53 protein-coding genes and 5 tRNA genes (1 of these 58 running past the window's edge) are annotated in these 57437 nt (G+C 57.2%); 17 read left to right on the top strand and 41 right to left on the bottom strand.

All coding sequences use genetic code 11. The annotated features are described in order from the left end of the window. Positions 1 to 1375, bottom strand: the 5' portion of a protein-coding gene (gene recQ, locus RRF55_RS21330; protein ID WP_004152055.1) for an ATP-dependent DNA helicase RecQ. Its footprint begins 452 nt before the window's first position; the window shows 1375 of its 1827 coding nt (coding positions 1-1375); it begins with the start codon at positions 1373 to 1375; its stop codon lies off the left edge, out of view. A gap of 67 nt (positions 1376 to 1442) precedes the next feature. Further along, the gene (pldA, locus tag RRF55_RS21325; RefSeq protein ID WP_002883408.1) at positions 1443 to 2303 is read right to left on the bottom strand and encodes a phospholipase A; all 861 of its coding nucleotides are present in this window, start codon (positions 2301 to 2303) and stop codon (positions 1443 to 1445) included. 152 nt (positions 2304 to 2455) lie between these two features. On the opposite strand from pldA, the gene yigI reads away from it, so the two are divergent. Beyond that, positions 2456 to 2920 carry an acyl-CoA thioesterase YigI gene (gene yigI, locus RRF55_RS21320; RefSeq protein WP_002883404.1) on the top strand — a complete coding sequence of 155 codons (465 nt, stop codon included), beginning with the start codon at positions 2456 to 2458 and terminating at the stop codon, positions 2918 to 2920. A gap of 48 nt (positions 2921 to 2968) precedes the next feature. Further along, a complete protein-coding gene (gene rarD / locus RRF55_RS21315) occupies positions 2969 to 3862 on the top strand; it encodes an EamA family transporter RarD (protein ID WP_004187777.1) in 894 nt (297 codons plus the stop codon). Positions 3863 to 3905: 43 nt separating this feature from the next. Here the strand turns inward: rarD and corA are convergent, their stop codons facing one another. The 8 genes from corA to lptM form a co-directional block, all read right to left on the bottom strand. Continuing rightward, positions 3906 to 4856, bottom strand: coding sequence for a magnesium/cobalt transporter CorA (gene corA, locus RRF55_RS21310; RefSeq protein WP_002883400.1), 951 nt, complete (start codon positions 4854 to 4856; stop codon positions 3906 to 3908). A gap of 150 nt (positions 4857 to 5006) precedes the next feature. Then, positions 5007 to 5063 (bottom strand): YsgD/CorL family protein, encoded by a 57-nt coding sequence (gene ysgD, locus RRF55_RS21305; RefSeq protein ID WP_349815745.1) that lies wholly within the window; start codon positions 5061 to 5063, stop codon positions 5007 to 5009. 148 nt (positions 5064 to 5211) lie between these two features. Further along, positions 5212 to 7374 (bottom strand): DNA helicase II, encoded by a 2163-nt coding sequence (gene uvrD, locus RRF55_RS21300; protein ID WP_064153661.1) that lies wholly within the window; start codon positions 7372 to 7374, stop codon positions 5212 to 5214. A 63-nt stretch (positions 7375 to 7437) separates the two neighbouring features. Further along, positions 7438 to 8154 (bottom strand): 5-amino-6-(5-phospho-D-ribitylamino)uracil phosphatase YigB, encoded by a 717-nt coding sequence (gene yigB / locus RRF55_RS21295; protein ID WP_004146477.1) that lies wholly within the window; start codon positions 8152 to 8154, stop codon positions 7438 to 7440. Then, entirely contained in the window at positions 8154 to 9056 is a 903-nt protein-coding gene (xerC, locus tag RRF55_RS21290; RefSeq protein WP_002883396.1) for a tyrosine recombinase XerC, read from the bottom strand. Before xerC ends, yigB begins: the two co-directional genes overlap by 1 nt. Further along, on the bottom strand, positions 9053 to 9760 hold the full coding sequence (locus RRF55_RS21285) for a DUF484 domain-containing protein (protein WP_002883395.1): 708 nt from the start codon (positions 9758 to 9760) through the stop codon (positions 9053 to 9055). Before RRF55_RS21285 ends, xerC begins: the two co-directional genes overlap by 4 nt. Next, the gene (gene dapF / locus RRF55_RS21280; protein WP_002883394.1) at positions 9757 to 10581 is read right to left on the bottom strand and encodes a diaminopimelate epimerase; all 825 of its coding nucleotides are present in this window, start codon (positions 10579 to 10581) and stop codon (positions 9757 to 9759) included. The genes RRF55_RS21285 and dapF overlap by 4 nt, the downstream gene beginning before the upstream one ends. Before the next feature lie 35 nt (positions 10582 to 10616). Further along, positions 10617 to 10820: an LPS translocon maturation chaperone LptM gene (gene lptM, locus RRF55_RS21275; RefSeq protein WP_002883392.1), complete on the bottom strand. Its 204-nt coding sequence runs from the start codon at positions 10818 to 10820 to the stop codon at positions 10617 to 10619. A 146-nt stretch (positions 10821 to 10966) separates the two neighbouring features. Here lptM and cyaY point away from each other — a divergent pair, with 146 nt between their 5' ends. Further along, the gene (gene cyaY / locus RRF55_RS21270) at positions 10967 to 11287 is read left to right on the top strand and encodes an iron donor protein CyaY (protein ID WP_002883389.1); all 321 of its coding nucleotides are present in this window, start codon (positions 10967 to 10969) and stop codon (positions 11285 to 11287) included. Positions 11288 to 11335: 48 nt separating this feature from the next. On the opposite strand, the gene cyaA is transcribed toward cyaY, so the two are convergent. Then, a complete protein-coding gene (cyaA, locus tag RRF55_RS21265) occupies positions 11336 to 13888 on the bottom strand; it encodes a class I adenylate cyclase (RefSeq protein ID WP_002883383.1) in 2553 nt (850 codons plus the stop codon). A gap of 357 nt (positions 13889 to 14245) precedes the next feature. On the opposite strand from cyaA, the gene hemC reads away from it, so the two are divergent. From hemC to hemY, 4 genes are read left to right on the top strand one after another with little or no spacing between them, the layout of a single operon-like run. Continuing rightward, positions 14246 to 15187 (top strand): hydroxymethylbilane synthase, encoded by a 942-nt coding sequence (hemC, locus tag RRF55_RS21260; protein WP_002883381.1) that lies wholly within the window; start codon positions 14246 to 14248, stop codon positions 15185 to 15187. Further along, positions 15184 to 15924, top strand: a complete 741-nt coding sequence (gene hemD / locus RRF55_RS21255) for a uroporphyrinogen-III synthase (protein WP_002883380.1) — start codon at positions 15184 to 15186, stop codon at positions 15922 to 15924. The genes hemC and hemD overlap by 4 nt, the downstream gene beginning before the upstream one ends. 21 nt (positions 15925 to 15945) lie before the next feature. Further along, entirely contained in the window at positions 15946 to 17127 is a 1182-nt protein-coding gene (gene hemX, locus RRF55_RS21250; RefSeq protein ID WP_004150429.1) for a uroporphyrinogen-III C-methyltransferase, read from the top strand. A gap of 3 nt (positions 17128 to 17130) precedes the next feature. Next, a complete protein-coding gene (gene hemY / locus RRF55_RS21245; protein WP_004150428.1) occupies positions 17131 to 18327 on the top strand; it encodes a protoheme IX biogenesis protein HemY in 1197 nt (398 codons plus the stop codon). A 461-nt stretch (positions 18328 to 18788) separates the two neighbouring features. Here hemY and RRF55_RS21240 read toward each other — a convergent pair. From RRF55_RS21240 to trxA, 19 genes are all read right to left on the bottom strand, one after another. Then, positions 18789 to 18865 (bottom strand) — tRNA-Pro (locus RRF55_RS21240). Between the two features lie 42 nt (positions 18866 to 18907). Next, positions 18908 to 18994 (bottom strand) — tRNA-Leu (locus tag RRF55_RS21235). Positions 18995 to 19017: 23 nt separating this feature from the next. After that, positions 19018 to 19093: transfer RNA gene (locus RRF55_RS21230), tRNA-His, on the bottom strand. A 55-nt stretch (positions 19094 to 19148) separates the two neighbouring features. Beyond that, positions 19149 to 19225: transfer RNA gene (locus RRF55_RS21225), tRNA-Arg, on the bottom strand. A 102-nt stretch (positions 19226 to 19327) separates the two neighbouring features. Then, on the bottom strand, positions 19328 to 20713 hold the full coding sequence (gene thrP, locus RRF55_RS21220) for a bifunctional threonine/serine APC transporter ThrP (RefSeq protein WP_002883322.1): 1386 nt from the start codon (positions 20711 to 20713) through the stop codon (positions 19328 to 19330). Positions 20714 to 20918: 205 nt separating this feature from the next. Then, positions 20919 to 21659: a lipopolysaccharide N-acetylmannosaminouronosyltransferase gene (gene wecG / locus RRF55_RS21215; RefSeq protein ID WP_004186366.1), complete on the bottom strand. Its 741-nt coding sequence runs from the start codon at positions 21657 to 21659 to the stop codon at positions 20919 to 20921. Positions 21660 to 21670: 11 nt separating this feature from the next. Then, positions 21671 to 23017 (bottom strand): ECA oligosaccharide polymerase, encoded by a 1347-nt coding sequence (gene wzyE, locus RRF55_RS21210; protein WP_004146500.1) that lies wholly within the window; start codon positions 23015 to 23017, stop codon positions 21671 to 21673. Further along, complete coding sequence (locus RRF55_RS21205) at positions 23014 to 24090, bottom strand: TDP-N-acetylfucosamine:lipid II N-acetylfucosaminyltransferase (RefSeq protein WP_021440992.1); 1077 nt, start codon at positions 24088 to 24090, stop codon at positions 23014 to 23016. Before RRF55_RS21205 ends, wzyE begins: the two co-directional genes overlap by 4 nt. Next, positions 24087 to 25337 (bottom strand): lipid III flippase WzxE, encoded by a 1251-nt coding sequence (gene wzxE / locus RRF55_RS21200; protein ID WP_002883312.1) that lies wholly within the window; start codon positions 25335 to 25337, stop codon positions 24087 to 24089. Before wzxE ends, RRF55_RS21205 begins: the two co-directional genes overlap by 4 nt. Position 25338: 1 nt before the next feature. Continuing rightward, positions 25339 to 26469 (bottom strand): dTDP-4-amino-4,6-dideoxygalactose transaminase, encoded by a 1131-nt coding sequence (gene rffA, locus RRF55_RS21195; protein ID WP_002883310.1) that lies wholly within the window; start codon positions 26467 to 26469, stop codon positions 25339 to 25341. A 5-nt stretch (positions 26470 to 26474) separates the two neighbouring features. Further along, a complete protein-coding gene (gene rffC, locus RRF55_RS21190) occupies positions 26475 to 27149 on the bottom strand; it encodes a dTDP-4-amino-4,6-dideoxy-D-galactose acyltransferase (RefSeq protein ID WP_032415960.1) in 675 nt (224 codons plus the stop codon). Next, the gene (rfbA, locus tag RRF55_RS21185; protein WP_002883307.1) at positions 27127 to 28008 is read right to left on the bottom strand and encodes a glucose-1-phosphate thymidylyltransferase RfbA; all 882 of its coding nucleotides are present in this window, start codon (positions 28006 to 28008) and stop codon (positions 27127 to 27129) included. Before rfbA ends, rffC begins: the two co-directional genes overlap by 23 nt. A gap of 18 nt (positions 28009 to 28026) precedes the next feature. Next, positions 28027 to 29094 carry a dTDP-glucose 4,6-dehydratase gene (rffG, locus tag RRF55_RS21180; RefSeq protein WP_002883303.1) on the bottom strand — a complete coding sequence of 356 codons (1068 nt, stop codon included), beginning with the start codon at positions 29092 to 29094 and terminating at the stop codon, positions 28027 to 28029. Next, entirely contained in the window at positions 29091 to 30353 is a 1263-nt protein-coding gene (wecC, locus tag RRF55_RS21175; RefSeq protein ID WP_002883302.1) for a UDP-N-acetyl-D-mannosamine dehydrogenase, read from the bottom strand. The genes rffG and wecC overlap by 4 nt, the downstream gene beginning before the upstream one ends. Then, complete coding sequence (gene wecB / locus RRF55_RS21170) at positions 30350 to 31480, bottom strand: non-hydrolyzing UDP-N-acetylglucosamine 2-epimerase (protein ID WP_002883297.1); 1131 nt, start codon at positions 31478 to 31480, stop codon at positions 30350 to 30352. The genes wecC and wecB overlap by 4 nt, the downstream gene beginning before the upstream one ends. A gap of 56 nt (positions 31481 to 31536) precedes the next feature. Continuing rightward, the gene (wzzE, locus tag RRF55_RS21165; RefSeq protein WP_002883296.1) at positions 31537 to 32583 is read right to left on the bottom strand and encodes an ECA polysaccharide chain length modulation protein; all 1047 of its coding nucleotides are present in this window, start codon (positions 32581 to 32583) and stop codon (positions 31537 to 31539) included. A gap of 13 nt (positions 32584 to 32596) precedes the next feature. Beyond that, a complete protein-coding gene (gene wecA, locus RRF55_RS21160; RefSeq protein ID WP_002883295.1) occupies positions 32597 to 33700 on the bottom strand; it encodes a UDP-N-acetylglucosamine--undecaprenyl-phosphate N-acetylglucosaminephosphotransferase in 1104 nt (367 codons plus the stop codon). A 240-nt stretch (positions 33701 to 33940) separates the two neighbouring features. Next, entirely contained in the window at positions 33941 to 35200 is a 1260-nt protein-coding gene (gene rho, locus RRF55_RS21155; RefSeq protein ID WP_002883293.1) for a transcription termination factor Rho, read from the bottom strand. A gap of 330 nt (positions 35201 to 35530) precedes the next feature. Continuing rightward, positions 35531 to 35860, bottom strand: coding sequence for a thioredoxin TrxA (trxA, locus tag RRF55_RS21150; RefSeq protein WP_002883224.1), 330 nt, complete (start codon positions 35858 to 35860; stop codon positions 35531 to 35533). Between the two features lie 341 nt (positions 35861 to 36201). On the opposite strand from trxA, the gene rhlB reads away from it, so the two are divergent. From rhlB to RRF55_RS21125, 5 genes are all read left to right on the top strand, one after another. Beyond that, complete coding sequence (rhlB, locus tag RRF55_RS21145) at positions 36202 to 37467, top strand: ATP-dependent RNA helicase RhlB (RefSeq protein WP_002883222.1); 1266 nt, start codon at positions 36202 to 36204, stop codon at positions 37465 to 37467. 118 nt (positions 37468 to 37585) lie between these two features. Next, entirely contained in the window at positions 37586 to 39094 is a 1509-nt protein-coding gene (gppA, locus tag RRF55_RS21140) for a guanosine-5'-triphosphate,3'-diphosphate diphosphatase (protein WP_004150419.1), read from the top strand. Between the two features lie 19 nt (positions 39095 to 39113). Next, positions 39114 to 40040, top strand: coding sequence for a LysR family transcriptional regulator (locus RRF55_RS21135; protein WP_002883211.1), 927 nt, complete (start codon positions 39114 to 39116; stop codon positions 40038 to 40040). Between the two features lie 130 nt (positions 40041 to 40170). Continuing rightward, positions 40171 to 41169: an amidohydrolase family protein gene (locus RRF55_RS21130; RefSeq protein ID WP_130974941.1), complete on the top strand. Its 999-nt coding sequence runs from the start codon at positions 40171 to 40173 to the stop codon at positions 41167 to 41169. Positions 41170 to 41231: 62 nt separating this feature from the next. Continuing rightward, entirely contained in the window at positions 41232 to 41954 is a 723-nt protein-coding gene (locus tag RRF55_RS21125) for a DUF554 domain-containing protein (protein WP_002883185.1), read from the top strand. A gap of 4 nt (positions 41955 to 41958) precedes the next feature. Here RRF55_RS21125 and rep read toward each other — a convergent pair whose 3' ends face one another. Beyond that, entirely contained in the window at positions 41959 to 43980 is a 2022-nt protein-coding gene (gene rep / locus RRF55_RS21120; RefSeq protein WP_004181641.1) for a DNA helicase Rep, read from the bottom strand. A 112-nt stretch (positions 43981 to 44092) separates the two neighbouring features. On the opposite strand from rep, the gene ppiC (RRF55_RS21115) reads away from it, so the two are divergent. Together ppiC (RRF55_RS21115) and ppiC (RRF55_RS21110) are read left to right on the top strand one after the other, a co-directional pair. Further along, on the top strand, positions 44093 to 44374 hold the full coding sequence (ppiC, locus tag RRF55_RS21115; RefSeq protein ID WP_002883181.1) for a peptidylprolyl isomerase PpiC: 282 nt from the start codon (positions 44093 to 44095) through the stop codon (positions 44372 to 44374). Between the two features lie 51 nt (positions 44375 to 44425). After that, a complete protein-coding gene (ppiC, locus tag RRF55_RS21110; protein WP_002883180.1) occupies positions 44426 to 44707 on the top strand; it encodes a peptidylprolyl isomerase PpiC in 282 nt (93 codons plus the stop codon). A gap of 203 nt (positions 44708 to 44910) precedes the next feature. Here the strand turns inward: ppiC (RRF55_RS21110) and ilvC are convergent, their stop codons facing one another. Next, the gene (ilvC, locus tag RRF55_RS21105) at positions 44911 to 46386 is read right to left on the bottom strand and encodes a ketol-acid reductoisomerase (protein ID WP_002883178.1); all 1476 of its coding nucleotides are present in this window, start codon (positions 46384 to 46386) and stop codon (positions 44911 to 44913) included. A gap of 152 nt (positions 46387 to 46538) precedes the next feature. Between ilvC and ilvY the strand changes: the two genes are divergently transcribed. Further along, positions 46539 to 47429, top strand: a complete 891-nt coding sequence (gene ilvY, locus RRF55_RS21100) for an HTH-type transcriptional activator IlvY (RefSeq protein ID WP_002883176.1) — start codon at positions 46539 to 46541, stop codon at positions 47427 to 47429. Here ilvY and ilvA read toward each other — a convergent pair. From ilvA to ilvL, 7 genes are all read right to left on the bottom strand, one after another. Then, on the bottom strand, positions 47426 to 48970 hold the full coding sequence (ilvA, locus tag RRF55_RS21095) for a threonine ammonia-lyase, biosynthetic (RefSeq protein ID WP_002883174.1): 1545 nt from the start codon (positions 48968 to 48970) through the stop codon (positions 47426 to 47428). The genes ilvY and ilvA overlap by 4 nt on opposite strands. Positions 48971 to 48972: 2 nt before the next feature. Next, positions 48973 to 50823: a dihydroxy-acid dehydratase gene (ilvD, locus tag RRF55_RS21090; RefSeq protein ID WP_002883173.1), complete on the bottom strand. Its 1851-nt coding sequence runs from the start codon at positions 50821 to 50823 to the stop codon at positions 48973 to 48975. 60 nt (positions 50824 to 50883) lie between these two features. Then, entirely contained in the window at positions 50884 to 51813 is a 930-nt protein-coding gene (gene ilvE / locus RRF55_RS21085) for a branched-chain-amino-acid transaminase (protein ID WP_002883171.1), read from the bottom strand. A 16-nt stretch (positions 51814 to 51829) separates the two neighbouring features. Further along, positions 51830 to 52087: an acetolactate synthase 2 small subunit gene (gene ilvM, locus RRF55_RS21080; RefSeq protein WP_002883170.1), complete on the bottom strand. Its 258-nt coding sequence runs from the start codon at positions 52085 to 52087 to the stop codon at positions 51830 to 51832. Then, a complete protein-coding gene (gene ilvG, locus RRF55_RS21075) occupies positions 52084 to 53730 on the bottom strand; it encodes an acetolactate synthase 2 catalytic subunit (protein WP_004895123.1) in 1647 nt (548 codons plus the stop codon). The genes ilvM and ilvG overlap by 4 nt, the downstream gene beginning before the upstream one ends. Positions 53731 to 53732: 2 nt before the next feature. Next, positions 53733 to 53783 carry a peptide IlvX gene (ilvX, locus tag RRF55_RS21070; RefSeq protein WP_175426296.1) on the bottom strand — a complete coding sequence of 17 codons (51 nt, stop codon included), beginning with the start codon at positions 53781 to 53783 and terminating at the stop codon, positions 53733 to 53735. An 87-nt stretch (positions 53784 to 53870) separates the two neighbouring features. Continuing rightward, positions 53871 to 53969: an ilv operon leader peptide gene (ilvL, locus tag RRF55_RS21065; protein WP_001311244.1), complete on the bottom strand. Its 99-nt coding sequence runs from the start codon at positions 53967 to 53969 to the stop codon at positions 53871 to 53873. A gap of 354 nt (positions 53970 to 54323) precedes the next feature. Here ilvL and RRF55_RS21060 point away from each other — a divergent pair, with 354 nt between their 5' ends. Beyond that, positions 54324 to 55844, top strand: a complete 1521-nt coding sequence (locus RRF55_RS21060) for a YifB family Mg chelatase-like AAA ATPase (protein WP_002883134.1) — start codon at positions 54324 to 54326, stop codon at positions 55842 to 55844. A 24-nt stretch (positions 55845 to 55868) separates the two neighbouring features. Here RRF55_RS21060 and RRF55_RS21055 read toward each other — a convergent pair whose 3' ends face one another. Further along, on the bottom strand, positions 55869 to 56207 hold the full coding sequence (locus tag RRF55_RS21055) for a DUF413 domain-containing protein (RefSeq protein WP_004146520.1): 339 nt from the start codon (positions 56205 to 56207) through the stop codon (positions 55869 to 55871). A 118-nt stretch (positions 56208 to 56325) separates the two neighbouring features. On the opposite strand from RRF55_RS21055, the gene hdfR reads away from it, so the two are divergent. Next, positions 56326 to 57147, top strand: coding sequence for an HTH-type transcriptional regulator HdfR (gene hdfR / locus RRF55_RS21050; RefSeq protein WP_004181639.1), 822 nt, complete (start codon positions 56326 to 56328; stop codon positions 57145 to 57147). 108 nt (positions 57148 to 57255) lie between these two features. On the opposite strand, the gene RRF55_RS21045 is transcribed toward hdfR, so the two are convergent. Next, a tRNA-Trp gene (locus tag RRF55_RS21045) sits at positions 57256 to 57331 on the bottom strand. Positions 57332 to 57437 lie beyond the last annotated feature (106 nt).

Below are 57437 nucleotides of genomic sequence, written 5' to 3'. Positions count from 1 at the left end.
CGTAAACCGGCAGCTTATCATGGCCCATCTCTCGGATGCGCTGGTTGTTGGCCCCGCGCAGGACCTCCACCACGTAACCCATTCCGAAGCGTTGATTGACCCGGTAAATCGTTGAAAGCGCCTTGCGGGCGTCCATTAAGCCATCGTACTGCTTTGGCGGGTCAAGACAGATATCGCAGTTGCCGCACGGCTCCTGACGCCCTTCGCCAAAATAGTTCAGCAGCACCAGACGGCGACAGGTCTGCGCTTCGGCAAACGCCCCCATCGCATTCAGCTTATGCCGTTCGATATCCTGTAGCGGCCCGGCGGGTTTTTCTTCCAGACAGCGGCGCAGCCACGCCATATCCGCCGGATCGTAAAACAGCATCGCTTCCGCCGGCAGGCCATCACGCCCGGCGCGGCCGGTCTCCTGATAGTAGGATTCAATATTGCGCGGAATATCAAAATGCACCACAAAGCGGACGTTCGGCTTGTTAATGCCCATCCCGAAGGCCACCGTCGCCACCACGATCTGCAGATCGTCGCGCTGGAATTTCTCCTGCACCTCGGCGCGCACGTCGTTTTCCAGACCGGCATGGTAAGCCGCCGCGCTAATACCGCGGCTTTGCAGCCTGGCGGCGGTGTCTTCCACTTTCGAACGGCTGTTGCAGTAGATAATGCCCGATTTGCCGCGCTGATCCTGAACGTAGCGCATCAGCTGATCGAGCGGCTTGAATTTCTCCATCAGCATATAGCGGATGTTTGGCCGGTCGAAGCTGCTGACCTGAATCAGCGGATCGTTAAGCCCCAGCAGGCGGACGATATCGCGGCGGGTGGTATCATCGGCGGTGGCGGTCAACGCCATAAACGGGATCTGCGGCATCCGCTGACGCAGCTGGCCCAGCGCGGCATATTCCGGACGGAAGTCATGGCCCCACTGCGAGATACAGTGCGCCTCGTCTACCGCCAGCATCGCCAGGTTCCAGTTCGCCAGATGCTCAAGAAAGTTATCCAGCATCAGCCGTTCCGGCGCGATATACAGCAGACGAACCTGCCCGCTGCGGCAGCCGGCCATCACCTCCTGCTGCTGCTCACGGCTTTGCGTCGAGTTCAGACAAGCCGCCGCCACGCCGTTGGCCAGCAGCTGATCGACCTGGTCCTTCATCAGCGAGATCAGCGGTGAGACCACGACCGTCAGACCGCCCATGACCAGCGCCGGCACCTGATAGCACAGCGACTTGCCGCCACCGGTCGGCATGACCACCAGGCAGTCCCGGCCTTCGAGCGCCGTCTCGATAATCGTTTCCTGGCCAGGACGGAACTGCTGGTAGCCGAAGGTCTCTTGTAAAACCTGCTTAGCCAGCGATTCCTGATTTAATACTTCCGCCTGTGCCACGTTGACCCCATTTGCCTGAAAAGAAAACAGGCGCTATTTTCAGCGCCTGCGAGCCAGAGTGCAACGATTAAAACAGATCGTTGAGCATTAGCCCGACGCCGACGCGCGTTTGGTTAAAGTTATAGTCGATAAGCGACTCGCCATAGCCGCTGTAGATCTGCGTATAGGCGCGAACATGTTTGGTAATGGGATAGCTCACGCCAAGTTCCGCCCCGCCGTAGCCGGTGTTCCAGTTGTATTGCCCCTGCGCGCTGAGGATCGCCTCTCCCAGCTGGTAGCCCACCTTCAGCCGGTAATAGCCCATATATTTGGTGATATCCGGGTTATCATCGGTGTTGCCCACCACATACCAGGGCTTCACTTCCACCAGCCAGTTACCGTTTTGCGCCATCAGGCGGGCATAAAGCCGATTCCAGCTGCGCGAGGTGGGGTCGGAACGCCCATTCGAGTCGTGGTTATACCCCATCTCGATATCGCGCAGCGTCCAGCCGGCAAACTGGTAGTCGGTCGCAAAGCCCAAAAACAGCTGGGGTTCATAATTGGTTTCGCGAAACGGCGCCGACTCTTTGCTGTTAGAGAGCTGCCACCAGGATTTCTGGGTATAGGACGCGCCCAGCAGCGAATTATCGCCCAGGATACCGCGCCACAGCGGGAACGCCAGGCTTAGCTGAAACTTCACTTCATCTTTACGGGCATTTTCGGCCCAGTCATAGCTGCGGATCGCCTCTTTATTGAGGTCGCTGGTCCACGTATAGAGCAGATAGTTGCTCTCATAAGGGTAGAGCAGGAAAGGATTATCATGGTCCTGGAGCAGGTTGGCGATAATGCTGCCGCGCACTGCCGGTTTGTCGTGTACCGACGCGTCCTGCGCCATAACACCGGCCGGTAGCGCGCACAGCGCCACCAGGCAGGCCAAAGAGATACGCATGCTGGTCTCCTGAAAAATAGTTTTTATTTTTGTTTAACCTGAAGCCATTCTACCTGTTTATTAATCACCTGCCCCCTAATCCGCTCCGAAAGTGGAAATCAATATTTTAGAAGCATAAAATCAACATTTTATTAACGAATGGAACCGGTGTTATGTCTGAACTTACTGCCGAAGCAGCCCTGAAACTGGTAGGGGAGATTTTCGTCTATCACATGCCGTTTAACCGCGCCCTCGGTCTCGAACTGGAACGCTACGAAAAAGCGTTTGCCCAGCTTAGCTTTAATAATCAGCCGATGATGGTCGGCAACTGGGCGCAAAGCATTCTGCATGGCGGGGTGATCGCCTCCGCGCTGGACGTTGCCGCTGGCCTGGTCTGCGTCGGCAGTACCCTTACCCGCCATGACACCATCAACGAAGAAGAGTTGCGCCAACGGCTTTCCCGTATGGGAACCATCGACCTGCGCGTGGACTACCTGCGTCCGGGCCGCGGCGAACGTTTTACCGCCACCAGCACCCTGCTGCGCGCCGGCAATAAAGTGGCGGTTGCCCGCGTGGAACTGCATAACGAAGCTCAGGTCTATATTGCCAGCGCAACGGCCACCTATATGGTGGGTTGATTGGCCAAAATCGAGTAACATCACTCTCTTTGGCAATGGATTTTACCGATGGATGCGAAACAGACGCGGTTGGGGATCATTCTGGCCCTCGCCGCCTACTTTATCTGGGGTATCGCGCCAGCGTACTTCAAACTTATCTACTATGTTCCCGCCGATGAAATTTTGACCCATCGCGTGATCTGGTCTTTCTTCTTCATGGTGGCGCTCATCAGCGTCAGCCGCCAGTGGCCACAGGTGAAAAAGCTGCTGAAAACGCCGCGCAAGATCTTCCTGCTGGCGCTCTCGGCAGTGCTGGTCGGCGGTAACTGGCTGTTGTTCATCTGGGCGGTGAATAACCACCATATGCTGGAAGCCAGCCTCGGCTACTTTATCAACCCGCTGGTGAATATTTTGTTGGGGATGATTTTCCTCGGCGAACGCTTCCGTCGTCTGCAGTGGCTGGCGGTGCTCCTCGCCTTTTGCGGCGTGCTGGTCCAGCTGTGGACCTTTGGTTCGCTGCCGATAATCGGTCTTGGGCTGGCTTTCAGTTTTGCCTTTTACGGCCTGGTGCGAAAGAAAATTGCTGTCGATGCGCAAACCGGCATGCTGGTGGAAACGCTGTGGCTGCTGCCGGTGGCGGCAATCTGGTTGTTCGGCATCACCGACAGCCCGACCAGCCATATGGGCGAGAACCCCTGGTCGCTCAATCTGCTGCTGATGGCCGCGGGCGTGGTGACCACCATCCCTTTGCTGTGCTTTACCGGGGCGGCAACGCGTCTGCGGCTCTCCACGCTGGGCTTTTTCCAGTACATCGGCCCAACGCTGATGTTCCTGCTGGCGGTGACGTTCTACGGCGAAGTGCCGGGCAAGGATAAAATGGTGACCTTTGGCTTTATCTGGGTCGCGCTGGCGGTGTTTATCGTCGATGCGCTGTATACCCAGCGCCGGTTGCGCAGAGGCTAAGCCTGCATCAGCCAGTAAAGAAGGGAGCCGACGCTCCCTTTTTTTACAGCCAGTTTTTACGCTTGAAGTAGAGATATGGCGCCAGGCCGGCCAGCATCATAAACACGATGGCTCCCGGATAACCAAAGCTCCAGTGTAGTTCCGGCATAAATTCAAAGTTCATCCCGTAACTGGAGGCCACCAGAGTTGGCGGCAGGAATACCACCGAGACCACCGAGAAGATCTTGATGATGCGGTTCTGCTCGATATTGATAAAACCCATCGCCGCCTGCATCAGGAAGTTCACCTTCTGGAACAGCGATTCGTTGTGCGGCAGCAGAGATTCGATATCGCGCAGGATCTCCCGCGCCTGCTCCAGCTGGCCCGCCGGCAGGCGCGCCTTGCGCACGAGGAAGTTCAGCGCGCGCTGGGTATCCATCAGACAGAGTCGCACCTTCCAGCCGATATCTTCCAGTTCCGCCAGCGTCGACAGCGCTTCATCGTACTCGTCGCCCTGATGGCCTTCCATAATGACACGGCTCAGCTTTTCCAGGTCGCTGTAGATGTTTTCAATTTCATCCGCCAGCTGCTCGATTTTGGTCTCGAACAGGTCGAGCAGCAGTTCGTAGGCGTTGCCGTCGACCAGCGTCTGGTTACGCACGCGCATACGGTAGAGGCGGAAAGCGGGTAGTTCGCGCTCGCGCAGTGTGAACAGGCGGCCTTCGCGGATGGTAAACGCCACGGTAGAGTTGCCGGCGTGATCGTCGGCATCTTCAAAAAAGAAGAACGAGTGGATGTGTAACCCGTCTTCATCTTCAAAGAAACGCGCGGAGGCTTCGATATCTTCCAGTTCCGGGCGCGTCGCCAGGTTTTGACCCAGTTCCGTCTGCACGCGGCTTCGCTCATCGTCGTCAGGCTCGACCAGATCGACCCACACCGAGCTGGCGAGGTGTTTGATCTCATCGGCTTCCAGGCGCGTTAAACGATTGTTTTCCAGTTGAAATGCGCTCAGCATGACCGGGACTCCCAATGCAAAAAAATTATCGGACAGTTCGGTGGGCACACAGAAACAAATTGGGTTTCAGACCATTAAGCCTGACTCAGCGCGACGGGAATGGGGCAGGTCGCTGACAACCGCTAAGGCTATCAGCATAAGAGGATAGCCTTAGGAGTTGTTCCTGAATGACAGGAAGTTGAGCCAGCATCTACTGGGTGTGTCCAAGGCGAATGTCCTCTTAGCGTAATCGTGCGCGCATGTTACGCCAGCGCAAAATCGGCGTCAACACGCAACGGAACGCGAAAGCGCAAATCAGGCGCCTTAACGTATAAAGGTAGCAGAATATTACAAAATAATGATATTTTTCTTAAAGTTACACTGCCTCCAGCCGGGCGTAAGCCGCCACCAGCCATTTGATTCCCTGGCCCTGAAAAGCCACCTGCAGTCGGCAGTGCTCGCCGCTGCCTTCGAGGTTGACAATAGTGCCTTCGCCAAACTTCGGATGCCGTACGCGCTGGCCTAACTTGTAGCCGGTATCGCTCTCGGCAATCGGCGCGCCCAGTCGCTGATGGTTTACCGGGCGGCTCACCGTGGCTCGCAGACGCACTTCTTCTACGCACTCCTGCGGCAGCTCGCCGATAAAGCGCGACGGGCGGTGATAAACCTCTTTCCCGTACAGACGGCGGGTTTCCGCATAGGTCAGCGTCAGCTTCTGCATGGCGCGCGTTACGCCGACGTAGGCCAGGCGACGCTCCTCCTCCAGGCGGCCGCCTTCATCAAGGGCCATCTGGCTCGGGAACATCCCTTCTTCGACGCCGACGATGAACACCTGCGGGAACTCCAGCCCTTTCGCCGAGTGCAGGGTCATCAGCTGAACCGCGTCCTGCCAGGTGTCCGCCTGCCCCTCGCCCGCTTCCAGCGCGGCGTGGGAGAGGAACGCCTGCAGCGGCATCAGATCTTCATCTTCTTCGTTGTAGCTGAACTGGCGCGTCGCCGTCACCAGCTCCTCTAAGTTTTCAATACGGGTCTGGCCCTTCTCGCCTTTCTCCTGCTCGTACATCGCGCGCAGGCCGGAGTCTTTAATCACCCGATCGGTCTGAACGTGCAGCGGCATATCGGTGGTCTCCTGCGCCAGCGCGTCAATCAGCTCCATAAAGCGCTGCAGGGCGCTGGCGGCGCGACCGGCCAGCGCTTTTTCTTTCAATAGCTCGCGACTGGCCTGCCATAGCGTCAGCTGGCGATCGCGCGACGTCTGGCGCACCACGTCCAGCGTGCGGTCGCCAATGCCGCGGGTCGGCGTATTGACTACGCGCTCAAAGGCCGCGTCGTCGTTGCGGTTGGCGATAAGGCGCAGGTAAGAGAGCGCGTCTTTGATTTCCTGACGCTCGAAGAAGCGCATGCCGCCGTAGATACGGTACGGCATGCTGGCCTGCAGGAGGGCCTCTTCCAGCACGCGCGACTGGGCGTTACTGCGATAGAGAATGGCGCATTGCTCCAGCGCGCCGCCGTTCTCCTGCCAGGTTTTAATTCGGTTCACCACAAAGCGCGCTTCGTCGAGATCGTTGAAGGCGCAGTACAGCGAAATCGGCTCGCCGTCGGCGCCGTCGGTCCACAGCTTTTTGCCCAGCCGACCGTTGTTGTTTTCAATCAGGGCGTTGGCAGCGCTGAGAATATTGCTGGTCGAGCGATAGTTCTGCTCCAGGCGGATGGTTTCCGCGCCGGGGAAGTCGTTAAGGAAGCGCTGAATGTTCTCGACCTGCGCGCCGCGCCAGCCATAGATAGACTGATCGTCATCGCCGACGATCATCACCTTGCCGGTATCGCCCGCCAGCAGGCGGATCCAGGCGTACTGAATGTTGTTGGTATCCTGGAATTCATCGACGAGGATATTGGTGAAGCGCTCGCGGTAGTGCTGCAGGATATGCGGTTTGTTCAGCCACAGCTCGTGGGCGCGCAGCAGCAGCTCGGCGAAGTCCACCAGCCCGGCGCGGTCGCAGGCTTCCTGATAGGCCTGATAGACCTTCTGCCAGGTCTGCTCGACCGGATTGCCGTAGCTCTGAATATGATGCGGGCGCAGCCCTTCATCTTTCTGGCTGTTGATGTACCACATCGCCTGGCGCGGCGGCCACTGTTTCTCATCGAGGTTCATCGCCTTAATCAGACGCTTCAGCAGACGCAGCTGGTCTTCGCTGTCGAGGATTTGAAAGTCCTGCGGCAGGTTGGCATCCAGATGGTGCGCGCGCAGCAAACGGTGCGCCAGGCCGTGGAAGGTGCCCACCCACATGCCGCCCTGGGTGGTGCCCATCAGCTGGCCGATACGGTGACGCATCTCCGCCGCCGCTTTGTTGGTAAAGGTCACCGCCATAATGGAATACGGGGAACAGTTCTCCACGCTCAGCAGCCAGGCGATACGGTGCACCAGAACGCGCGTCTTACCACTGCCCGCCCCTGCCAGAACCAGCATATTGGTGCGCGAGGCCGCTACGGCTTCACGCTGTTTGTCATTAAGGCTGTCGAGCAGGTAAGAAACGTCCATTGGCACCGCCGGAAGAGAAGGGGTTCCACGAACCCCTGTTAATATATACAGAGTGACTGGTGATTATATCAGCGAGGTCAGAGATGCCAACCGTGAAATTTCAATATGCGGCAGCAGGCGGCTGTCCGCGGTGTGCATCAGGTCCGCGCCTTGCGGTTTGATCCAGCAGGCCTGCATCCCACAGCGAATAGCGCCGGCCACGTCGGTAGTCAGATCATCGCCGACGTGCAGAATCTGCCCGAGCGGCACATTCAGACGCTCCGCCGCAAGGTGGTACATGTCGGCAAACGGCTTGGAGCGGCCATCCGGTCCGGCGCGCAGCACGAAGCGGAAATAGTCGCTCAGACCGAACAGTTCCGGGCGGGCGTTGCCATTGGTAATGGCCACCAGCGGCCACTTCTCCGCCAGCTTCGCCAGCGTATCGTGGGTCTCCTGCGGAACATCGACGCGGCTGCGCCAGTGAGCGAAGTGTTCCATCGCCGCATCGGCCCCCGCTTTCGCCGCTTCGGCGGAGAGCCCGGCATTACGCATACCTAACTCCAGCGCACGGTGGCGCCAGACGGTCACGTCATGATAAATCTCAGGTTCAGCAGCCAGCAGCGTCTGACGCAGCTGATTAAGCTCATGGGCGTCGAACTGGCTGAGCGAAGGATGGTAGCTGCGCACAAAGGCCAGCGACTCGTGCATCGTCCGGTCAATCACCGGGCGGTTATCGTAAAGGGTATCGTCCAGGTCAAACGTCAGCGCGGAAATCTGGCCCAGAGGTCGGTAAAAACGCATTATTTCCCCCGTTTAGCGCGCGGATGCGCGGCATCGTACACCGAGGCAAGGTGTTGAAAATCAAGATGGGTATAGATTTGGGTGGTGGAGAGGTTAGCATGCCCCAGCAGCTCCTGCACGCCGCGCAGATCGCCGCTCGACTCCAGCATATGGGTGGCAAAGGAGTGGCGCAGCTTGTGCGGGTGCACATGGCTGTTCAGCCCCTGCTTAATGCCCCACTCGGCGAATCGCTTCTGTACGTTGCGCGCCGAAATACGTTTGCCCAGCTTCGACAAAAACAGCGCGTCGTCATCGGTACCGAACAGGCCGCGCAAATCCAGCCAGTGCTCAATCCATGCCACCGCGTTGCGACCGATCGGCAAACGACGCTCCTTGCTGCCTTTGCCCATCACCCAGACCTCACCGCTTTCGAGATCGAGGTGTTTGATATCCAGGTTGACCAGTTCGGACAAACGCAATCCCGCGCCGTACATCACCTCCAGCATCGCCCGATCGCGCACCGCCAGCGGATCGTTGAGATCGATATCCAGCAGTCGATTGACGTCATCGACGTCAATATTTTTTGGCAGGTGGCGGGGAATTTTCGGCGCGGCAATCCCCTTCGCCGGATTGGCGCTGAGCTCGCCCTGACCGACCAGCCAGTCGAAGAAACTGCGCAGCGCCGACAGGCGAAGCGCCAGGCTTGCCGGGCCTAACCCCGCGCGGCGACTACGCACCGCAAAGCTTCGCACCTGAGCGGCATCGCACTGCGACCAGCTTTTCAGGCCCGCCTCATCCGCCAGGGCGATCAGCGCGTCCAGCTGTCGCTGGTAATTCAGTAACGTGATCGGGCTGAGCTGGCGTTCAACGCCAAGATGGCGAAGAAAGCGGGCGACGGCGGAGAAGAGAGGAGAATCGGTCATGCGCGTTCAATCCAGCGCTCCAGCAGGCCGGGCAGCATCTGGGCAATCTCCTGCAACAGCTGCGTCCCCTGCCCTGGCTGATAATGCTGCGCATCGCGGCTGCTGAAGAGCATCACGCCCGGGGCATTATCGCCCCCCAGCAGCGATATCGCCACAGACCCAATGGCCTTCGCCTCCGGCAGCACCACCAGCAGCTCCGGGCCGTTCAGCGGTCCAAGATAGTGGCGCGCCTGGCCCAGACGTTGAATACGGATCGGCTCAAACGCCTGCCGGTTTAATGCCAGATGGGTAAACTTCGAGGGCGCGCCGAGGCGCCAGCAGTCAGGAAACAGGCGCACCGTGGCGCCCGCCAGCCCCAGCTCGCGTGCCCAGCGGTGAAGGCGGTTGAGCATATCGTCAAGGCTCTCCGCCGCCGCCAGCCGCGTTTGCAGCTGCAGCAGGCGCTGGAACAGGCTTTCATTAGCGACCGCCTGCTCCATCAGCAGCGACATATTTTCTTCCAGCACATGAATATGGTTACGCGCCCGCATCATGTGCCACTCCACCAGCGAAATCGTACCGCGTACCGGATGCGGGACGCGGAGATGTTCGACCTGGGCGGCATTACGAATAAAAAATTCAGGATGTTGCAACAGATAGTCCACCACTGCGCGATCGTTCAACGCGCTGGCAACCTCCTGCTGTTCTTCCCCGATTGGTTTCATAAATGAATAAATCCATCATAGACATGGGCCGCCGGGCCGGTCATAAACAGCGGCTGGCCCGGGCCTTTCCAGGCGATATCAAGACGACCGCCGGGTAATTCCACGCGTACCGTTTCCGCCAGCAGCCCCTGCTGGATCCCCACCGCCACCGCGGCGCAGGCGCCGCTGCCGCAGGCCTGGGTTTCCCCCGCGCCGCGTTCGTAGACGCGCAGACGGATATGAGACCGACCGACCACCTGCATAAAGCCGATATTGGCGCGCTCCGGAAAACGCTCATGGCTTTCCATCACCGGGCCGAGAGTTTCCACCGCTGCCGTATCCACATCATCAACCTGGATGACGCAGTGCGGATTTCCCATGGACACCACGCCGCACAATACTGTCTGCTCGGCGGCACGCATGATATAGGTCTTTTCCGCTTTGTTGGCGCGGAACGGCACCTGGGACGGCTCGAAGTTGGGCTCGCCCATGTTCACCCGCACCAGATCGTCTTCCGTTACGCTTAATACCATACGCCCGTTGGCCGTACTCACGCGGATATCACGTTTATTGGTCAGGCCTTTCAGCCGGACGAAGCGGGCAAAACAGCGCGCGCCGTTGCCGCACTGCGACACTTCGCTGCCGTCGGCGTTAAAGATCCGGTAGTGGAAATCCAGATCCGGATCGTAGGGCGGTTCGACGACCAATAGCTGATCGAACCCGACGCCAAGGTGGCGATCCGCCAGGCGGCGAATCAGCTCCGGCGAGAAAAAAACATTCTGCGTTACCGCGTCAACGACCATAAAATCGTTGCCAAGGCCATGCATTTTAGAGAACTGCATCATCTACTCCAGTTGCGCGGAACAGAACGTTATCGTTAGTAATTGACCTGGCTCGGACCACCGGTATCGCCACGATCGTTACGATCCGGCGTTGCGCTCTGAATGCCAGGGTTAACCGGTTTGGTCGGCGGCGGCGCGGTTTTGTCCGCCGGTGGGAAATAGAGAGGCCCTTTCAGACCGCAGCCGGTCAGGCTGAAGATCGCAAACAAAACGGCAAGCGTAGGAAAAACGTTTTTCATTGATAGTTGCCCGTGATTCATTCTTTCTGCTTTCTATCATCGCAGGAGAAGACGTAAAAGCAAGCCTTTAGCATCCGACTGCGCGCGCTTTTGTTTCGCGCTATACTGCGACCCATCTTCAAAAATCAAAAAAGCAGAATCAAATTATGAACGACAGTGAATTCCATCGCCTGGCCGATAGCCTGTGGATGACCATCGAAGAACGTCTGGACGACTGGGACGGCGATAGCGACATCGACTGCGAAATCAACGGCGGCGTGCTGACCATCAGCTTTGAAAACGGCAGCAAAATCATTATTAACCGTCAGGAGCCGCTGCACCAGGTGTGGCTGGCCACCAAACAGGGCGGCTATCACTTCGATCTCAAAGGCGACGAGTGGATCTGCGATCGCAGCGGCGAAACCTTCTGGGATCTGCTGGAGCAGGCGGCGAGCCAGCAGGCCGGTGAGACGGTGAAATTCCGTTAATGACGTGTTTCCCGGATAGCGGCGCATCGCGCCTTATCCGGGCCAAATCTACGAGTAGCGCTGCTGCAGCACCGGCGAGGCGGTAACGTCCTGGCTGGTGGGTATCGCGGCGGCAATCGCCTGAGTGCGGAAAGGGATCACCTGGGTGCGCCCGTCTACCTCGACAATCTGATAGAACTGCGGCAGGTTGAAGTTGATAAAGCTGGAGCCGTAGGTGAAACGATCGTGCGATGACGAATAGAAGCGGCTGACGTCGCGCACCAGCTCCTCTTTACTGCCCTCGCAGTGATGATAGACCTCGGCGCGGTTGCTCTCATCAAGAATATAGATGTTAAAGCCGCTGTCGTTGTTATCCGCGTCTTCAAAGAAGAACTGAATAATCCCTTCGCTGGCGAAGCCATCCACCACCGCCGGCAGCTTAACGTGATTGGTTTCCACCTGCACCGACAGCCCGTGCAGCTTGTTGTGCGAGATAGCGCCGTAGAACTCAATGGCGTTTTCCAGCTTCTGCACCGAAACGTTAAGCCGCTCGAAGAACAGCCCCCACGTCTGGCCGGAGACGCGCAGCGCTTTGAAGCGCCCGGTATCCTGGCGGGTACTGGAGAGACGCAGTTCGATACATTCGGAGATCATCTGCTGCACGCGGGTGCGGATCAGGCCGCGCAGGTGCTGACTATAGCAGAACACCTCCACGCTGTCCGGCGGCGCGGCGTCCTGGTGCATTTTGCCGAGGATCGTTTTCAGCGCCTCGATCATCGCCTGTTCGCCGTTAAAGTGCAGCGTACGCACTTCGTTCCACGAGTTGCGATACAGCAGGTCGACGCTGCCGATCAGGCATTTTTGCTCTTCGCCGAAGCTGAAAACATCCAGCTTACGGAAATCGAAGTGCACCACCTGGTTGCGGAAGGCCGCGGTTGGGTCATATTCGAGGTTGACGATAATCGCCAGGTGGCGGATTTCGCACGGGCTGTACAGCGCCTTTGGCGTCGGCGCCGGCAGGCGCAGCGGGAAGTGGTGCGACACGTCGGCCACCATCTCCTGCAGCTTCGCCAGATCGACGATGCCGTTGCCCTTAATAAACAGGCGGGTGCGTGAGGTCAGCAGGCCGTTAAACCAGGCCCAGGCCACCAGCTTATTAAGATAACGGTTATATTCCAGCGGCTGATGGCTGATGATCGATTCCATGTCCGGCGCGCGGTTGTACAGATACCAACCGGTACGGTTGGCGCGGCCCGGCGGCACGTGGATAAAGGTCAGGTTCGGTTCCGACAGATCCGGCGAAATTTGCGGGTTTACCAGCGTCACTTTCCCCGGCAGCGCTTCAAAGGCCGCATACAGCTTACGGGTCAGCACGCCAATATCCTGCGGGCTGGCGGAGACGCTAAGGTTATTGCGCCGCGCGAAGCGGATCAGATTACGATAGCTCTGCATCATGGCGTCGAGCAGTTCGTTGTGCGCCTTGCGCACTTCATCGATTTTCCAGTTGGCGCGGTTGTCGAGCATCATCAGACGCTTTTCGTCCCAGCCCCAGGCATTCACCAACTGGCTGACAACTTCGCGACGCCAGCCGACGCAGGCGCGTTCGCGGCTGAGTTTTTCACAAACTTTCAGGTAGAAGCAGCGGCGCACCAGATCGAGGCGGGTTTCATCTTCGATGGCCTGCAGATAGGTGGTCACGCGCTCCAGCATCATGCAGTACGGGTCGAGGCCGAAGGAGACAATCTCCCCGTCGTGCAGACGCTGTTTGATATCTTTCGCTAACAGGCGGTTATTGGGGTATTCCCAGGAGTAGGCTTCCAGCAGCAGCGTTTTCAGCACCGCTTTATAGGGGGAGTCGATACTTTTATACAGCTGCCACAGGCTGGCGCCGAAGTACTCTTCCGCCGACAGCGAACTGAGGCCGCCGAGATCGAGCCATTCGTTAGGCGTCAGCACGCCCTGGGCATACAGCCCCATCACGTAATCATCGTAATGCTCTTCTTCATCGCACGGCACCATATTCCACAGAATACGCTTGCCGGCGAGGCGCACCGCGGTGCGGTAGAACTCATCAAGCAACAGGATATGCTGGGTCGAACCGCAGTCTTCGCCGCCGAGGCTACCGCTTTCGTTATGACGGAAACGGTTTTCGTCGATCAGGAAGAAGCTGACTTCCACGCCGAGCGAGGCAGCCCAGCTCTCAAGCAGGCTGCATTTTCGCTGCAGCAGCTGACGCTCTTCGCTATCCAGCCAGGCCTGGTGACATACCCAGATATCAAGATCGGAAGAGCAGCTCTGGCCGACGGAGGAAGTACTGCCCATCGAGTAGACGCCGGTGATCGGCAGCTCGCCTTTCGGCGGCTCCTGAGTCTGCATACCGCGATGCAGTTCCAGTTCCTCAAGATAGTGGCGTTGGGTTTCATCAGGCGTGTAGAGGCAAATGCCACGGGGAACGTTACCGTCAAGGTAACCCGGCATCAGCGGGTGATGATAATGTAATAACGTTGGCAGTAGACTGTAAACCTGCTGGAAAGCGGGTCCCATGGCAGCAAGCGCGCGATCCACGCGCAATTGGTTGATGGCATCCAGTCTCTGTTTCAGTGTCTCAATATAGAGGTACAAGACATATCGCCTGATGTTCAAAAACCCGAGGTACAATAGTACGGAGGATTTCAGTATTTCAACAAAAACCGTCACCATTCGTCGTCGGTGTGGTTGTGATGAGCAGCGGACTGACAAATGGTTTAAAACGTGATCAATTTAACACCTTGCTCATTGACCGTAAAGAAAGATGCGCTACATACAAGTGTAGCACCGTTTATTACCTGTAAATTCCTCACTACGCCTCCGGCAACCGCCACGCGCATGAAAGGTTAAAAAAGAGTGGGCCGGAGCCACCTCCCACATAAACCGTGAAAACTAACATCCGTAAGACAACAATGTTAGGATGGATAGTGGTCGATAATGACGGTAACAAGCATGTTAGACAAAGTTTTGAAAATTGCCACACGGCAAAGCCCGCTTGCGCTATGGCAGGCGCAGTATGTTAAAGCGCGCCTGGAACAAGCGCATCCCGGACTGAAGGTCGAGCTGGTGCCGATGGTCACGCGCGGGGATGTCATCCTTGATACTCCGCTGGCAAAGGTGGGGGGCAAAGGCTTATTTGTGAAAGAGTTAGAGCTCGCCATGCTCGAAGGGCGCGCCGATATCGCCGTCCATTCGATGAAAGATGTGCCGGTGGAATTCCCGGAGGGCCTGGGGCTGGTGACTATCTGCGAGCGCGACGATCCGCGCGACGCGTTTGTCTCCAATCGCTATGCCTCGATTGACGAACTGCCGGCCGGCAGCGTCGTTGGCACGTCAAGTTTACGCCGTCAGTGCCAGCTGGCCGCCACCCGTCCGGACCTGGCGATCCGCTCTCTGCGCGGTAACGTCGGTACCCGGCTGAGTAAGCTGGATAACGGCGAGTACGACGCCATCATCCTCGCCGCCGCCGGCCTGAAGCGCCTGCAGCTGGAAGCGCGTATTCGCCAGCCGCTGTCGCCTGAGCAATCTCTGCCGGCGGTCGGCCAGGGCGCGGTCGGCATCGAATGCCGTCTTGATGATGCATGGACCCGGGGGCTGTTAGCGCCTCTCAACCATACGGAAACGGCGGTGCGCGTGCGCGCCGAGCGGGCGATGAACACCCGCCTCGAAGGCGGCTGCCAGGTGCCGATCGGCAGCTATGCGGAACTGAAGGACGGGGAACTGTGGCTGCGGGCGCTGGTTGGCGCTCCGGATGGTTCACAGCTGGTGCGCGGCGAACGACGCGGGCCAGCTGAACAAGCGGAAGCCCTCGGCATCTCGCTGGCGGAAGAGCTTCTGGATAATGGCGCCCGCGAGATTCTCGCGGCGGTTTATGATGGAGAAGCCCCGCGATGAGCATCCTGGTCACTCGTCCACTACCGCAAGGAGAAGCGCTGGTCAGCCGTCTGCGGGCCATGGGACGCGTGGCCTGGAGCTTTCCGCTGATAGAATTTACGCCCGGCAGGGAGCTTCCCGCGCTGGGCGATGCGCTTGCCCGACTGGGTCCCGACGATCTGCTATTTGCGCTATCCCAGCATGCGGTGGAATTCGCCCATGCCCGTCTGCAGCAGCAGGGCCTGCCCTGGCCCACTTCTCCGCGCTATTTTGCCATTGGCCGCACGACGGCGCTGGCCCTCCATACGGTCAGTGGGCAGCATATCCATTACCCGTTAGATCGGGAAATTAGCGAAGTCTTGCTACAATTACCTGAATTACAAAACATTGCCGGGAAAAATGCGCTGATCCTACGCGGCAATGGCGGGCGGGAACTCTTAGGCGCGACGCTGACCGAGCGCGGCGCCAGGGTCACATTTTGTGAATGTTATCAACGTAGTGCAAAACATTACGATGGCGCAGAAGAAGCGATGCGCTGGCAATCTCGCGGAGTCACCACGCTGGTGGTCACCAGCGGCGAGATGCTGCAGCAGCTATGGTCGTTAATACCGCAATGGTATCGCGAACAGTGGCTCCTGCACTGCCGCGTTGTCGTTGTCAGCGAACGTCTGGCCCTTCAGGCCCGGGAACTGGGCTGGCAGGAGATTCAGGTTGCCGATAGCGCCGACAACGATGCGCTGCTACGCGCATTACAATAACTCTCAACATTGGAAGCCATAATGACGGAACAACAAAATCAATCCGCCGTGGTTGAAGAGACCAGGGAGGCCGTGGAGACCACACCACAGCCAGAGAATACTGAGAAGAAGAAGGCAGGCAATAAAACCAGCCTGGCGCTCAGCGCGATCGCTATCGCCATTGCGATAGCCGCCGGCATCGGCCTGTATGGCCTGAACAAACAACAGGCCACGCGGCAAAACGCAACTACCTCTGAATTAGCAAGCCAGGTCGCGGCGCTGCAAAAAGCGCAGGAAAATCAAAAAAGTGAACTGGAAGGTGTTATCAAACAGCAGGCCGACCAGCTAAACGAAGCCAAACACCAGCAGGAGACGCTGGCCAAACAGTTGGATGAGCTGCAGCAAAAAGTGGCGGTGATTTCCGGTAGCGATGCCAAAACCTGGCTGCTGGCCCAGGCCGACTTCCTCGTCAAGCTGGCGGGACGTAAGCTGTGGAGCGATCAGGATGTCACCACCGCCGCCGCGCTGCTGAAAAGCGCTGACGCCAGCCTCGCCGACATGAACGACCCAAGCCTCATCGGCGCCCGCCGGGCGATCACCGACGACATCGCCACCCTCTCCGCGGTAAGCCAGGTGGACTATGACGGCATGATCCTCAAGGTTAATCAGCTGGCGAATCAAATCGATAACCTGCGGCTGGCCGATAATAACGATGACGATTCGCCGATGGACGCTGATAGCGATGAGCTTTCCAGCTCTATCAGCGAATGGCGCGTCAACCTGCAGAAAAGCTGGCAGAACTTTATGGACAGCTTTATCACCGTGCGCCGCCGCGATGAAACGGCGGTCCCGCTGCTGGCGCCGAATCAGGATATCTATCTGCGGGAAAATATTCGCTCTCGCCTGCTGGTCGCCGCGCAGGCAGTTCCGCGCCATCAGGAAGAGACCTGGAAACAGTCGCTGGATAACGTCTCGACCTGGGTACGCGCCTATTATGATACCGATGACGCCACCACCAAAGCCTTCCTCGACGAGGTGGATAAGCTCAGTCAGCAAAGCATTACCATGACGGTGCCGGAAACGCTGCAGAGCCAGGCGTTGCTGGAAAAACTGATGCAGACCCGAGTGCGCAACCTGATGGCGCAGCCTGCCGTTACCGCGGGCGGCGCGCCTTCGCCCGCACCTGCTGCGCCGGCCGCCCCCGCTGCGCCGCAAGGAGAGTAACGCATGCTGAAAATTCTTTTACTCTTCGCACTGTTGATCGCCGGGATCGTGCTTGGCCCGATGATCGCCGGGCATCAGGGCTACGTCCTGATCCAGACCGATAATTACAATATCGAGACCAGCGTGACCGGGCTGGTGATCATCCTGATCCTCGCCATGGTGGTGCTGTTCGCCATTGAATGGCTGCTGCGCCGCATTTTCCGCACCGGGGCGCATACGCGCGGCTGGTTTGTCGGCCGTAAACGCCGTCGCGCGCGTAAGCAAACCGAGCAGGCGCTGCTTAAGCTGGCGGAAGGTGATTACCAGCAGGTTGAGAAGCTGATGGCGAAAAATGCCGATCACGCCGAACAGCCGGTGGTGAACTATCTGCTGGCGGCGGAAGCGGCCCAGCAGCGCGGCGATGAAGCGCGGGCCAACCAGCATCTGGAGCGCGCCACCGAGCTGGCGGGCGATGACCTGATCCCGGTGGAAATCACTCGCGTTCGCCTGCAGCTGGCGCGTAATGAAAATCACGCTGCGCGCCATGGCATCGATAAGCTGCTGGAAATTACCCCGCGTCATCCGGAAGTGCTGCGCCTCGCCGAACAGGCATACACCCGCACCGGCGCCTGGCAGTCGCTGCTGGACATCATTCCGTCGATGGCGAAAGCTAACGTCGGCGATGAAGCGCACCGCGCGGCGCTGGAACAGCTGGCCTGGGTTGGCCTGATGGATAAAGCGCTGGCCGATGGCGGCAGCGAAGGACTACGCGAATGGTGGCGCAACCAGAGCCGTAAAACGCGGGCGCTGGTGCCGCTGCAGGTGGCGATGGCCGAGCGCCTCATCGAGAGCGACGATCACGATACCGCGCAGCAAATTATCATTGATGGTCTGAAGAAACAGTATGATGACCGTCTGGTGATGCCGATCCCGCGTCTGAAGACCAATAACCCGGAACAGCTGGAGAAAGTGCTGCGCCAGCAGATCAAAGCCGTTGGCGACCGTCCGCTGCTGTGGAGCACCCTGGGCCAGTCGCTGATGCGGCACGGCGAATGGCAGGAGGCCAGCATCGCCTTCCGCGCCGCGCTTAAGCAGCGTCCGGATGCCTTTGATTACGCCTGGCTGGCGGATGCCCTGGACCGCCTGCATCAGCCGGAAGAAGCCGCCGCTATGCGCCGCGATGGACTGCTGCTGACGCTGCAGAATAATCCTCAGCCATAACCTGGCATGGCTATCGCCTCCTGCGGGGCGATAGCCCTTCTCCCCCGCCTTCACATTGACGGATCCCCGAAAGAAAAAAACGCCTGCGCTGAAATCAGGGCAGGCGTTAAAACAGGTCTGTTTGACAACAAATTGGGTGCTTCACTCAACGTAATGTCCATGGTGTTTGATGAGGCATAAATGCGACATCTGTCAGTGGACGATAAGCACCGTAAGAACGGCTCTGCATCATTCCGGAGTTTATGAGGCACGAAGGCGAACATAAGAGATGGAATGAGCATCTACCCGGTTATTATCGCACAGGATCCGGGGAAATTGCATCTACCACAGTGATGAATTGAGAGTTTTCCTGACGCGTATTCTTAAGCAAAGAGAAGATTTTTTATCAGCAAGATCAGAGAAATAAGAGATGGCGGACGGCAGCAGAAAACAAAAAACCCCGCCGAAGCGGGGTTCAAAATTGGTCGGCGAGAGAGGATTCGAACCTCCGACCCACTGGTCCCAAACCAGTTGCGCTACCAAGCTGCGCTACTCGCCGAAATACTGCTTTTTGAATTTTTAGTTCAATTCGTTAAAGTCGTGGTGCGAGGGGGGGGACTTGAACCCCCACGTCCGTAAGAACACTAACACCTGAAGCTAGCGCGTCTACCAATTCCGCCACCTTCGCAAATTCACAACTCTATCAAATAATGGGGTGGCTAATGGGATTCGAACCCACGACAACTGGAATCACAATCCAGGGCTCTACCAACTGAGCTATAGCCACCACTGCAAACCTTTTACGCGGTATTAAAACCACCGCAGCTCCAGCACCGGGTTAATGGTGCGCCCGACAGGATTCGAACCTGAGACCTCTGCCTCCGGAGGGCAGCGCTCTATCCAGCTGAGCTACGGGCGCTTAGCGCCGTTGCGGGGTCGGATAATACGGACTTCCTACCCCGCTGTCTAGTGCCTTTTTAAAGAAAATTATCGTTTGCTCATGCTTTGTTCGTTTTGACGGTTATTCAGCCGTATTATTGACTTGCCCCTGTCTTCCGAGGCCAAACACCTTATAAATCAGGGTGACGGCGGCCAGAAAAATAATGCCGACGAAGAGCGACATGCGGGTTTCATCATTCAGTCCCATCCCGACCAGCACGCAGATCAGGAAGGCCATCGTGAAATAGTTGGCCCACGGAAACAGCAGCGAACGGAACGGATGGCTGGCAATCGCCGCCTGATGCACGCGACGGAAACGCAGCTGACTAATCAGGATCACAAACCAGGGCACCATCCCCGGCAGGACGCTGGCGCTATAGACATAGACGAACACCCGCTGCGGATTAGGAATAATGTAATTCAGGCAGGAGCCCACCAGCAGGATCAGAATCGACAGCGCCACACCGACGGACGGAACGCCGTTGCGCGATACCTTACCGATCGCCGCCGGCAGCTGACGGTTCTTCGCCAGGGCGTACAGCATACGTCCGCAGCTGTACATTCCGCTGTTGCAGCCGGAAAGCGCTGCCGTCAGCACCACGAAGTTGATAATTCCCGCCGCCGCGGTAATACCGATTTTGGCAAACGTCAGTACGAACGGGCTGCCATTGGAGCCGATTTGATCCCACGGGAAGATAGTGACGATAACGAAAATCGCGCCGACGTAGAAAATCAGGATCCGCCACAGCACTTTGCCCACCGCGCTGCGCAGCGTCACCTGCGGGTTTTTCGCTTCACCTGCGGTAATGCCGATGAGCTCCACCCCCTGATAGGACGCGACCACGATACACAGCGCCGTCAGGAAGCCCTTCCAGCCGCCGGCAAAGAAACCACCATGTTCGGTGAGATTACCAAAACCGATGGAGTGGCCGCCGTTGCCAAAGCCGAAGAAAATGACGCCCAGCCCGACGACGATCATCACGATAATGGTGGTCACTTTTATCATGGCGAACCAGAACTCGATTTCACCGTATAGCCGGACCGCCGCGAGGTTAGCCAACGCCACCAGCCCCACGGCAATCAACGCCGGGATCCACTGCGCCATCTCCGGGAACCAGAACTGCACATAGACCCCGATGGCGGTAATCTCCGAGATCCCCACCGCCATCCACATAAACCAGTAGGACCACGCGGTCAGATAGCCGAAGAAGGGGCTCATATAGCGATGCGCATACACCGCGAAGGAGCCTGTGACAGGCTCAAGGAACAGCATTTCGCCCATTGAGCGCATAATGAAAAAGACGAACAGGCCAGCGATAATGTACGCCAGCAGCACGGAAGGCCCAGCCCATTTCAAGGTACTGGCCGCCCCCATAAACAACCCCACGCCAATCGTCCCGCCAAGGGCGATCAGTTCAATATGCCGGGCCTCCAGTCCACGCTGGAGCTCCGCTTTTTTCTCAGTCATATATCCTCTTGTGTTTGCCGTATTCCGGGTACTCCCGGTTATTGTTATTAACTGAAACCATAGCCTTGCCGACGCGCAGGTCTCCCCGGCGCGTATGAAGCCTGCGAATGGTTAATTAATTTTGCGGAAATGGCAAATAAAGTATCAGGCGAGTGAAGAGATTACACAGAATATGTATGCAAACTCGCCTGGTTGCAGTGGAATATCAGAGCTTACCGGAATAATGCCAACGTAAATAGCGCAGCAGACGGAACTGTCTTTTGATACGGCTCGGCTGCAAAAGCAGGCGATAGAACCACTCCAGCCCCAGATCCTGCCAGAACTTCGGCGCCCGATGGACGTGCCCGGTAAAAACATCGTAAGTGCCGCCGACGCCCATATACAGCGCGTGCGGATACAGGCGCCGGCAGTCGCGCATAAAGATCTCCTGGCGCGGCGACCCCATCGCGACGGTGACGATTTTCGCCCCGCTGTCGCGAATGCGTTCGAACAATGCCTGGCGTTGCTCAGGGGTGAAATAACCGTCCTGGCTGCCGACGATGTTCACCTGCCAGCGCTGACGCAGCCTGGATTCTGTCTGCGCCAGGACCTCAGGTTTACCACCAACCAAAAACACCGGTGTCCCTTCAGCGCCGGCGCGCTGCATTAACGCTTCCCAGAGATCGGCCCCGGCGACGCGGGATACCTGGGCCTGCGGGTATTTTTTGCGCAGCGAACGCACCACGCTGATGCCATCGGCATATTTAAACTCCGCCGCCTCAATCAGCGCCCGTACCTCCGGGTTATCCTCTACGGCCAGCATTTTCTCAGCATTAATGGCCACCAGCGTCCCCTCGCGGAGAACGCCATCGGCAAACAAATAATCCAGAGCGTGCGGCATATCGCGCCAGCCTATAAGCTGCAGCCCTCTTAACAGGTACAACGGCGCGGAAATGGTCCCAGTCATGTCCATCCTTCTCAGACTTGCGGTTGCGAAAGCGGTTTTACGCGCTTATGAATCAGTCCCACGCTATCCAGGAACCAGTACAGCAGTTTCGCCGCCAGCAAGCAGATACCAAAGATCACGAGGAAAAACACCACGCGGGAGCCGAACGAATCCAGCCCCTCGCGCGCCAGCACTATCATGTTGAAGATAGCGCCGAAACAGAAACTGTGCAGGATAGCCGCTTTATAGCGATTGCTCTCCCGGTTGCCCAGCTCATACAGCCAGTCGAACCATTTAATAATCAACCCTACCGCCACGGCGCCCAGCGGTACGAACCAGACGCCGCCCATCACCACCAGCGAGCCAATCAGCGTCGGCGAAATCGCCAGCCCCGAATGGTTGTTTAATACTTCCCAGGTAAAGTAGTTGGCGGTATTGAGCACCATCGTCGGGCGACCGTGCCACATCCAGCTGGGGATAAAGACGTAGAAATCGCGGATCATCGGCGCCAGCCCCTGGAAATCGATCTTGTCGTAGTTCTGCAGCAGCAGCGCCAGGTTCTCCCACGGTGAGAAGGTGTCGCGCGTGAGATACAGAAAGGTATAAAACGCTTCGTCTCCGCTGACGTTCATCCCGTAGCGCTTCAGCGCCAGCCAGAACATGCCGACAATACCCAGCACACCCGCCGCCGCCAGCATCCACAGGCTGATCCAGCCGCGAATAATACCGATGAACAGAAAGATGGCGAAGGCGATGATAATATTGGCGCGCGTCCCGCCGACGATGGCGTAGGTCAGCAAACCAAAGGCCACCGTGCTGACGAGGAAGAAGATCCACGCCTTATAATCCTGGCGCAGAAAATAGACCACCAGCATCGCCGGAATAAAGAAGTAAAAGAAGCGCTTCAACGCCACGCCGGACACTTCAGCAGAGAAAATCTGGCTGTAGGAGTTGAGCTTAAACAGCAGGAAACCGTTGTGGGCGAAGAAGATGCCGACGCACAGCAGCGCCAGCCCCATCAAAATGCCCCACGCCAGATGGGTTTCCACCCGGTTCATGGTAAACAGCGGGCGATGCGCAACCTCACGCGATGCCGAACGCAGCCGCGTTTTATAGGTCACGTAGTAGACTGCGTAGAAGCACACCGCGATCAGCAGCGTCTGCAGCAAAATCTCCGGCGGCGCCACGCTGACGTCAAAGCGGAACACCAGAATACTGGTCAGCGGGAAGCCGAAGAAAAAGGTCAGCAGAAACAGCAACGAGAAAAAAACGTTGAAGTTAAAGCGTACCCGACGGAACTCAAACCAGGTGGCGGTGGCGATGAACAGCGTCGACAGCAGCCAGACCACCAGCAGCCCGCTAAATTGCATTAACGTCATGCCTGCCCCTCCGCCGCTAACCGTAGCGCCCGCCGCCAGCCCGTCAGATAGTTCGGCCGGAAGAAGGCGATAGCGGATTTATCCACGCTCGCCAGCTGACGCTGCGCTTCGCGCACCACGCTGACGTCCAGCGCGTCGCTGGTGAACAGCACCGGCACATGCTGCTCGGCCATATCCTGCCAGAACGGGTTTTCCCGATTGAGCACGCAGGGGATGCCCGCCTGAATCAGCAGACACAGGGTGCCGATCCCCTGCTGGCGGGCAAACAGAAAATAGCCCAGATCGCAGCGGCGCAGCAGCGCCAGATAATCATGAAACTCCAGCTTCTCGCTGAGGATCTGCAGATGCTCACCGCTAAACAGCGCCGCCCCCGCCTCGCGAACCTCATTGATATAGGCGTCGTTATTCGCTGGATAGCCCATCGGCACGATGACGTTTACCGTATCGCCAAACTGCTGATGGATTGCCTTCAGCGCGGCAATATGTTCATTGCTGCGATCCCCGGAGTTGCCCACCAGAATAGTCAGGGTATCACCGCGCGGAGCGTTATCGGCCAGGGTATTCAGCGCCGGATCCATACGGGTCGGGAAGTAGAGCAGCTCGCCCGGGACGCGCGGATGGCGGTTAGCGAACCAGCTGAGATCGCCGCGGGTGGCGAAAACGCGCCCTACCCGCCCCTGCGCCATACGGCGCAGCGGATAGAACAGGCGAAACTTCAGGCTGGCAGAATTTTCATACAGATCCGCCCCCCAGATATGCCAGTTAAACTGCGACGGGCGGATGCCGCCGCTCAACAACGCCAGCCACAGCCCGGTATTAAACTGGCCGTGGAAGAAAAAGCGCTGCTGGCGGTTGGCTTTCGCGGTAGCAATCACTGCCTGCGCCAGCGATTTCTTCCCCGGATAGCAGGTGATGTCCAGCGCCGGATACCCATCACGCACGCTGGCCTCATCACCGACGATCATAAATCTCCTGGCCTGCGGGTCGGCGGCCAGTTCGTCGTTAAAGAACCGCAGTACGGTCTGGTTATGATGCGGGATATCCGATCCCAGTACATGTATCAGTGCTGTCATGCCCGTTTACGCCAGAGTAAAAACACGCCACTACAAAGGGCGAAATAAACAATATAAGTGGCCATATATGCCTGCGCCGCGCCAACCGCGCCGTGCGCCGGTATAAGCCAGTGTGAGAATGCGGTCAGCAGTGCGAACTGGCTGATTTCCGTCAGAATATAAAAACGCAGCGACGCTTTGGCGATCACCAGATAGCCATAGACGTAGGCGCCTACTTTTAAAACGTCGCCCACCAGCTGCCAGGCAAACAGGTCACGCATCGCGGTAAAGCGATCGGAAAACAGCAGCCAGATGGCAAAATCGCGCAGCAGCCAGACCGTCAGGCTCGCCGCCGCTACTGCCGGCAGGACGAATTTCAGCGACTTGACTATCTCGCGGGTGATATCCGTTTTGGCGCTCAGCCGCGACAGCGTCGGCAGCAGATAGACGCTAAACGAGGCGGTAATAAACTGCAGGTAGGCATCGGAGATGCTGCTCACCCCCTGCCAGATCCCGACCGCCTCCCAGCCGTAATGCGCCGCCAGCAGATTACGCATCATCACATAGGCTACCGGCAGGGTCACCGAGGTTATCAGCGCCATCAGGGTAAATTTCGATAGCTGTCCCGCCAGACCGTTATCCCAGCGCGGACGCAGGGCGCTCAGCGGGATATTACCCCGCCGCCAGAGCATAATACCCGCCGGGACCACCACCAGCGCTGGAACTAACGCCAGCCCCAGCAGCGCGCCCTGATAGCCTCCCAACACGTAGCAAGCATAGTAAGCCGCCACGCCGATCAGGCTCCCGGCAATCAGCGAGAAGGCGTTACCCGCCGCATCGCGAAAGCCTTTCATCAGCGCCAGCAGGAAATTCGCCCAGGCGATCCCCATCTGCACCAGCGCCACCAGGCGTACCAGCCCCTGATAGTGCGTATGGCCGAACAGCCCCTGGCTTATCGGCGCCGCCGCCAGTAAAAATACCAGCGCCAGCAGGGTGGAAAAGCCAAGCACCATCGCCGACGAGGTGCCCACCACCTGCTTCAGGCGCGGGGGATCGTCGTGATGCTGCGCCACCAGCTTCGTGACGCCATTAAATATCCCGGCCCCGGCCAGCACGCCGAGTACGGTGACCAGTTGCCGGAAGTTACCGGCCTGGCCAACGCCCGCCGGCCCAAACGAGACGGCCAGCAGCTTGACGACCAGCAGACCGGCGCCGATTTTGACCAGCGTCGATGCCGCCGTCCACAGTGAGGCTTTTGCTAACGACATATCAGGAGAAGTAGCTCAGCAGCGAGTTAATCACCGTCCGCTGGTTCACCACAGACAGATTGTAAAACAGCGGCAGGCGTACCAGACGCTCGCTCTCCTGAGTGGTGTAGCGGTCTTCACCGCGGAATTCGCCGAACTGTTCGCCTGCCGGGCAGCTGTGCAGGGGAATGTAATGGAATACCGCGAGGATCTCCGCCTCTTTCAGCCAGGCGATCAGTCTGCTGCGATCCTCGATATCACGCAGCTTAATGTAGAACATGTGCGCGTTTTGCCCGCAGTCGGCCGGAACCGTCGGCAGTTCGATACGCCCGGCGCGCGCCAGCGGCAGCAGCGCATCATAGTAGTTCTGCCACAGGGCCAGGCGCTGCTGGTTGATGCGCTCCGCCGCTTCCAGCTGCGCCCACAGATAGGCGGCCTGCAGGTCGGACATCAGATAGCTGGAGCCAATGTCCCGCCAGGTATATTTATCCACCAGGCCGCGAAAGAACTGGCTGCGGTTGGTGCCTTTTTCGCGAATAATCTCCGCGCGTTCCACCAGCGTGCGATCGTTGATCAGCGTCGCCCCGCCCTCACCGCCGGCGGTGTAGTTTTTGGTTTCATGGAAGCTGAAGCAGCCGATATGGCCGATGGTGCCCAGCGCGCGCCCCTTGTAGGTGGACATCACCCCCTGTGCGGCGTCTTCCACCACAAACAGGTTGTATTTGTCGGCGATGGCCATGATGGTGTCCATCTCGCAAGCTACGCCGGCATAATGCACCGGGACAATCGCCCGGGTTTTATCGGTGATGGCGGCTTCGATGAGCGTTTCGTCGATATTCATCGTATCGCGACGGATATCAACGAAGACGATTTTCGCCCCGCGCAGCACAAAGGCGTTGGCGGTGGAGACAAAGGTATAGCTGGGCATAATCACTTCGTCGCCCGGCTGGATATCCAGCAGCAGCGCGGCCATCTCCAGCGAAGCCGTGCAGGAAGGGGTCAGTAGCGCTTTTGCCGTGCCAAATCGCTGCTCCATCCACTGCTGGCAGCGGCGCGTAAAGCCGCCGTCGCCGCACAGCTTGCCGCTGTTCATCGCAGACTGCATGTAATCAAGCTCGGTTCCAACCACCGGCGGCGCGTTAAATGGGATCATGGGGGTCACCTGTATAGCCAGTAGGCGGTGCTTTCCACGTTAGCACCGCTGAGAATATAACGTTTAAGCGCGGCGGTGTTGCCCATCTGGGTCGCCACCCGCAGTGTAGAAAGTCCGCGCGAGGCGGCCCAGTACCGCGCCGCCTGCATCAACTGCGCCCCGGCGCCGCGTCCGGCCAGCAGGCCGATACGCGCTTCGGTCGCAGTGATCTGCCGCAGGGAGACAAAGGCGCGAATATCGCCCTCAGGATGGCGGTAAATCAGGCACTGATGATCGAAGGTGCCGCGCACCGCATTTTCAATCCACTGGGCATAGAAGCGGCCGCTGGCGTCGGCAGCGTACCAGGGCGCGCGAAAGCGGCTCATGGCAAATGCCTGCGCCGCCTGCTCGCGCAGCGGCGCAATATCCGCTTCCACGGCGACGTCTGCGCCGGCATCTGCAGGGCTGCCCACCGGCAGCGCCAGATCGACCTCACCTTCCACCAGCTGAAAACCCAGCCGCTGCAGCGCGTCCAGCCGGACGGTGTCGCTGGCGGCGATCTTCGCCTGCACTCGCGACCACCCCGCCAGCGTCTCAGGCGTCAGCCGCGGCGCGTGCTCGTCAAAGCGCACGATCGCGCTGTTCACGGCAAAGAAGCGGTTCTCCCACTCCAGGGGGTCAATACTGGCGCGGACGGGCACGGAGCAGATCCAGCAGATATTGGCCGTAGCCGGTTTTTTCCAGCCGCTTCGCCGCACGTTTGACGCCGTCGTCGTCCAGCCAGCCGTTACGCCAGCCGATCTCTTCCAGACAGGCGATTTTAAAGCCCTGGCGCTTCTCGACGGTCTGCACGAACATGCTGGCCTCGATCAGGCTATCGTGGGTGCCGGTGTCCAGCCAGGCAAAGCCGCGTCCAAGCAGTTCGACGGTCAATGCGCCATCCTCCAGATACATCTGGTTGATGGAGGTGATTTCCAGCTCGCCGCGCTCGGATGGTTTGACCCGTTTGGCATACTCCGTCACCTTGCCATCGTAGAAATAGAGACCGGTGACCGCCCAGTTCGACTTCGGCTGCTTCGGCTTCTCTTCCAGCGATAGCGCACGGAAGTTATCATCAAACTCCACCACGCCAAAGCGCTCAGGATCCATCACCTGATAGCCAAAAATCGTCGCCCCTTCCGTGCGGGCAGCGACGCTGCGCAGCTTCGGGCTAAAGCTTTGGCCGAAGAAGATATTGTCGCCTAACACCAGACACGCCGGTTCGCCGTTAAGAAAGGCTTCTCCGATGATAAACGCCTGGGCTAAACCATCCGGCGTCGGCTGTACGGCATAGTGCAGCGCAATGCCAAACTCTGAGCCATCGCCGAGCAGGCGCTGGAAATCACGTAGGTCGTCCGGCGTGGTGATAATCAGGATCTCACGGATCCCGGCCAGCATTAATACCGACAGCGGGTAGTAGATCATCGGCTTATCGTAGATCGGCAACAGCTGCTTCGATACGCCGCGGGTGATGGGATGTAGCCGCGTTCCGGAACCGCCTGCCAGAATAATACCTTTCATCATTCCCCCCAGAGATGATTAGCTTTGCAGCCCAAGACGCTCGCCCTGATAGCTTCCGTCCTGAACCTGACGCCACCAGGCCTCGTTCGCCAGATACCACGCCACGGTCTTACGCATACCGGAGGTGAAAGTCTCTGCCGGCGTCCAGCCCAGCTCGCGGGCAATCTTCGAGGCATCAATGGCATAGCGCAGATCGTGGCCCGGACGATCGGCAACGAAGGCGATCAGATCGCGATAGTGCGCCACGCCCTGCGGCTTATCCGGCGCCAGCTCTTCCAGCAGCTGACAAATGGTTTCCACCACCTCGATATTTTTACGTTCGTTATGACCGCCGATATTGTAAGTTTCGCCCGGTTCGCCGCGGGTCGCCACCAGATACAGCGCTCTGGCGTGATCTTCCACGTACAGCCAGTCGCGGATCTGTTGTCCATTGCCATACACCGGCAGCGGCTTGCCCGCCAGCGCGTTAAGGATCGTCAGCGGGATCAGCTTCTCGGGAAAGTGATACGGGCCGTAGTTATTTGAGCAGTTGGTGATAAGCGTCGGCAGGCCATAGGTTCGCAGCCAGGCGCGCACCAGGTGGTCGCTGCTGGCTTTCGAAGCCGAATAGGGGCTGCTTGGCGCATAGGGCGTGGTCTCGGTAAAGAAATCATCGCTGCCGTGCAGATCGCCATACACTTCATCGGTGGAGATGTGATGGAAGCGAAACGCCGATTTTTGCGCCGTAGCCAGGGTATTCCACCAGCTACGGGCCGCCTCCAGCAGCGTATAGGTGCCCACGATATTGGTCTCGATAAACGCCGCCGGGCCGTCAATCGAACGATCGACATGGCTTTCCGCCGCCAGGTGCATCACCGTATCCGGTTGATGCTGACGAAAAATGCGATCCAGCTCGGCGCGGTCGCAGATATCCACCTGTTCAAAGGCGAAACGCGCATCCTGCGCCACCGGCGCCAGCGACATTAAATTGCCGGCGTAGGTCAGTTTATCCACCACCACCACGCGATCGGCGGTGTGCTGGATAATCTCCCGCACTACCGCCGAACCAATGAAGCCCGCGCCGCCGGTGACCAGAATGGTTCTCACCGCCACACTCCTTTGGTGTCGACGATAAACGCCTGGGTGACGCTATCGCCGCTAACGGCTTTAAATTCATTGTGATCGACCAGCATCACCAGCACATCGGCGCTGGCCAGCGCCGCCTCAAGGGTCGCCAGCGTACACAGTCCATCGAGTTTCTTCGGCAGCGCGTGAATGTTGGGCTCAACCACCTGGGTCGTGCCGCTGTGCCAGCGGGCAATCTGCGCGGCAATTTCCATCGCCGGACTTTCGCGCAGGTCGTCAATATTCGGTTTAAAAGCGAGGCCAAAACAGGCGATCGTCAGTTCGCTGGCCCGCTTGTTGGTGGCATTCAGGCAGTCCGCCACCTGCGCTTTCACCTGTTCGATAACCCATTCCGGCTTGTGGTCGTTGACCTCGCGAGCGGTGCGGATCAGACGCGCCTGCTGCGGGTTTTGCGCCACGATAAACCATGGGTCGACGGCGATACAGTGGCCGCCAACACCCGGGCCCGGCTGCAGGATATTGACGCGCGGATGGCGGTTCGCCAGGCGGATCAGCTCCCAGACGTTAATCCCCTGGTCGGCGCAAATCAGCGACAGTTCGTTGGCAAAAGCGATGTTGACGTCGCGGAAGCTGTTTTCCGTCAGCTTGCACATCTCGGCGGTGCGCGAGTTGGTCACCACGCATTCGCCTTCAAGGAAGATTTTATACAGCTCGCTGGCGCGAGCGGAGCAGACCGGCGACATGCCGCCGATAACGCGGTCGTTTTTAATCAGCTCGACCATCACCTGACCGGGCAATACCCGCTCCGGGCAGTAGGCGATATTCACGTCCGCCGCTTCACCCACCTGCTGGGGGAAGCTAAGATCCGGGCGCATCTCCGCCAGCCACTCGGCCATCTGTTCGGTCGACCCGACCGGTGAGGTGGACTCGAGGATCACCAGCGACCCTTTCTTTAACGTCGGCGCAATGGATTTGGCGGCCGACTCGACAAACACCATATCCGGCTCGTGGCGATCTTTAAACGGCGTCGGCACGGCAATCAGGTAAGCATCCGCCTCCACCGGAGTGGTGGTGGCGCTTAAATACCCCTGCTCGACCGCGGTCTTCACCACGCTCGCCAGATCTGGCTCCACGATATGAATCTCTCCACGGTTAATGGTCTCCACGGCATGTTGATTAACATCAACGCCGACCACCCGCTTCTGCCGGGAGGCGAACGCGGCAGCGGTTGGCAGCCCGATATAGCCAAGGCCAATCACTGAAATGGTAGAAAAACTCATAGCGTTACCTGATTATTTTTAAGTGCAGACAAAATGCGACGACATGCTTCGCCATCGCCATAGGGATTATGCGCGCGGCTCATCGCCTGGTATGCAGCATCATCCTCCAGCAGTCGCGTCACTTCCGCGACGATGCGCTGGCTGTCGGTGCCCACCAGACACACGGTGCCGGCGGCCACCGCTTCCGGACGTTCGGTCATATCGCGCATGACCAGCACCGGCTTACCCAGCGAGGGGGCCTCTTCCTGAATGCCGCCGGAATCGGTCAGGATCAGCCAGGCGCGATCCATCAGCCAGACGAACGGCAGGTAATCCTGCGGTTCAATCAACATCACATTGTCAATATGACCAAGAATACGATTCACCGGCTCGCTGACATTAGGATTCAGGTGAACCGGATAGACAATCTGCACCTCAGGGTGGGTATGGGCTATCTCGGCCAGCGCCTGGCAGATCTGTTCAAAACCGAGCCCAAAGCTTTCCCGCCGGTGGCCGGTAACCAGAATCATCTTTTTACCGTGGCTGATGAAAGGATAGCGCTGCAGCAGGGTCTCCCGTAGCGCTTCATCACCCAGCACCCGATCCCGCACCCAGAACAGGGCGTCAATGACCGTATTCCCGGTGACCGTGATCCGACTGTCGGCAATATTTTCCCGCAGCAGGTTCTGCCGCGAGGTTTCCGTGGGGGCGAAATGGTATGTCGCCAGATGGCCGGTCAACGTACGGTTGCCTTCTTCCGGCCACGGCGAACTTAAATCGCCGGTGCGCAGGCCGGCCTCTACGTGACCCACCGGTATCCGCTGGTAAAACGCCGCCAGGCTCGCCGCCATGGTGGTGGTGGTATCGCCATGCACCAGCACCACGTCGGGTTTAAACGACTCCAGCACCGGCTTAAGCCCTTCAAGGATGCGACAGGTGATCTCGGTCAGCCCCTGCCCCGGCTTCATTATGTTGAGATCGTAGTCCGGGACAATAGAGAAAAGTTTCAACACCTGATCGAGCATCTCCCGATGCTGCGCGGTCACGCATACTTTCGCCTCAAAATGAGGATCCTTTGCCAGCGCATGGACCAGAGGCGCCATCTTGATGGCTTCCGGCCTCGTGCCAAATACAGTTAGTACTTTCACATCGATTCTCTTCGATTAGGCGATGAAGGTCATCTGCCCTTCACCACAGGCCGCAATCACAGGACACGACGACGCGATAACGCCACGCCTGCGCCGATGAGCGCACCCACAATCCCCCACATCACCATCAGAAATACACGGCGCGGGCTATCGCGTTTTACAGGTTCTTCCGGCGTCCGCAAATACCGGTAAGTCTGAAAACGCGGATCTAACGTTGGACCGACGTTCAACGTGCTCAGCATGGCGCGGTTCTGGTCGTAATCGAGGTCATATTCCGGCCCGACGGCCTGCAGGTTTTCCAGCCTGGCCTGCAGCATCGGCCTGCCCAATAAAAATAGCTCTGAATCCGGCAACTGATCGGCAGGAACATCCGTTTCGCTACGTGAAATATTGTGCTGCTGAGCCACCTTCAGCGCCTGCTCCACGCTGTGCGTCCGGCGGTTGAAGATGGCCTCGGCCACCTCTTCCTGGCGCTTCACCTGCGCCTTCATCTGCACCGTCCGCGCCGCCCAGGCGCCTTTAAGTTCGTCGTTAAGATGGCCTGCCGCCCGCTGGCTGGCGAAGGCCACATACTGACGCAACAGATTATTGGCATCCTGCCCGGTCTCGGCGGTCAGTTTGACGCTGTCGTTAATGCTCTTGGCCGCATCGCCTGGCATAAACTGGATATTGTTAATCAGGTCATCCAGCATCGCCGCATCAGCGCGGGCATTACCCGACTGACGCTGCTTGTAGTAGTCCGTTTGCAGCCAGAAATCGCGCCGGGTATCCCAGGAGGCCAGCTGCATGATGAACTCTTTATACGCTTCATCCATGGCGGAAGGCTGGTCGACCGAGGCGAGGTCGGCTTTAATGTCCAGATTGCGTAAGAACTGCTGTTGGGAATAGTATCCCCCCAACATATTGACAGTAGGCCGATCGGTGATCGCCGTGGCGCTCCACTCCTGGCGAGCAAAGAAGGTGTACACCAGCACGATGGCGGCGAAGAGTACGGCGCCGCCGACTATCCAGCCTTTTCCTGCCCATAAAGCGCGAAACAGCCCGCGAATATCCAGCTCGTTCTCAACGTTCACTGCTTGTGCTCCCGGTAATGGTTGAGTCATCACATCCCCAGCTCTACTTGGTTAGTTTCGGATTATTGCCGCTGTGTCGCCGAATTCTGCGTCTGATGCGCTTAACCAGGCGCGCCACTTTCCAGGCGCGCTTAATACAGTAGCCATAAAGAAAGAAGGCTACCAAAAAGAGAATTAACATCACCCATTCCGGCACAATGCGGGTGTATTCCGCCACGACGCCAACCAGCGCCAGCAGGGCGGCGGCCAGGGTAATCAGGACAAACGCCTGGCGGGAAGTAAACCCGGCGCGCATGATCAAATGATGAATATGCTGACGGTCCGGTGAGAAAGGACTCATGCCTTTGCGCAGGCGGCGATACATAATCGCCACCATGTCCATCAGCGGGATAGCGATAATCCACAGCGCGGTCACCGGGCTAATGGGATGCGTTTTACCTTGCGTGGTTTCCAGCAGGATCCAGATGATGGTGAAGCCAATCATCGTGCTGCCGGCGTCACCCATAAAGACTTTATAGCGGCGGCCGAGGGCGCCAAGATTGAGAAGAATATAGGGTAGAATGGCGGCGATCATCGCGAAACACCACATCGCCAGGCTGTACTGACCATCAAACCAAAGGATAATCCCGGTCGCCGCAAAAGAGACCGATGACAGTCCGCCGAGCAGGCCGTCGATACCATCGACCATGTTGAACGCATTGATAGCGGCCCAGACGGCAAACAGCGTCAGGAAGAAGCCGAAGGGCCCCAGCACCAGTTCCCACGATCCAAAAATAAAGCCCAAACTACTCAGATGCAGATTCCCTGCCATCATCATAATCACGGCGATCGCGGCCTGAATGACCGCGCGAATTTTCACGCTGATGTCGAAGCGATCGTCAAGCGCGCCAACCAGCACCAATACCCCCGCGCAGGCCAGATACAGCGAGGCGTGAGGAATATAATAATCGGCGATGGCGAAAGTGAAACAGATACCTGCATAAACTGAGATACCACCGACCAACGGAATCAACCCCTGATGCCGTTTGCGATAGTTGGGTTTATCCACTAACCCGATCTTTTTTGCCACTTTCCGCGCGACAAAAATAAAGAGGGTCGTGAATAAGAAAATACTGATTAATTCAGTAATAGCAGTGAGTAAATTCACAACGCATGTGCTCTCAGCATAGTTAATCCGGGAAGTATAGCGATGATGCCCCAACTCCAGAAGGGGAAAAGCAGAACATTACAAATTTATTGTATAGATTTTAGTCTGTTAAAGCTGTCTCCGCCTGCTATCCGGCGCCATTATACGACAACTTTCGTCCCGCTTTCTCTGTCTCTGGATCATACAAACCCCAAAATGAAAACGCCACGCAAAGGCGTGGCGTTTTTGGCTTTTTTTACCTTACGAGCGCTTCATCATATCGAAGAAGTCATCATTCGTCTTGGTCATTGCCAGCTTATTGATGAGGAATTCCATCGCATCAATCTCACCCATCGGATGGATAATTTTGCGCAGGATCCACATTTTCTGCAGCTCTTCCTGAGTGGTAAGCAGCTCTTCTTTACGGGTACCGGAACGGTTGTAGTCGATAGCCGGGAAGACGCGTTTTTCAGCAATCTTACGAGAGAGGTGCAGTTCCATGTTACCGGTGCCTTTAAACTCTTCGTAGATAACTTCGTCCATTTTGGAACCGGTGTCGATCAGCGCCGTGGCGATGATGGTCAGGCTACCGCCCTCCTCGACGTTACGTGCCGCACCAAAGAAACGCTTCGGACGGTGCAGGGCGTTGGCGTCCACACCACCGGTCAACACTTTACCGGAAGCCGGAACCACGGTGTTGTAGGCACGCGCCAGACGGGTAATAGAGTCGAGCAGGATGATAACGTCTTTCTTGTGTTCAACCAGACGTTTCGCTTTCTCAATAACCATCTCGGCAACCTGCACGTGACGGGATGCCGGCTCGTCAAAGGTGGAAGCAACCACTTCACCTTTCACCAGACGCTGCATCTCGGTCACTTCTTCCGGACGTTCGTCGATCAGCAGTACCATCAGGACACAGTCCGGGTGGTTGTATGCGATGCTCTGCGCGATGTTCTGCAGCAGCATGGTTTTACCGGCTTTCGGCGGCGCGACGATGAGGCCACGCTGGCCGCGGCCAATCGGGGAGGCCAGATCCAGTACGCGAGCGGTTAAGTCTTCGGTAGAACCGTTACCACGCTCCATACGCAGGCGAGAGTTCGCGTGCAGCGGCGTTAAGTTCTCGAACAGGATCTTGTTACGCGCGTTTTCCGGCTTGTCGTAGTTAACTTCGTTAACTTTCAGCAGCGCAAAGTAACGTTCACCCTCTTTCGGAGGACGAATCTTACCGGAAATGGTGTCACCAGTGCGGAGGTTGAAACGGCGGATTTGGCTGGGGGATACGTAGATGTCGTCAGGGCCGGCGAGGTAGGAGCTGTCTGCGGAGCGGAGGAATCCAAATCCATCCTGCAGTATCTCCAGTACGCCGTCGCCAAAGATATCTTCGCCACTCTTCGAATGCTGCTTGAGGATGGCAAAAATAATATCCTGCTTACGCATACGAGCCAGGTTTTCCAGCCCCATATTTTCGCCGAGAGTAATCAGCTCAGAAACCGGCGTATTCTTTAATTCGGTAAGATTCATAGTGGTGTGGGTTCTTAAACTCGGGGTAAATCTCGAACTTAATGTTGTGAATGGTATGGCAGGAACTTCCATGCCTGTTAACGGCCTTCATCTCGTGTCTGTACGTTGCCTGGTCACAGGAAAGAACGCAGAACTGAAACGACTAGACGGAATGAGTGAAAAGCCCGGAATTATTAGCTTCACGCGCATTTATGCGGGATGCTTCGGGTAAAACAAGATTCAAACAAGGTATGTTTAAAACGAAGTCTGTGGATTAACTTAGCACGACTCCAGCCGGGCGTCCAGAGTTCCGCAAAAAATAGGAATCTGGACGCCGGAACAGCAATTCGCTTACGCCAGGTTAGCGTCGAGGAACTCTTTCAGCTGACCCTTGGACAGTGCGCCAACTTTAGTGGCCGCCACTTCGCCGTTTTTAAACAGCAGCAGGGTTGGGATACCGCGAATGCCGTATTTCGGCGCAGTGCCCGGGTTCTGGTCAATGTTCAGCTTAGCTACGGTCAGTTTGCCCTGATACTCTTCAGCGATCTCATCCAGAATCGGGGCGATCATTTTGCACGGACCACACCACTCTGCCCAGAAATCGACGAGGGTCAGCCCGTCAGCCTTGAGTACGTCCGTGTCAAAACTGTCGTCAGTCAGGTGAATAATTTTATCGCTCATATTTAACTCCACAGGAATAAGCCTGGTGTGTTGGTGTCGTAGCCATCAACGACGCGCTGCGGCTACGTTATGCACGCTATTCTTCAGGATACCTCAATTCTCTGGCCTGCCAACTGGCGCAATCCATCATGGACTCGCCTGTTGACGCCAGGGTGCCCGAACGCGAACTGCATGCTGCAGATTTATCGCTCCCGACTCGCTTAGTAGTCTAAGCTATCCTGGATTCGTTCAGTTACCGTAGACGTACCTTGAATAATTTCGTACACCGCCAACGAAAGGTTGACGTTATTTCACCGGATACGCTTTCTTAATGCAATAGTTAGCTGATATTCTACCACACTATGAGCAAAACACATTTAACAGAACAGAAGTTTTCCGACTTCGCCCTGCACCCGGCAGTCATTGAAGCCCTTGAAAAGAAAGGGTTTCATAATTGCACACCCATTCAGGCCCTCGCCCTTCCGCTGACGCTGGAAGGCCGCGATGTCGCCGGGCAGGCGCAAACCGGTACCGGTAAAACGATGGCGTTCCTGACGTCAACGTTTCATTATCTTCTCTCTCACCCGGCTATCGCCGATCGCCAGGTTAACCAACCGCGCGCGCTGATTATGGCGCCGACGCGTGAACTGGCGGTACAGATCCACGCCGACGCTGAGCCACTGGCGCAGGCCACCGGTCTGAAGCTGGGTCTGGCTTACGGCGGCGACGGCTACGATAAGCAGTTGAAAGTGCTGGAAAGCGGCGTCGATATTCTGATCGGCACCACTGGTCGTCTGATCGATTACGCGAAGCAGAACCACATTAACCTCGGCGCCATTCAGGTTGTCGTGCTGGACGAAGCCGATCGCATGTACGATCTCGGCTTTATTAAAGATATCCGCTGGCTGTTCCGCCGCATGCCGCCGGCCACTCAGCGCCTGAACATGCTGTTCTCCGCGACCCTTTCTTATCGCGTCCGCGAACTGGCGTTCGAACAAATGAATAACGCCGAGTACGTTGAAGTCGAGCCGGAACAGAAGACAGGCCACCGTATTAAAGAAGAGCTCTTCTACCCTTCCAATGAAGAAAAAATGCGCCTGCTGCAGACGCTGCTGGAAGAAGAGTGGCCCGATCGCGCCATCGTTTTCGCCAATACCAAGCACCGCTGCGAAGATATCTGGGGCCATCTCGCCGCCGACGGCCATCGCGTAGGTCTGCTGACCGGCGACGTGGCGCAGAAAAAACGTCTGCGCATTCTCGAAGAATTTACCCGTGGCGACCTCGATATTCTGGTCGCGACCGATGTTGCCGCCCGTGGCTTACATATTCCGGCCGTGACTCACGTCTTTAACTACGATCTGCCGGACGACTGCGAAGATTACGTTCACCGCATCGGCCGTACCGGTCGCGCTGGCGCCAGCGGTCACTCCATTAGCCTCGCCTGCGAAGAGTATGCGCTGAATCTGCCGGCGATCGAAACCTATATTGGTCACTCAATTCCGGTCAGTAAGTACAACCCGGACGCGCTGATGACCGACCTGCCTAAGCCGCTGCGTCTGACCCGTGCGCGCCCAGGCAACGGCCCGCGCCGTAACGGTCCACCGCGCAATCGTCGTCGTTCAGGTTAAGAGATCTATGCCATACGCTCAGTCATTCAGAATCTGCCAGGGCGACCTTCCTCTGGCGCCCCGCTCAGTGATGTGGATCGGGCCTAAGCGCCCCGCCGACCAGGGAGCCTTCTGAACGATGAAGAGTATGAGCTCCACCTCGCTATATGCCGCCATTGATTTGGGCTCCAATAGTTTCCATATGTTGGTGGTGCGCGAGGTGGCGGGCAGCATCCAGACGCTGAGCCGCATTAAGCGTAAGGTTCGACTGGCCGCCGGCCTGAATAGCGACAACACCCTCTCCGCAGAAGCGATGGAACGGGGCTGGCAGTGCTTACGCCTGTTTGCCGAGCGCCTGCAGGATATTCCGCCGACGCAAATCCGCGTCGTGGCCACCGCCACGCTGCGTCTTGCCGTCAATGCGGGGGAGTTTCTGGCGAAAGCGCAGGAGATCCTCGGCACTCCAGTGCAAGTGATCAGCGGCGAAGAAGAAGCGCGCCTGATTTACCAGGGTGTCGCCCACACCACCGGCGGCGCCGATCAGCGCCTGGTGGTCGATATCGGCGGTGCCAGCACCGAGCTGGTGACCGGGACCGGCGCACAAACAACCTCGCTGTTTAGCCTGTCGATGGGCTGTGTCACCTGGCTTGAACGCTATTTTGCCGACCGTAGTCTGACGAAAGAGAATTTCGATCTCGCCGAAGCGGCTGCGCGCGAGGTACTACTGCCCGTCGCCGATGTGCTGCGCTATCACGGATGGAAAGTGTGCGTTGGCGCCTCCGGCACCGTTCAGGCTCTGCAGGAAATTATGATGGCGCAGGGGATGGATGAACGAATCACCCTCGCCAAACTCCAGCAGCTTAAACAGCGCGCTATCCAGTGCGGACGTCTGGAAGAGCTGGAGATCGAAGGCTTAACCCTTGAGCGGGCGCTGGTGTTTCCTAGCGGGCTGGCGATCCTGATCGCTATCTTCAGCGAACTGAATATTCAGTGTATGACCCTCGCGGGCGGCGCGTTACGCGAAGGCCTGGTGTACGGCATGCTGCATCTCTCCGTTGAGCAGGACATCCGCAGCCGCACGCTGCGTAATATTCAGCGTCGTTTTATGATCGACACCGAACAGGCCCAGCGCGTCGGCGGCCTTGCCAGTCATCTGCTCAGTCAGTTGGATGGCAGCTGGGAGCTGGATCCGCTAAGCCGTGATTTACTCCTTAGCGCCTGTGCGCTGCATGAGATTGGGCTGAGCGTGGATTTTAAGCGCGCGCCGCAGCACGCCGCCTATCTGGTCAATAACCTCGACCTGCCGGGGTTTACCCCGGCGCAGAAGAAGCTGATTGCCACGCTGCTCCTTAACCAGACTAACGCTATCGACCTCTCTTCGCTTCATCAACAGAATGCCGTCCCGCCGCGGGTGGCTGAGCATCTGTGTCGTCTGCTGCGACTGGCAATCCTGTTTGCCAGCCGGCGGCGCGACGATCTGTTGCCCGCCATTCAGCTGACCGCTCAAGACGAACAACTGACGCTGATATTGCCGGGAAACTGGCTGGATGAACATCCGCTGGGTCGGGAGATGGTCGATCAGGAGTGTCAGTGGCAAAGCTACGTCCACTGGATACTTCGGGTCGCCAGCGGCGATACGCTGAAATAATATCCAGCCAGGAGGGCGGATGCGGGAAGAACTGGATTTCAAATCGCTACGCTTTTTCTCTGCGCTCTACCGCTTGGGCAATGTTTCCCCAGCAGCGGACGCGCTCGATATCAGCCAGCCCACCGGCAGCCTTTTGCTGAAAAAACTACGAGATCATTTTGCTGACCCGCTGTTTGTCCGGGTCGGGCAGCGGATGATCCCGACGCCGCGAGCGGACGCGATCGCCCCCACCATCTCGACTCTTCTCCAGCTTGCCGATAACGATTTAGCGGTCAAACCTGAATTTCTTCCCCAGCAGAGCCAGCGTAATTTTACGATCGGTATGACCGATATCAGCCAAATGACGCTGCTGCCTTTATTGCAAATTGCGCTCCAGCAGCAGGCGGCGGACGGGATCACCTTTACGGTACAGAATCTGGATGAGCAGACCCTCAACGCCCTCGAATCCGGGAAATGCGATCTCGCGATCGGCTATCTGACGCAGCTTCCGGAAAGCGTCTACCAGCAACATCTCTTCGATCAATCATATGTCTGCCTGGCTGCGGAAAACCATCCTCGCATTCGCGCACAGCTCCGCGCCGAAGACTGGCGCCAGGAAAAGCATCTGGCGATCCGCGTGGAGGGGACTGCCCATGGCGATATGGATAAGCTGCTTGATGAGCACCACATGCCCCGGCGCATTGCGCTAACGTTACCAAGTTTTTTAGGTACCGGTGAGCTGGTGGCCGAAAGCGATATGATTGCCGTCGTCCCGGAACAGGTGGCGCGGCATATCACCCGGCGCTATCCCTGCCGCAGCTGGCCGCTGCCTTTTCCCCTCGCCAAAATCGCCATCCGTCAGGTCTGGCATCAGCGGCTGCACCGCGATCCCGGACATATCTGGCTACGCTCGCTGATCGCTACGCTTGCCGATCCCGCACAGCAGAGTACTTCTATTAAAATCTAAGTAACAAAATACGCCCGTGTATTGGTTTTATTAATAACCCCTATTACGTTTGGTTTATTGCTGGTAATACGTGAAAGCTTTTATTCTCCTCGCATCAAGCCACACTGACTCATATCGCAAGGAAAATATCATGCGCGGAAAAATTGCTTTAGAAGAACACGTATCCACTCCTGAAAATAACCGTCTGTGGGATTCATCTGGTGAAGCAGGTCGTAACGGCACAGAATATATGAAAGATGTTGAACGCCGCCTGCTGGATCGCAGCATTCAGCTGGAAGAAATGGCGCAGCGTCATATTGATCATGTAATTCTTTCTCTGACTTCACCTGGCGCCCAGTCTATTTTAGATAAAGCCAAAGCCGTCTCTTTTGCCCGCGATACCAACGATTTTATCGTTGAGAATTATGTTAAGCCAAATCCGGACAAATTCAGCGCCTTCGCCACCCTGGCATTGCAGAACCCGGAAGCCGCGGCGGAAGAGCTGGAGCGCGCCGTGAAAAAGTTAGGCATGAAAGGTGCGCTGATCAACGGCTACACCAACGTTAAAGATAGCGAGCATGGCCTGTATCTTGATGACGAATCCATGCTGGTATTCTGGGATAAGGTCAACGAGCTGAACGTGCCTGTCTATCTGCATCCTCGTGAACCGCTGGAAGGCCCGGCGCGTGGCATCTATACCGGTTACGAAAGCCTGATCGGCTCCGCCTGGGGCTTCGCTCAGGAAACGGCAGTGCATGCTATTCGTCTGATGATGAGCGGTCTGTTCGATCGTTATCCTAACCTCAATATGGTGCTGGGTCACCTCGGCGAAGGGCTGGTACATATGCTGCCGCACACTCAACATCGTCTCTATCGTCAGCGTTTCGGCTGCGGTCTGGGTAAAGCGGAAAAACCGTTAATGCACTACCTGCAGAATAACTTCATCGTTACCACCAGCGGCCATTTCAATACCCATTCACTGAATAATGCTATTGAAGTCATGGGCGCCGATCGCGTGATGTTCTCTGTCGATTATCCGTATGAAGATATTCATCAGGCCTGCGACTGGTTTGATCCTTTAGAACTTGAAGCAGGCCTGAAAGAGAAAATCGCCTGGGGTAATGCCAGCCGCGTATTTAACATTAAATAATTAATTCAAATATTTCAGGGCCTGTATATTCAGGCCCTGATTTTTATTAGGGAAAATAAATTATGGCTATAGGTATATTTGTCTGTAGCGGCTCGCTTCTCGTTGGTGCGCTGGCGGGCGCTTCACTGAATCGTTTTATTCCGGAACATTTCAAAAAAACCTTACCGTTGATCGCCGGACTGATCTCAATCAGTATGGGCATATTCTTTGTCAATAAATTGCATAACCTGCCGCCGATTGCCCTGGCTATTATTGTCGGCACGATTATCGGCGGCCTGTTGAATATTGAAAAATGGATTGAACGAGCCGGAACAACGCTGCGCAGCCCCATTGAACGTATCTTTCCGGCGCAGTCCAGCGCCAGCGTCGGTGCGGAAGATTTTATGAATCAGTTTATCGCCGTGCTGATCCTGTTCTGCGCCAGCGGTACCGGCATCTTCGGCGCCTTAACCGAAGGGATGACCGGCGACCCGACCATTCTGCTGACCAAGTCGATCCTCGACTTTTTTACTGCCGCGATTTTCGCCTCCACGCTGGGGTATATCATCACCGTGATCTTTATTCCCCAGCTGATTGTTTTCGTTATCCTGTTTTTCGCGGCAACCTTTATCATGGCGTTAATCAATCCGTCGATGATCGCCGACTTCACCGCCTGCGGCGGCATCATTATGCTGGCGACCGGTTTCCGTCTGTGCGGGATCCGTGCCTTCCCTACCGCCAATATGCTGCCCTCGCTAATACTGGTGATGCCCTTCTCCGCCGCCTGGCAGCAGTTTATCGCCTGAGACGCTAAGCTTTTTTCGCCTTTGCCAGCATCGCCCGAATATTAGCGACGTTGGCCTGGCCTTTTTGCATCCGCTCTTCAGGCGTAATGGTTTTGCGTGCCTGCTCCCAGATAAGGTCGTCCTGAGGGAGCTCCAGCAGAAAACGACTCGGTTCAGGACGCACCAGCTCGCCATATTGCCGGCGCTCCTTACAGAGCGTAAAGGTCAGCTCTTTCTGCGCACGGGTGATGCCAACGTAGGCTAACCGTCGCTCTTCATCGACGTTATCTTCATCAATGCTGCTTTGGTGCGGCAGCAATCCCTCTTCCATTCCCACCAGATAAACGTAGGGGAACTCCAGCCCCTTTGACGCATGGAGAGTCATCAGCTGCACCTGATCCAGCTCTTCATCCGATTCGCCGCGCTCCATCATGTCGCGCAGGGTAAAGCGGGTGACCACCTGGGTCAGGGTCATCGGCTCATCGATTTCGCTGCCTTCCAGCATCTCGGTCATCCAGGTAAACAGCTGGTTGACGTTTTTCATGCGCATTTCCGCGGCTTTCGGGCTGGGCGAGGTTTCATACAGCCAGGATTCGTAGTCGATCCCGCGAATCAAATCGCGCACGGCGTTGACCGGCTCGCGTTCGGCCAGCTGCTGGATCTCGCGTAGCCAGTGGGTGAAGCGGGTGAGGGATTCATAGCCGCGCCCGGTCAGCGTCTGGCTGAGACCCATATCAAAGCTGGCGGTGAACAATCCTTTGTTGCGGCCCATCGCCCACTCACCGAGCTTTTGCAGCGTCGCCGGGCCGATCTCGCGCTTCGGCGTGTTGACGATACGCAGGAAGGCGCTGTCGTCGTCCGGGTTGGTCAGCACGCGCAGATAGGCCAGCAGATCTTTAATTTCCGGACGCGAAAAGAACGACGTGCCGCCGGAGATTTTGTACGGGATGCGGTTCTGCATCAGCATCTTTTCAAAGACCCGCGACTGGTGATTGCCGCGATAAAGGATCGCGTAGTCTTTGTAATTGGTTTTATTAATGAAGTGGTGGGCGATCAGCTCCCCGGCCACGCGCTCCGCTTCATGATCTTCATTGTTGGCGGAGAGCACTTTCAGCTCTGCGCCATATCCCAGTTCGGAGAACAGCCGCTTTTCAAAGACGTGAGGGTTATTGGCGATCAAAATGTTGGCGGCTTTCAGAATACGCCCGGATGAGCGGTAGTTCTGCTCAAGCTTGATCACCTGCAGCGCCGGGAAGTCCTGGCTGAGCAGCACCAGGTTCTGCGGCCGCGCGCCGCGCCAGGAGTAGATCGACTGGTCGTCATCGCCCACCACGGTAAAGCGCGCCCGCTGACCCACCAGCAGTTTCACCAGCTCATACTGGCTGGTATTGGTATCCTGATACTCATCCACCAGCAGGTAGCGGATCTTATTTTGCCAGCGCTCGCGCACCTCCTCGTTGCGCTGCAGCAGCAGCGTTGGCAGCAGGATCAGATCGTCAAAATCGAGGACATTGCAGGCCTTCATGTGCGCGTCGTATAGCCCATAGCAGTGGGCGAAAATACGATCCCGTTCGCCTTTCGCGCCAGCGGCGGCCTGCGCCGGGGTTTTTAGATCGTTTTTCCAGTTGGAGATCGTCGAGATCAGCTGCTGAAGCACCACTTTGTCATCTTCGATCAACCCTTCGGTCAGTTCCTTAAGCAGCGCCACCTGGTCGGTATCGTCGAATAAGGAAAAGTTAGACTTCATACCCAGCGCAGCGTATTCGCGCTTAATGATATCCAGCCCCAAAGTGTGGAAGGTGGAAATCATCAGCCCACGCGCCTCTTTGCGCCCCAGCGTTTGCCCAACGCGCTCTTTCATCTCGCGCGCGGCTTTGTTGGTAAAGGTCACGGCCGCGATATGGCGCGCCTGATAGCCGCAGCCGCGGATCAGGTGGGCGATTTTATTCGTAATAACGCGGGTCTTACCGGAACCGGCGCCCGCCAGCACCAGGCACGGTCCGGTGACGAATTCGACGGCTTGTTGTTGGCCAGGGTTTAAACGCATGGGAGTCTTGCTCAATCTTCGAACGGGGTGGGGATTGTAGCAGAAAGCGGAGCCGAGATTTACTGACTGATGGTAAAGTGTCAGCCACGCAAACCATCCTGAGAATGATGTCATGGCAAAAAGCGCAGCGGCCCTGCATATCCTGGTCAAAGAAGAGAAACTGGCGCTGGAGATCCTCGCCAAACTGGAGCGGGGCGTCAGCTTCGATCATCTGGCGAAACGCTATTCTAAATGTCCGTCTGGCCGCAACGGCGGCGACTTAGGCGAGTTTCAGCAAGGCGCGATGGTCGGTCCGTTTGATCAAGCCGTCTTCAGCTGTCCGCTGCTCAAACCCTATGGCCCGGTGAAAACCAAATTCGGCTACCACATCATCAAGGTGCTGTATCGCCGCTAGCGCGTGATACTATGGCGCCCTGATTTATCCCAACTCACTCAAGGCGCAATCATGGCTAAAACCGCGGCAGCACTGCATATCCTGGTAAAAGAAGAGAAACTGGCGCTCGATCTGCTCGAGCAGCTCAAAAACGGCGCCGATTTCGGCAAGCTGGCAAAGAAACACTCCATTTGTCCGTCAGGCAAACGCGGCGGCGATCTGGGTGAGTTCCGCCAGGGCCAGATGGTACCGGCCTTCGATAAAGTGGTCTTCTCCTGCCCTGAACTGGAGCCAACCGGCCCGCTGCATACCCAGTTCGGCTACCACATCATCAAAGTGCTGTACCGGAAATAATAAAAAAACCCGGGGATCTTAATCTCCGGGTTTTTGCCTGATGGCGCTTCGCTTATCAGGCCTACTAAACAAATCCATGCCTCTATGGATTTCGGCTTGCCGGAAGGCGGCAAGGAAGTACATCCCCAGGAACAAAGATTACTATGTGACTGGGGTGTACGTACCGTAGCCAACGCATCGGCAAGTCGAAAGACGACGAGGAATTAGCCGGCTACCGCGATACGCTTCATATCGGTCATATAACCGCGCAGTTTCTTACCAACCTGCTCGATAGCGTGGCTGCGAATCGCTTCGTTCACATCGCGCAGCTGCGCGTTATCTACCGCGCCTTCGGCAATCGCTGTGCCCAGGTCGCCGGTCTGCAGGGTGGTCATGAACTCTTTCAGCAGCGGTACGCAAGCGTAAGAGAACAGGTAGTTACCATATTCAGCGGTATCGGAAATAACCACGTTCATCTCATACAGACGCTTACGGGCGATGGTGTTGGCGATAAGCGGCAGCTCATGCAGTGATTCGTAGTAAGCAGACTCTTCGATGATGCCGGAGGCCACCATGGTTTCGAAGGCCAGCTCAACGCCCGCTTTCACCATCGCGATCATCAGAACGCCTTTATCGAAGTACTCCTGCTCGCCGATTTTGCCTTCATATTGCGGCGCGGTTTCGAAGGCGGTTTTGCCGGTCTCTTCACGCCAGGTCAGCAGTTTCTTATCATCATTCGCCCAGTCCGCCATCATGCCGGAGGAGAATTCGCCGGAGATGATGTCGTCCATGTGTTTCTGGAACAGCGGCGCCATGATCTCTTTCAGCTGCTCGGACAGCGCATAAGCGCGCAGTTTCGCCGGGTTGGAGAGGCGATCCATCATCAGGGTGATGCCGCCCTGCTTCAGCGCTTCGGTGATGGTTTCCCAGCCGAACTGAATCAGTTTTTCTGCATACGCCGGATCGGTACCTTCCGCCACCAGCTTGTCGAAGCACAGCAGAGAACCCGCCTGCAGCATGCCGCAAAGGATGGTTTGCTCGCCCATCAGGTCAGATTTCACTTCCGCCACGAAGGAAGACTCCAGCACGCCCGCGCGGTGGCCGCCTGTCGCCGCAGCCCATGCTTTGGCAATCGCCATGCCTTCGCCTTTCGGGTCGTTTTCCGGGTGTACCGCGATAAGCGTCGGTACGCCGAAACCGCGTTTGTACTCTTCACGCACTTCGGTGCCCGGGCACTTCGGCGCCACCATCACCACGGTGATGTCTTTACGGATCTGCTCGCCCACTTCCACGATGTTGAAGCCGTGGGAGTAACCCAGCGCTGCGCCGTCTTTCATCAGCGGCTGTACGGAGCGCACAACGTCTGAGTGCTGTTTGTCCGGCGTCAGGTTAACCACCAGGTCGGCCTGCGGGATCAGCTCTTCATAAGTGCCGACTTTGAAGCCGTTTTCAGTCGCTTTACGCCAGGAGGCGCGCTTCTCAGCGATCGCTTCTTTACGCAGCGCATAGGAGATATCCAGGCCGGAGTCACGCATGTTCAGACCCTGGTTCAGGCCCTGTGCGCCGCAGCCGACGATGACCACTTTTTTACCCTGAAGGTAGCTTGCGCCATCGGCGAATTCGTCGCGCGCCATAAAGCGGCATTTGCCCAGCTGTGCCAGCTGCTGGCGCAGGTTCAGTGTATTAAAGTAGTTAGCCATGTCTGTAACTCCGTGATGTTGTGTCGTGCTTATTGTTCGGTTCGCTTTTGCGAGAATGAACTTACTATATGACAGGAATTTTATTGCGGAAATTGATATATTCACAACGTCACGTTGCATTTTATGAAATACAAAACAGGGGAGTACGCGCCGTGGATTTACGCGATCTGAAAACCTTTCTGCATCTGGCGGAAAGCCGCCATTTTGGCCGCAGCGCGCGGGCCATGCACGTCAGCCCGTCGACGCTTTCGCGCCAGATCCAACGTCTGGAAGAGGACCTCGGCCAGCCGCTGTTCGTGCGAGATAATCGCACGGTGACCCTTACCGAAGCCGGGGAAGAGTTACGTACCTTTGCCCAACAGACTTTATTGCAGTATCAGCAGCTTCGTCACGTCATCGATCAGCAGGGCCCTTCGCTCTCCGGCGAGCTGCACATCTTCTGCTCTGTCACCGCCGCCTATAGCCATCTGCCGCCGATCCTCGACCGCTTTCGCGCCGCGCACCCCTCGGTGGAGATCAAGCTCTCGACCGGCGACGCCGCCGACGCTATGGAGAAGGTCGTCACCGGCGAAGCCGACCTGGCGATTGCCGGTAAGCCGGAGACTCTGCCAGGGTCGGTGGCGTTTTCGATGCTGGAGAACCTCGCCGTGGTGTTAATTGCCCCGGCCCTTCCCTGCCCGGTGCGCAACCAGGTGACCGTCGAGCGCCCCGACTGGTCGACAGTGCCCTTTATCATGGCCGACCAGGGGCCGGTACGTCGGCGCATCGAGCTGTGGTTTCGGCGGCATAAAATCAGCAATCCGTCGATCTACGCCACCGTCGGCGGGCACGAAGCGATGGTGTCGATGGTCGCCCTGGGATGCGGCGTGGCGCTGCTGCCGGAAGTGGTGCTGGAGAACAGTCCGGAGCCGGTACGCAACAGGGTGATGATCCTGGAGCGCAGCGATGAGCAAACGCCGTTTGAGCTGGGCGTTTGCGCACAAAAAAAGCGGCTGCATGAGCCGCTTATTGATGCTTTCTGGAAAATTCTTCCCAACCACTAACCCGCGAGGAAAAAGCGGAATGCCGGGTTATGCGTTTCGTCGTGGCACTCATAGCCCAGCTCATTGAGACGAGTTTCAAAGTCCGGCTCGTGCTCGCCCAACTCGAAGGCCGCCAGTACCCGACCATAGTCAGTGCCGTGGCTGCGGTAGTGGAACAGTGAAATATTCCAGTGGGTGCCAAGGGTATGCAGGAATTTCAGCAGCGCCCCCGGCGATTCCGGAAACTCGAAGCTGAACAGCCGCTCCTGCAGCGCTTTTGACGGCCGGCCGCCGACCATATAGCGCACATGCAGCTTAGCCATCTCATCATCAGAGAGATCCACCACGCTGTAGCCGCCGTCGTTCAGTAACTGGAGGATCTCTTTCCGCTCTTCCAGGCCACGACTCAGCCGTACCCCGACAAAAATACAGGCGTCTTTGGCATCGGCAAAGCGGTAGTTGAACTCCGTCACCGAGCGGCCCCCCAGTAGCTGGCAAAACTTCAAAAAGCTACCTTTCTCTTCCGGGATCGTCACCGCCAGCAGCGCTTCCCGCTGTTCCCCGAGCTCGCAGCGCTCGGACACGTAGCGCAGGCCATGGAAGTTGACGTTGGCCCCGGACAGAATATGAGCCAGACGCTCGCCGCGGATGTTATGCTGGGCGATATACTTTTTCATCCCCGCCAGCGCCAGCGCGCCGGAAGGCTCCGCCACCGCCCGCACATCTTCGAACAGATCCTTCATCGCCGCGCAGATAGCATCGCTATCGACGGTGATGATATCGTCCAGATACTCCTGGCATAAACGGAACGTTTCATCGCCGATGCGTTTGACCGCCACGCCTTCGGCAAACAAGCCGACGCGCGGCAGATCCACCGGATGGCCTGCGTCCAGCGCCGCCTTCAGGCAAGCAGAATCTTCCGCCTCCACCGCGATCACTTTGATCTGCGGCATCAGCTGCTTGATCAGCACCGCCACGCCCGCTGCCAGACCGCCGCCGCCCACCGGGACGAATACGCGGTCAATATGGGCATCCTGCTGCAGCAGCTCCAGCGCCAGGGTTCCCTGTCCGGCGATGACCATTGGGTGATCGAACGGCGGCACCCAGGTAAAACCCTGCTGTTGCGCCAGCTCAATCGCTCTCGCCTTCGCTTCGTCAAAGTTGGCGCCGTGCAGCAGCACTTCGCCGCCAAAGCCGCGAACGGCATCGACTTTGATATCGGCGGTCGCTACCGGCATCACGATCAGCGCCTTAACGCCCAGCCGCGATGCGGAAAACGCCACGCCCTGGGCATGGTTGCCCGCCGAAGCGGTGATCACCCCGTGGGATTTCTGTTCGGCAGTCAGGCTGGACATCATCGCGTAAGCGCCACGCAGCTTAAAGCTGTGTACCGGCTGGCGATCTTCACGCTTCACCAGAATAACGTTATCCAGCCGCGACGAGAGCTTATCCATTTTTTGCAGCGGCGTTTTCTGCACCGCTTCATAAACCGGCGCGCGCAGCACTGCTCTCAGGTACTCGGCGCCCTCAGGGGCGCCGGACAAGGGTTGTGAATCCGCCATGATTAGCCACCCAGCTTGGATTTATCGCGTACCGCGCCTTTGTCGGCGCTGGTCGCCAGGCTGGCGTAGGCGCGAAGAGCAAAGGAGACCTGACGCTGGCGATTCTTCGGCGTCCACGCCTGGTCGCCACGCGCTTCCTGGGCTTCACGACGCGCCGCAATTTCCGCATCGCTCAGCTGCAGCTGGATGCTGCGGTTCGGAATATCAATCGCGATCATGTCGCCATCTTCAATGAGCGCAATGTTGCCGCCGCTCGCCGCTTCCGGAGAGACGTGGCCGATAGAGAGCCCTGAGGTGCCGCCGGAGAAACGGCCATCGGTGATCAGCGCGCACGCTTTGCCCAGCCCCATCGACTTCAGGAAGCTGGTGGGGTAAAGCATTTCCTGCATCCCCGGCCCGCCTTTCGGCCCTTCGTAGCGGATCACCACGACGTCGCCTTCCACGACTTTACCGCCGAGGATGGCCTCAACCGCATCGTCCTGGCTCTCATATACTTTCGCCGGACCGGTAAATTTCAGGATGCTGTCGTCCACGCCGGCGGTTTTCACGATACAACCGTTTTCTGCGAAATTGCCGTACAGCACCGCCAGGCCGCCGTCCTTGCTGTAAGCGTGTTCCAGAGAACGAATACAGCCTTCGGCGCGATCGTCATCCAGGGTATCCCAGCGGCAGTCTTGCGAGAACGCCTGGGTGGTACGGATGCCCGCCGGGCCGGCGCGGAACATTTTTTTCACCGCGTCGTCCTGGGTCACCATCACATCGTACTGTTCCAGGGTCTGCGGCAGCGTCAGGCCAAGGACGTTTTTGACCTCGCGATTCAGCAGCCCGGCGCGGTCCAGCTCGCCCAGAATGCCCAGCACGCCGCCGGCGCGATGCACATCTTCCATATGGTATTTCTGCGTGCTCGGCGCCACCTTACACAGCTGCGGCACTTTGCGGGAGAGCTTATCGATATCGCTCATGGTGAAGTCGATTTCAGCTTCCTGCGCCGCCGCCAGCAGGTGCAGAACGGTATTGGTGGAGCCGCCCATGGCGATATCCAGCGTCATAGCGTTCTCAAAGGCCGCCTTGCTGGCGATATTGCGCGGCAGCGCGGAAGCGTCATCCTGCTCGTAATAGCGTTTGGTCAGCTCCACGATACGTTTCCCGGCGTTTAGGAACAGCTCCTTACGATCGGCGTGGGTCGCCAGCAGAGAGCCGTTGCCCGGCTGCGACAGGCCCAGCGCTTCGGTCAGGCAGTTCATGGAGTTCGCCGTGAACATCCCGGAACAGGAGCCGCAGGTCGGGCAGGCGGAGCGTTCCACCTGATTACTCTGCTCGTCGGACACTTTCGGATCCGCCCCCTGAATCATCGCATCCACCAGGTCAAGCTTGATGATTTTATCTGACAGCTTGGTCTTCCCGGCTTCCATCGGGCCGCCGGAAACAAAGATCACCGGAATATTCAAACGCAGGGAGGCCATCAGCATCCCCGGGGTGATTTTGTCGCAGTTGGAGATACAAACCATGGCATCAGCGCAGTGGGCGTTAACCATATACTCCACCGAGTCGGCGATCAGCTCGCGGGATGGCAGTGAATAGAGCATACCCCCGTGGCCCATAGCGATCCCATCATCCACTGCGATGGTGTTGAATTCTTTGGCCACGCCACCGGCGGCTTCAATCTGCTCGGCAACCAGTTTGCCGAGATCGCGCAGGTGCACGTGCCCGGGGACAAACTGGGTAAAGGAGTTAACGACGGCGATAATCGGTTTGCCGAAATCGGCATCGGTCATTCCGGTTGCGCGCCACAACGCGCGGGCGCCCGCCATATTGCGGCCATGTGTGGTGGTGGCGGAACGGTACTTAGGCATGCTCTTTTTACTCCCATCTGTGTTTATTAAATGGGACGGTGCGTGCCGTCCCATTTTTAATTACTTACTTACCGGATCCAACCAGCCCCATTTATCTTCTGTTTCACCGGTGAAGAGGCCAAAGAAGGCTTCCTGAATGCGTTTGGTTACCGGACCGCGACGGCCTGCGCCGACCTGGATGCCGTCCACGCTGCGTACCGGGGTGATTTCCGCCGCAGTGCCGGACATGAAGACTTCATCCGCCAGATACAGGGATTCACGGGACAACACCTGCTCGCGGACTTCGATACCAAGATCTTTCGCCAGCTTGATAATGGCGTCGCGGGTAATGCCCGGCAGCGCGGAAGAGGTAAACGGCGGGGTGAACAGTACACCATCCTTCACTTCAAACAGGTTTTCCCCTGCGCCTTCGGAGATATAGCCGTTAACATCGAGGGCGATACCTTCCTGATAGCCATGGCGACGCGCTTCACTGCCAACCAGCAGCGAGGAAAGATAATTACCACCGGCTTTCGCTGCCGTCGGGATAGTGTTCGGCGCCGCGCGGTTCCAGGAAGAGACCATTGCATCGATCCCCTGCTCAAGCGCTTCTGCGCCGAGGTAGGCTCCCCATGGGAACGCCGCGATGATCACGTCAGTGTTGTAACCCGGAGGCGGGTTTACCCCCATGCCGACATCGCCAACAAACACCAGCGGACGGATATAAGCGCTGGTCAGATTATTGGTTCGAATGACTTCGCGGCAGGCTTCCATCAGTTCGTCGACGCTCTGGGAGACCGGGAAACGATAAATTTTGGCTGAATCATGCAGACGCTGCATATGTTCGCGATGACGGAACACCACCGGGCCTTTGTGCGAGTCGTAGCAACGGATCCCCTCGAATACCGAGGTACCGTAGTGCAGCGCATGGGACATCACATGAACTTTCGCTTCGCCCCACGGAACCATCTCGCCATTGAACCAAATGTAATCAGCTTTTTTCGTCGTCATTTTTCTTCCTTTGCGCTCAGGCGCGGATTTGTTGTGATGTGGGTTGCTGGATCTCGACGCAGGCAACGTCGACCAGTTTGCTTAATTGACTAAACAGTAATTCGACGGGCCGCGGGCTGGCAACGGTCAATTCGATATTTATGTTCTGTGCGTCCGGCGCGGTTTCCATGTTCATTGCGCAGATGTGGAAACCCCGGTGGCGGACAACGCGCAGCACGCGCTCTAAGGTTTCCGGGTTGAAACGTGCCTGTAAAGCGACCTGATGTTGCATCATGATAATTTCTCCAGCATTTCAGAGTTACTGGCGCCGGGCGGCACCAACGGCCAGACATTCTCAAGTTCGTCGATTGAGACATGAAGCAGGTATGGCCCCTGGCTCGAAAGCATGGTGTCGAGTGCCGCTTCAACCTGGTCTTTACGGGTGATGTGTTGGCCAGGAATACCGAAGGCGCTGGCCAGCGTGAGGAAATCAGGGTTATCAGTCAGAGTGGTTTCGCTATAACGTTCCTGGAAAAACAGCTGCTGCCATTGTCGAACCATCCCTAACCGCTGGTTGTCGAGTAACACGATCTTCAGCGGTAACTGCTTGCGTTTAACGGTGCCCAGCTCCTGTACATTCATCATGAAGGAGCCGTCACCGGAGATACAGATCACCGTATCGTTAGGGCGCGCCACCTGGGCGCCAACGGCGGCCGGCAGGCCAAAGCCCATGGTGCCTAAGCCGCTGGAGGTGATAAAGTTTTCCGGGCGGGTATAGGTCATATGCTGAGCCGACCACATCTGGTGCTGGCCAACGTCGGTGGTCACCACGCTGTCCGCCGGCTTGCGGTCGGAAAGCTGCTTCAGCAGCAGCGGCGCGTAGATTGCCTCACCGGGATGATCATAACGCCAGGCATGCTCGGCACGCAGTGCGGCACTCCGCTCGCGCCAGCCATCGATAGCTAACGGCTGCTGCAGCGCCGGCAGCAGGCAGTTCAGATCGCCTGTCAGACCGATATGCGCCTGACGCAGCTTGTTCAGCTCCGCCGGATCGATGTCCATGTGGATCACTTTGGCATGCGGTGCGAAGGTATTGAGCTTACCGGTCACGCGATCGTCAAAGCGCGCGCCGACGGCGATCAGCAGATCGCACTCCTGTACCGCCAGGTTGGCCGCCTTAGTGCCGTGCATTCCCAGCATGCCGAGATAATAGGGATAATCAGCATCCACCACGCCCAGCCCTTTCAGGGTGCAGGTTGCCGGCATCCTGGTCACCGCCAGGAATTCGCGCAAAGCCGGTACCGCCTGCGCCATGCCGACCCCGCCGCCAACATACAGCATCGGTTGCTGCGATTGGGCCAGCATCTGCAGAGCCTGCGCCACTTCCTCCTGCGGAAATGCCATCTCATCGGCGACGGTAGAGAAATGGGGATCTAGGTCGCCCTGCGCCATCTGAATATCCTTAGGGATATCAACCAGCACCGGACCTGGACGGCCTGAGTTTGCCACCTGGAAAGCCTCAGCAATAACCCGCGGCAGTTCGTCCAGAGACTGCACAAGGAAACTGTGCTTAGTACAGGCCAGTGACAAACCGAGAACGTCTACTTCCTGGAACGCATCCGTGCCGATGAAGGGTGCGGCCACCTGGCCGGTGATAGCTACGATGGGAATAGAGTCAAGCAGGGCGTCCGCCAGGCCGGTGATCAGATTGGTCGCGCCCGGGCCGGACGTCGCGATACACACCCCGGTTTTACCGGTTGCTCGCGCATAACCAATGGCCGCCATGGCTGCCCCTTGCTCATGCCGGCACAGCAGGTGCTCCACGCCGCCGTCATACAGTGCATCGTAAACCGGCATAATTGCGCCACCCGGATAGCCAAAAACTGTGTCGACTCCCTGTGTCCGCAAAGCATGTACCACCCACTGCGCGCCATTCATAGTTAGTTCCCCGTCATAAATCGGGAGAAACAGAATTTTATGCTAAAAGTCATCATCTGCTCCTCGCTTAGGTTATTTCAGTTATAAAAAAACCCCCGGACCTTTCGGTGCGGGGGTCTTAGTTCGTTAAGGCTTGATTTCTAAGCCTTTCCTCGTCCAAGTGCAGCCCCGCACGGTGGGATAATAATCACCACCACGCTAATCACGACCAGGCTAATCACTCGTAGAAGGGCTGTCATTTTCTATACTTTCTGGCTTCTTGTTCGAAGGAATACCTAAAGAGTTACCACAGACATCACATAAAGCACAAGATTTTTTTATATCTTCGTTGCTGATCAGCCTAACGGTTTCAATAAAAATAATTGTTTTATATGAAAAAAATCAAAAATGAAAAAAATTCAGTTTTCTCACGCCTGCCGCGCTCTTCGGCGCCCTCTTTACCAACATAGCTCTGTTTTGCGATCAAACGTCCATTTTCGGCTAAATGTAACGATATGCCGCGAAAAGTATGGATACGCAGTTCTAAATTCGCACTTTTTCCATTCTCGCTTTACGTCATGCCAACCATAATTCTTCTCTGTCCAGGAGGTTTTATGTCGCTCGCTATCGTCTATACTCGCGCGGCGCTCGGTATCGAAGCGCCATTGATTACCGTTGAGGTTCATCTCAGCAACGGTCTTCCTGGTCTAACTATGGTCGGGCTGCCGGAAACCACCGTGAAAGAGGCCCGCGACCGGGTCCGCAGCGCCCTGATCAACAGCGGCTACGCTTTTCCTGCGAAGAAGATAACCATTAACCTGGCGCCAGCGGATCTGCCCAAAGAAGGCGGACGATACGATCTGCCCATCGCTCTCGCGCTTCTCGTTGCCTCAGAGCAGCTCAACACGACGCGACTGAATCAATATGAGTTTGTGGGCGAACTCGCCCTTACAGGTGGGTTACGAGGCGTTCCAGGGGCAATCCCCAGCGCAATGGAGGCCATCAAAGCCGGCCGGCGCATTGTCGTCTCCTCTGACAATGCGGCGGAGGTCGGCCTGATCGGCGGCAGCGATTGTCTGGTCGCCGACCATCTGCAGGAGGTTTGCGCATTTCTTGCGGGGCAGACATCGCTTTCGCCGCCTCTCGCCGAGGCGCCTGCTCGGGATGAACGCTACGAAGATCTGCTCGATGTTATCGGCCAGCAGCAGGGCAAACGAGCGCTGGAGATTGTGGCCGCCGGTGGTCACAATCTGCTCCTGATAGGCCCGCCCGGGACCGGGAAAACCATGCTAGCCAGCCGACTCCCCGGTCTCCTGCCGCCATTAAGCAATCAGGAAGCGCTGGAGAGCGCGGCCATACAGAGTCTGGTCAACCTCCACACCGCAAAGACGCGGTGGCGTCAGAGGCCGTTCCGCGCCCCCCACCATAGCGCCTCGCTGGCAGCGATGGTGGGCGGCGGCTCGATACCGGTCCCCGGTGAGATTTCCCTGGCCCATAATGGCGTGCTGTTTCTTGATGAACTGCCGGAGTTTGAGCGGCGGGTACTGGATGCGCTACGCGAACCCATTGAGTCAGGCAAGATCCACATATCACGCTCGCGCGCCAAAATTGACTATCCGGCGCGCTTTCAGCTTATTGCAGCGATGAATCCAAGCCCGACAGGACATTATCAGGGTAAACATAATCGTGCATCGCCGGAGCAGACATTGCGCTACCTTGGACGCCTGTCAGGCCCCTTCCTCGACCGCTTCGATCTTTCCTTAGAGATCCCATTGCCGCCGCCAGGAATACTGAGTCAGGGCTCGCAGGGCGAAGAATCGAGCGCAACGGTCCGGCAGCGGGTGCTGGCGGCGCGTGAACGACAAATGCTCAGGCAAAATAAACTCAATGCCCATCTTGAGAATCGTGAAATGAAGAACTGCTGTCGCTTAAGGCGGGAGGATGCTGTCTGGCTGGAACAGACGCTAACGCAGCTGGGGCTTTCTATTCGCGCCTGGCAGCGTCTGTTAAAGGTTGCGAGAACCATTGCCGATCTGGCAGAGGTTGAAGAGATTGAACGCTGTCATTTGCAGGAGGCGCTCAGCTATCGGGCAATTGATCGGATGCTCAACCATCTGCAGAAAATGATGGCGTAAAAAAAGGGCTTACGCCCTTTTTTCTTAGTCATCGCTTTCGGTGTAATCGTCAGCGCCTTCCATCTGCGGTTTGCCGCCGGACAGAGTATGGAAACGCTTCGGCCGCTTGATACGCGCCATATACTTAATCCATACGCGTTCTGCTTCCGTCACCGGCTCACGTTCACCACGGCACACCGAGACAAATTGTTTTTCATCTTCGGTAACAGGTTCGCGCTTACCCAGTTCCAGTTCGTTAAAGGCATAACCATGACGTTCCAGCAGTTGCGCCTCTTTGATGGTGAAATCACCGTGACGGGAGAACCCGCGTGGATAATTTTTATTGTCGAAAAAACGATTAGTCGTCGTAAAGCTTTCCGCCATCCTACACGCTCCTGATTCTTTGGCCGAGCTATTTATGGCGCGGAGTATTAGTTACGCTTGACAGAGCGTCAAACAAAACATTTAAATCATCACGACAAATAATTTTGTGGAGAACGGTGTGGATACGGAATTGCTCAAGACTTTCCTGGAAGTGAGTAGAACTCGTCACTTTGGGCGAGCAGCAGAGGCGCTTTACCTGACACAGTCAGCAGTCAGCTTTCGTATTCGTCAGCTGGAAAATCAACTTGGTGTGAATCTGTTCACCCGTCATCGTAATAACATCCGCCTGACGACCGCCGGCGAAAAGCTCCTCCCCTATGCCGAAACGCTCATGAATACCTGGCAGGCTGCGCGCAAGGAGGTGGCACACTCTTCGCGACATAATGAATTCTCCATTGGGGCCAGCGCCTCCCTGTGGGAATGTATGCTTAACAGCTGGCTCGGTACCCTCTACAGCGCACCTTACAATCTCCAGTTTGAAGCCCGTATCGCGCAGCGGCAGTCGTTGGTTAAACAGCTTCACGAACGCCAGTTGGATCTGCTGATCACCACCGAATCGCCGAAGATGGATGAATTAAGCAGCCAGCTGTTGGGTAATTTTACTCTTGCCCTGTATTGCGCATCGCCTGCAAAAAACAGAAATGAATTGAATTACTTGCGCCTTGAATGGGGGCCTGATTTTCAGCAAAACGAAGTGGGACTGATAGGAAGCGATGATGTTCCGCTGCTCACTACCTCTTCAGCTGAACTGATCTATCAGCAATTATCGCGCCTGAACGGCTGCTGTTGGCTACCTGTTCGCTGGGCGAAAGAGAAGCATGGGTTACATACGGTCATGGACAGCGCTACGTTATCCCGTCCACTTTATGCGATCTGGTTACAAAATAGCGATAAGCAGGCGCAGATCCATGAGATCCTGAAAAACCCTATTCTGGAATAAACGCTACTCTCCATGGACGGAGATCAGCAAGGTATTTTCGTAGGGGATATTGCCAATGGAGATTAGAGATAAAAAAAATCCTTTGCCTGAGCAAAGGATTCTTATAAATGGCAGGGGCGGAGAGACTCGAACTCCCAACACCCGGTTTTGGAGACCGGTGCTCTACCAATTGAACTACGCCCCTAAAATTTTCTTACCACTAAGCCTGCTATTTGAGCAGGCTTAATGTTAAATAAGTGGCGGAACGGACGGGACTCGAACCCGCGACCCCCTGCGTGACAGGCAGGTAT

Origin of the sequence: Klebsiella sp. K47, from assembly GCF_051858335.1 — a bacterium.
Taxonomy (GTDB): Bacteria; Pseudomonadota; Gammaproteobacteria; order Enterobacterales; family Enterobacteriaceae; genus Klebsiella; species Klebsiella pneumoniae.
This window is presented reverse-complemented; position numbering and strand designations above follow the sequence as displayed.

Excerpts from the sequence above, each read along its gene's own strand:
- yigB (WP_004146477.1), bottom strand. The coding sequence starts at position 8,154 with ATGCGTTTTTACCGACCTCTGGGCCAGATTTCCGCGCTGACGTTTGAC.
- RRF55_RS21130 (WP_130974941.1), top strand. The coding sequence starts at position 40,171 with ATGCGCGGAAAAATTGCTTTAGAAGAACACGTATCCACTCCTGAAAAT.
- wecC (WP_002883302.1), bottom strand. The coding sequence starts at position 30,353 with ATGAGTTTTTCTACCATTTCAGTGATTGGCCTTGGCTATATCGGGCTG.
- ilvE (WP_002883171.1), bottom strand. The coding sequence starts at position 51,813 with ATGACGACGAAAAAAGCTGATTACATTTGGTTCAATGGCGAGATGGTT.
- RRF55_RS21205 (WP_021440992.1), bottom strand. The coding sequence starts at position 24,090 with ATGACAGCACTGATACATGTACTGGGATCGGATATCCCGCATCATAAC.
- pldA (WP_002883408.1), bottom strand. The coding sequence starts at position 2,303 with ATGCGTATCTCTTTGGCCTGCCTGGTGGCGCTGTGCGCGCTACCGGCC.
- RRF55_RS21285 (WP_002883395.1), bottom strand. The coding sequence starts at position 9,760 with ATGAAACCAATCGGGGAAGAACAGCAGGAGGTTGCCAGCGCGTTGAAC.
- ilvG (WP_004895123.1), bottom strand. The coding sequence starts at position 53,730 with ATGAATGGCGCGCAGTGGGTGGTACATGCTTTGCGGACACAGGGAGTC.
- xerC (WP_002883396.1), bottom strand. The coding sequence starts at position 9,056 with ATGACCGATTCTCCTCTCTTCTCCGCCGTCGCCCGCTTTCTTCGCCAT.
- ilvC (WP_002883178.1), bottom strand. The coding sequence starts at position 46,386 with ATGGCTAACTACTTTAATACACTGAACCTGCGCCAGCAGCTGGCACAG.
- hemY (WP_004150428.1), top strand. The coding sequence starts at position 17,131 with ATGCTGAAAATTCTTTTACTCTTCGCACTGTTGATCGCCGGGATCGTG.
- ilvL (WP_001311244.1), bottom strand. The coding sequence starts at position 53,969 with ATGACAGCCCTTCTACGAGTGATTAGCCTGGTCGTGATTAGCGTGGTG.
- rfbA (WP_002883307.1), bottom strand. The coding sequence starts at position 28,008 with ATGAAAGGTATTATTCTGGCAGGCGGTTCCGGAACGCGGCTACATCCC.
- rffA (WP_002883310.1), bottom strand. The coding sequence starts at position 26,469 with ATGATCCCATTTAACGCGCCGCCGGTGGTTGGAACCGAGCTTGATTAC.
- ppiC (WP_002883181.1), top strand. The coding sequence starts at position 44,093 with ATGGCAAAAAGCGCAGCGGCCCTGCATATCCTGGTCAAAGAAGAGAAA.
- dapF (WP_002883394.1), bottom strand. The coding sequence starts at position 10,581 with ATGCAGTTCTCTAAAATGCATGGCCTTGGCAACGATTTTATGGTCGTT.
- ppiC (WP_002883180.1), top strand. The coding sequence starts at position 44,426 with ATGGCTAAAACCGCGGCAGCACTGCATATCCTGGTAAAAGAAGAGAAA.
- corA (WP_002883400.1), bottom strand. The coding sequence starts at position 4,856 with ATGCTGAGCGCATTTCAACTGGAAAACAATCGTTTAACGCGCCTGGAA.
- RRF55_RS21135 (WP_002883211.1), top strand. The coding sequence starts at position 39,114 with ATGCGGGAAGAACTGGATTTCAAATCGCTACGCTTTTTCTCTGCGCTC.
- trxA (WP_002883224.1), bottom strand. The coding sequence starts at position 35,860 with ATGAGCGATAAAATTATTCACCTGACTGACGACAGTTTTGACACGGAC.
- yigI (WP_002883404.1), top strand. The coding sequence starts at position 2,456 with ATGTCTGAACTTACTGCCGAAGCAGCCCTGAAACTGGTAGGGGAGATT.
- uvrD (WP_064153661.1), bottom strand. The coding sequence starts at position 7,374 with ATGGACGTTTCTTACCTGCTCGACAGCCTTAATGACAAACAGCGTGAA.
- cyaY (WP_002883389.1), top strand. The coding sequence starts at position 10,967 with ATGAACGACAGTGAATTCCATCGCCTGGCCGATAGCCTGTGGATGACC.
- RRF55_RS21060 (WP_002883134.1), top strand. The coding sequence starts at position 54,324 with ATGTCGCTCGCTATCGTCTATACTCGCGCGGCGCTCGGTATCGAAGCG.
- gppA (WP_004150419.1), top strand. The coding sequence starts at position 37,586 with ATGAAGAGTATGAGCTCCACCTCGCTATATGCCGCCATTGATTTGGGC.
- ilvA (WP_002883174.1), bottom strand. The coding sequence starts at position 48,970 with ATGGCGGATTCACAACCCTTGTCCGGCGCCCCTGAGGGCGCCGAGTAC.
- RRF55_RS21055 (WP_004146520.1), bottom strand. The coding sequence starts at position 56,207 with ATGGCGGAAAGCTTTACGACGACTAATCGTTTTTTCGACAATAAAAAT.
- RRF55_RS21125 (WP_002883185.1), top strand. The coding sequence starts at position 41,232 with ATGGCTATAGGTATATTTGTCTGTAGCGGCTCGCTTCTCGTTGGTGCG.
- rhlB (WP_002883222.1), top strand. The coding sequence starts at position 36,202 with ATGAGCAAAACACATTTAACAGAACAGAAGTTTTCCGACTTCGCCCTG.
- lptM (WP_002883392.1), bottom strand. The coding sequence starts at position 10,820 with ATGAAAAACGTTTTTCCTACGCTTGCCGTTTTGTTTGCGATCTTCAGC.
- rho (WP_002883293.1), bottom strand. The coding sequence starts at position 35,200 with ATGAATCTTACCGAATTAAAGAATACGCCGGTTTCTGAGCTGATTACT.
- hemD (WP_002883380.1), top strand. The coding sequence starts at position 15,184 with ATGAGCATCCTGGTCACTCGTCCACTACCGCAAGGAGAAGCGCTGGTC.
- wzzE (WP_002883296.1), bottom strand. The coding sequence starts at position 32,583 with ATGACTCAACCATTACCGGGAGCACAAGCAGTGAACGTTGAGAACGAG.
- wzxE (WP_002883312.1), bottom strand. The coding sequence starts at position 25,337 with ATGTCGTTAGCAAAAGCCTCACTGTGGACGGCGGCATCGACGCTGGTC.
- rep (WP_004181641.1), bottom strand. The coding sequence starts at position 43,980 with ATGCGTTTAAACCCTGGCCAACAACAAGCCGTCGAATTCGTCACCGGA.
- thrP (WP_002883322.1), bottom strand. The coding sequence starts at position 20,713 with ATGACTGAGAAAAAAGCGGAGCTCCAGCGTGGACTGGAGGCCCGGCAT.
- ilvM (WP_002883170.1), bottom strand. The coding sequence starts at position 52,087 with ATGATGCAACATCAGGTCGCTTTACAGGCACGTTTCAACCCGGAAACC.
- wecG (WP_004186366.1), bottom strand. The coding sequence starts at position 21,659 with ATGACTGGGACCATTTCCGCGCCGTTGTACCTGTTAAGAGGGCTGCAG.
- rarD (WP_004187777.1), top strand. The coding sequence starts at position 2,969 with ATGGATGCGAAACAGACGCGGTTGGGGATCATTCTGGCCCTCGCCGCC.
- wzyE (WP_004146500.1), bottom strand. The coding sequence starts at position 23,017 with ATGACGTTAATGCAATTTAGCGGGCTGCTGGTGGTCTGGCTGCTGTCG.
- ilvD (WP_002883173.1), bottom strand. The coding sequence starts at position 50,823 with ATGCCTAAGTACCGTTCCGCCACCACCACACATGGCCGCAATATGGCG.
- hemX (WP_004150429.1), top strand. The coding sequence starts at position 15,946 with ATGACGGAACAACAAAATCAATCCGCCGTGGTTGAAGAGACCAGGGAG.
- hemC (WP_002883381.1), top strand. The coding sequence starts at position 14,246 with ATGTTAGACAAAGTTTTGAAAATTGCCACACGGCAAAGCCCGCTTGCG.